Annotated in this window: 48 protein-coding genes and 1 other RNA gene (1 of these 49 running past the window's edge); 25 read left to right on the forward strand and 24 right to left on the reverse strand. The window is 54.9% G+C overall.

Annotation, left to right across the window (positions count from 1 at the left end; all coding sequences use genetic code 11):
• On the forward strand, nucleotides 1–241 hold a 241-nt coding region (locus AC27VO_RS14630), incomplete at its 5' end, for an IS3 family transposase (protein WP_488667451.1).
• 15 nt (nucleotides 242–256) lie between these two features.
• Here the strand turns inward: AC27VO_RS14630 and AC27VO_RS14635 are convergent.
• Complete coding sequence (locus tag AC27VO_RS14635; RefSeq protein ID WP_488667452.1) at nucleotides 257–844, reverse strand: tyrosine-type recombinase/integrase; 588 nt, start codon at nucleotides 842–844, stop codon at nucleotides 257–259.
• Nucleotides 845–1,447: 603 nt separating this feature from the next.
• Between AC27VO_RS14635 and AC27VO_RS14640 the strand changes: the two genes are divergently transcribed.
• The 7 genes from AC27VO_RS14640 to AC27VO_RS14670 all read left to right on the forward strand — a co-directional run bounded on the left by AC27VO_RS14640 (nucleotide 1,448) and on the right by AC27VO_RS14670 (nucleotide 6,805).
• The gene (locus AC27VO_RS14640) at nucleotides 1,448–1,789 is read left to right on the forward strand and encodes a hypothetical protein (protein ID WP_488667453.1); all 342 of its coding nucleotides are present in this window, start codon (nucleotides 1,448–1,450) and stop codon (nucleotides 1,787–1,789) included.
• Nucleotides 1,790–1,861: 72 nt separating this feature from the next.
• On the forward strand, nucleotides 1,862–2,845 hold the full coding sequence (locus AC27VO_RS14645; RefSeq protein ID WP_488667454.1) for a DUF932 domain-containing protein: 984 nt from the start codon (nucleotides 1,862–1,864) through the stop codon (nucleotides 2,843–2,845).
• Nucleotides 2,846–2,980: 135 nt separating this feature from the next.
• Nucleotides 2,981–4,027: a YqaJ viral recombinase family nuclease gene (locus AC27VO_RS14650; RefSeq protein ID WP_488667455.1), complete on the forward strand. Its 1,047-nt coding sequence runs from the start codon at nucleotides 2,981–2,983 to the stop codon at nucleotides 4,025–4,027.
• An 80-nt stretch (nucleotides 4,028–4,107) separates the two neighbouring features.
• Nucleotides 4,108–5,127, forward strand: a complete 1,020-nt coding sequence (locus tag AC27VO_RS14655) for a recombination directionality factor (RefSeq protein WP_488667456.1) — start codon at nucleotides 4,108–4,110, stop codon at nucleotides 5,125–5,127.
• A 118-nt stretch (nucleotides 5,128–5,245) separates the two neighbouring features.
• Nucleotides 5,246–5,584: a helix-turn-helix domain-containing protein gene (locus AC27VO_RS14660; RefSeq protein WP_488667457.1), complete on the forward strand. Its 339-nt coding sequence runs from the start codon at nucleotides 5,246–5,248 to the stop codon at nucleotides 5,582–5,584.
• 87 nt (nucleotides 5,585–5,671) lie between these two features.
• Nucleotides 5,672–6,433, forward strand: a complete 762-nt coding sequence (locus AC27VO_RS14665; protein ID WP_488667458.1) for a hypothetical protein — start codon at nucleotides 5,672–5,674, stop codon at nucleotides 6,431–6,433.
• Between the two features lie 12 nt (nucleotides 6,434–6,445).
• Nucleotides 6,446–6,805: a hypothetical protein gene (locus AC27VO_RS14670; RefSeq protein ID WP_488667459.1), complete on the forward strand. Its 360-nt coding sequence runs from the start codon at nucleotides 6,446–6,448 to the stop codon at nucleotides 6,803–6,805.
• Nucleotides 6,806–6,988: 183 nt separating this feature from the next.
• On the opposite strand, the gene AC27VO_RS14675 is transcribed toward AC27VO_RS14670, so the two are convergent.
• From AC27VO_RS14675 to AC27VO_RS14730, 12 genes are all read right to left on the reverse strand, one after another.
• Nucleotides 6,989–9,490, reverse strand: a complete 2,502-nt coding sequence (locus AC27VO_RS14675) for a DEAD/DEAH box helicase (RefSeq protein ID WP_488667460.1) — start codon at nucleotides 9,488–9,490, stop codon at nucleotides 6,989–6,991.
• A gap of 161 nt (nucleotides 9,491–9,651) precedes the next feature.
• Entirely contained in the window at nucleotides 9,652–11,643 is a 1,992-nt protein-coding gene (locus AC27VO_RS14680; RefSeq protein ID WP_488667461.1) for a DUF3732 domain-containing protein, read from the reverse strand.
• Nucleotides 11,643–12,143: a three component ABC system middle component gene (locus AC27VO_RS14685; protein WP_488667462.1), complete on the reverse strand. Its 501-nt coding sequence runs from the start codon at nucleotides 12,141–12,143 to the stop codon at nucleotides 11,643–11,645. The genes AC27VO_RS14680 and AC27VO_RS14685 overlap by 1 nt, the downstream gene beginning before the upstream one ends.
• Complete coding sequence (locus AC27VO_RS14690; protein WP_488667463.1) at nucleotides 12,140–13,348, reverse strand: ABC-three component system protein; 1,209 nt, start codon at nucleotides 13,346–13,348, stop codon at nucleotides 12,140–12,142. The genes AC27VO_RS14685 and AC27VO_RS14690 overlap by 4 nt, the downstream gene beginning before the upstream one ends.
• 319 nt (nucleotides 13,349–13,667) lie before the next feature.
• Nucleotides 13,668–16,823, reverse strand: a complete 3,156-nt coding sequence (locus AC27VO_RS14695) for a type I restriction endonuclease subunit R (protein ID WP_488667464.1) — start codon at nucleotides 16,821–16,823, stop codon at nucleotides 13,668–13,670.
• A 22-nt stretch (nucleotides 16,824–16,845) separates the two neighbouring features.
• Nucleotides 16,846–17,724, reverse strand: a complete 879-nt coding sequence (locus AC27VO_RS14700; protein WP_488667465.1) for a GIY-YIG nuclease family protein — start codon at nucleotides 17,722–17,724, stop codon at nucleotides 16,846–16,848.
• Complete coding sequence (locus AC27VO_RS14705; protein WP_488667466.1) at nucleotides 17,721–19,079, reverse strand: restriction endonuclease subunit S; 1,359 nt, start codon at nucleotides 19,077–19,079, stop codon at nucleotides 17,721–17,723. Before AC27VO_RS14705 ends, AC27VO_RS14700 begins: the two co-directional genes overlap by 4 nt.
• Nucleotides 19,076–20,821, reverse strand: coding sequence for a type I restriction-modification system subunit M (locus tag AC27VO_RS14710; protein WP_488667467.1), 1,746 nt, complete (start codon nucleotides 20,819–20,821; stop codon nucleotides 19,076–19,078). The genes AC27VO_RS14705 and AC27VO_RS14710 overlap by 4 nt, the downstream gene beginning before the upstream one ends.
• A 102-nt stretch (nucleotides 20,822–20,923) precedes the next feature.
• Entirely contained in the window at nucleotides 20,924–21,253 is a 330-nt protein-coding gene (locus AC27VO_RS14715; protein ID WP_488667468.1) for a hypothetical protein, read from the reverse strand.
• A 296-nt stretch (nucleotides 21,254–21,549) separates the two neighbouring features.
• Nucleotides 21,550–21,966 (reverse strand): type VII toxin-antitoxin system HepT family RNase toxin, encoded by a 417-nt coding sequence (gene hepT, locus AC27VO_RS14720; RefSeq protein ID WP_488667469.1) that lies wholly within the window; start codon nucleotides 21,964–21,966, stop codon nucleotides 21,550–21,552.
• A complete protein-coding gene (mntA, locus tag AC27VO_RS14725; RefSeq protein ID WP_488667470.1) occupies nucleotides 21,959–22,369 on the reverse strand; it encodes a type VII toxin-antitoxin system MntA family adenylyltransferase antitoxin in 411 nt (136 codons plus the stop codon). The genes hepT and mntA overlap by 8 nt, the downstream gene beginning before the upstream one ends.
• 101 nt (nucleotides 22,370–22,470) lie before the next feature.
• Nucleotides 22,471–23,646 (reverse strand): hypothetical protein, encoded by a 1,176-nt coding sequence (locus tag AC27VO_RS14730; protein ID WP_488667471.1) that lies wholly within the window; start codon nucleotides 23,644–23,646, stop codon nucleotides 22,471–22,473.
• Nucleotides 23,647–23,794: 148 nt separating this feature from the next.
• On the opposite strand from AC27VO_RS14730, the gene AC27VO_RS14735 reads away from it, so the two are divergent.
• Nucleotides 23,795–24,421 carry a hypothetical protein gene (locus AC27VO_RS14735; RefSeq protein ID WP_488667472.1) on the forward strand — a complete coding sequence of 209 codons (627 nt, stop codon included), beginning with the start codon at nucleotides 23,795–23,797 and terminating at the stop codon, nucleotides 24,419–24,421.
• Between the two features lie 384 nt (nucleotides 24,422–24,805).
• Entirely contained in the window at nucleotides 24,806–25,384 is a 579-nt protein-coding gene (locus AC27VO_RS14740; protein WP_488667473.1) for a YkgJ family cysteine cluster protein, read from the forward strand.
• A gap of 176 nt (nucleotides 25,385–25,560) precedes the next feature.
• Here AC27VO_RS14740 and AC27VO_RS14745 read toward each other — a convergent pair whose 3' ends face one another.
• Nucleotides 25,561–27,162, reverse strand: a complete 1,602-nt coding sequence (locus tag AC27VO_RS14745) for a hypothetical protein (RefSeq protein WP_488667474.1) — start codon at nucleotides 27,160–27,162, stop codon at nucleotides 25,561–25,563.
• A gap of 153 nt (nucleotides 27,163–27,315) precedes the next feature.
• Nucleotides 27,316–30,312, reverse strand: coding sequence for a TrlF family AAA-like ATPase (locus AC27VO_RS14750; RefSeq protein ID WP_488667475.1), 2,997 nt, complete (start codon nucleotides 30,310–30,312; stop codon nucleotides 27,316–27,318).
• Between the two features lie 829 nt (nucleotides 30,313–31,141).
• On the opposite strand from AC27VO_RS14750, the gene AC27VO_RS14755 reads away from it, so the two are divergent.
• Genes AC27VO_RS14755 through AC27VO_RS14765 form a run of 3 tightly spaced genes read left to right on the forward strand, consistent with a single transcriptional unit; the run spans nucleotide 31,142 to nucleotide 33,761 of the window.
• Nucleotides 31,142–31,585, forward strand: coding sequence for a LexA family protein (locus AC27VO_RS14755; RefSeq protein ID WP_488667476.1), 444 nt, complete (start codon nucleotides 31,142–31,144; stop codon nucleotides 31,583–31,585).
• A 2-nt stretch (nucleotides 31,586–31,587) separates the two neighbouring features.
• Entirely contained in the window at nucleotides 31,588–32,445 is an 858-nt protein-coding gene (gene cho, locus AC27VO_RS14760; protein ID WP_488667477.1) for an excinuclease Cho, read from the forward strand.
• 8 nt (nucleotides 32,446–32,453) lie between these two features.
• Nucleotides 32,454–33,761: a Y-family DNA polymerase gene (locus tag AC27VO_RS14765; protein WP_488667478.1), complete on the forward strand. Its 1,308-nt coding sequence runs from the start codon at nucleotides 32,454–32,456 to the stop codon at nucleotides 33,759–33,761.
• 213 nt (nucleotides 33,762–33,974) lie between these two features.
• On the opposite strand, the gene AC27VO_RS14770 is transcribed toward AC27VO_RS14765, so the two are convergent.
• The 8 genes from AC27VO_RS14770 to ompA all read right to left on the reverse strand — a co-directional run bounded on the left by AC27VO_RS14770 (nucleotide 33,975) and on the right by ompA (nucleotide 40,663).
• Nucleotides 33,975–34,982, reverse strand: coding sequence for a YagK/YfjJ domain-containing protein (locus AC27VO_RS14770; protein ID WP_488667479.1), 1,008 nt, complete (start codon nucleotides 34,980–34,982; stop codon nucleotides 33,975–33,977).
• A gap of 262 nt (nucleotides 34,983–35,244) precedes the next feature.
• Nucleotides 35,245–35,484, reverse strand: coding sequence for a helix-turn-helix transcriptional regulator (locus AC27VO_RS14775; protein ID WP_488667480.1), 240 nt, complete (start codon nucleotides 35,482–35,484; stop codon nucleotides 35,245–35,247).
• A gap of 258 nt (nucleotides 35,485–35,742) precedes the next feature.
• Nucleotides 35,743–36,747 carry a hypothetical protein gene (locus AC27VO_RS14780; protein ID WP_488667481.1) on the reverse strand — a complete coding sequence of 335 codons (1,005 nt, stop codon included), beginning with the start codon at nucleotides 36,745–36,747 and terminating at the stop codon, nucleotides 35,743–35,745.
• A 3-nt stretch (nucleotides 36,748–36,750) separates the two neighbouring features.
• On the reverse strand, nucleotides 36,751–37,968 hold the full coding sequence (locus AC27VO_RS14785; protein WP_472302149.1) for a tyrosine-type recombinase/integrase: 1,218 nt from the start codon (nucleotides 37,966–37,968) through the stop codon (nucleotides 36,751–36,753).
• Nucleotides 37,969–38,174: 206 nt separating this feature from the next.
• Nucleotides 38,175–38,553, reverse strand: a transfer-messenger RNA (tmRNA) gene (ssrA, locus tag AC27VO_RS14790).
• A gap of 13 nt (nucleotides 38,554–38,566) precedes the next feature.
• Complete coding sequence (gene gph / locus AC27VO_RS14795) at nucleotides 38,567–39,241, reverse strand: phosphoglycolate phosphatase (protein WP_488667482.1); 675 nt, start codon at nucleotides 39,239–39,241, stop codon at nucleotides 38,567–38,569.
• Nucleotides 39,238–39,951 (reverse strand): bifunctional 2-polyprenyl-6-hydroxyphenol methylase/3-demethylubiquinol 3-O-methyltransferase UbiG, encoded by a 714-nt coding sequence (gene ubiG, locus AC27VO_RS14800; RefSeq protein ID WP_488667483.1) that lies wholly within the window; start codon nucleotides 39,949–39,951, stop codon nucleotides 39,238–39,240. The genes gph and ubiG overlap by 4 nt, the downstream gene beginning before the upstream one ends.
• A gap of 79 nt (nucleotides 39,952–40,030) precedes the next feature.
• A complete protein-coding gene (ompA, locus tag AC27VO_RS14805) occupies nucleotides 40,031–40,663 on the reverse strand; it encodes an outer membrane protein OmpA (protein ID WP_488667484.1) in 633 nt (210 codons plus the stop codon).
• 237 nt (nucleotides 40,664–40,900) lie between these two features.
• On the opposite strand from ompA, the gene gyrA reads away from it, so the two are divergent.
• The 10 genes from gyrA (at nucleotide 40,901) to AC27VO_RS14855 (ending at nucleotide 53,494) form a co-directional block, all read left to right on the forward strand.
• Nucleotides 40,901–43,594: a DNA gyrase subunit A gene (gene gyrA / locus AC27VO_RS14810; RefSeq protein WP_488667485.1), complete on the forward strand. Its 2,694-nt coding sequence runs from the start codon at nucleotides 40,901–40,903 to the stop codon at nucleotides 43,592–43,594.
• A gap of 118 nt (nucleotides 43,595–43,712) precedes the next feature.
• Nucleotides 43,713–44,819, forward strand: a complete 1,107-nt coding sequence (gene serC, locus AC27VO_RS14815; RefSeq protein WP_488667486.1) for a 3-phosphoserine/phosphohydroxythreonine transaminase — start codon at nucleotides 43,713–43,715, stop codon at nucleotides 44,817–44,819.
• A gap of 127 nt (nucleotides 44,820–44,946) precedes the next feature.
• On the forward strand, nucleotides 44,947–46,050 hold the full coding sequence (gene pheA, locus AC27VO_RS14820; RefSeq protein WP_488667487.1) for a prephenate dehydratase: 1,104 nt from the start codon (nucleotides 44,947–44,949) through the stop codon (nucleotides 46,048–46,050).
• A gap of 9 nt (nucleotides 46,051–46,059) precedes the next feature.
• A complete protein-coding gene (locus AC27VO_RS14825) occupies nucleotides 46,060–46,965 on the forward strand; it encodes a prephenate dehydrogenase (protein WP_488667488.1) in 906 nt (301 codons plus the stop codon).
• Between the two features lie 18 nt (nucleotides 46,966–46,983).
• Nucleotides 46,984–49,020, forward strand: coding sequence for a bifunctional 3-phosphoshikimate 1-carboxyvinyltransferase/cytidylate kinase (locus tag AC27VO_RS14830; protein WP_488667489.1), 2,037 nt, complete (start codon nucleotides 46,984–46,986; stop codon nucleotides 49,018–49,020).
• Between the two features lie 159 nt (nucleotides 49,021–49,179).
• On the forward strand, nucleotides 49,180–50,862 hold the full coding sequence (rpsA, locus tag AC27VO_RS14835; RefSeq protein WP_488667490.1) for a 30S ribosomal protein S1: 1,683 nt from the start codon (nucleotides 49,180–49,182) through the stop codon (nucleotides 50,860–50,862).
• A 102-nt stretch (nucleotides 50,863–50,964) separates the two neighbouring features.
• On the forward strand, nucleotides 50,965–51,285 hold the full coding sequence (locus AC27VO_RS14840) for an integration host factor subunit beta (RefSeq protein WP_488667491.1): 321 nt from the start codon (nucleotides 50,965–50,967) through the stop codon (nucleotides 51,283–51,285).
• Between the two features lie 82 nt (nucleotides 51,286–51,367).
• A complete protein-coding gene (locus AC27VO_RS14845; protein ID WP_488667492.1) occupies nucleotides 51,368–51,670 on the forward strand; it encodes a LapA family protein in 303 nt (100 codons plus the stop codon).
• Nucleotides 51,660–52,817: a lipopolysaccharide assembly protein LapB gene (gene lapB, locus AC27VO_RS14850; protein ID WP_488667493.1), complete on the forward strand. Its 1,158-nt coding sequence runs from the start codon at nucleotides 51,660–51,662 to the stop codon at nucleotides 52,815–52,817. The genes AC27VO_RS14845 and lapB overlap by 11 nt, the downstream gene beginning before the upstream one ends.
• Before the next feature lie 170 nt (nucleotides 52,818–52,987).
• Entirely contained in the window at nucleotides 52,988–53,494 is a 507-nt protein-coding gene (locus tag AC27VO_RS14855; RefSeq protein ID WP_488667494.1) for a flavodoxin family protein, read from the forward strand.
• A 66-nt stretch (nucleotides 53,495–53,560) separates the two neighbouring features.
• Here the strand turns inward: AC27VO_RS14855 and AC27VO_RS14860 are convergent, their stop codons facing one another.
• Complete coding sequence (locus AC27VO_RS14860) at nucleotides 53,561–54,781, reverse strand: MFS transporter (protein WP_488667495.1); 1,221 nt, start codon at nucleotides 54,779–54,781, stop codon at nucleotides 53,561–53,563.
• Between the two features lie 223 nt (nucleotides 54,782–55,004).
• On the opposite strand from AC27VO_RS14860, the gene AC27VO_RS14865 reads away from it, so the two are divergent.
• Together AC27VO_RS14865 and AC27VO_RS14870 are read left to right on the forward strand one after the other, a co-directional pair.
• Entirely contained in the window at nucleotides 55,005–55,925 is a 921-nt protein-coding gene (locus AC27VO_RS14865; RefSeq protein ID WP_488667496.1) for a DMT family transporter, read from the forward strand.
• A 413-nt stretch (nucleotides 55,926–56,338) separates the two neighbouring features.
• Nucleotides 56,339–57,671, forward strand: the 5' portion of a protein-coding gene (locus tag AC27VO_RS14870; RefSeq protein ID WP_488667497.1) for a methyl-accepting chemotaxis protein. It continues 56 nt past the right edge of the window; only the first 1,333 of its 1,389 coding nucleotides appear in the window; it begins with the start codon at nucleotides 56,339–56,341; the stop codon falls past the right edge of the window.

Genomic DNA, 57,671 nt, shown 5'->3' on the forward strand with positions numbered 1-57,671 from the left:
ACAGCCCAGCATGAGCAGGCGAGGCAACTGTCATGACAACGCGGTAGCAGAAAGCTTCTTCCAATTGCTCAAGCGCGAGCGCATCCGCAAGCATATCTATGCCACCAGGCAAGAAGCACGAAGCGATGTGTTTAGCTACATTGAAATGTTTTACAACCCCATCCGCAGACATTCGTCTGCGGATGGCCTGTCTCCGATAGAGTTCGAGAGACGCAATTCCATGAGGCTTTTAACTGTCTAGGAAATGCTGGTCGATTCACTTCAAGCCCTCGGTGATGTCTCGCTGTGTATTGCTGGCTGTTGGTAGCCAGTAGCGCCAGATTTGACGAGCAAGCATCAAGCCGCGGTCTGCAGTTTCTAGCGCACCTCGATCCTCGATTTTTTGAAGTACCGCCAGCAATTCCATGGGCTGGATCTGATCCATTTCGCGATCACCAATCCATGGAAAGAGATCGCGTTCGAGCTGACTTAATGTTCGTGCGGCATGACCAGGGCTCCAATTGGCTGCTTGCCTTCGGTGCCAATCCAGCGCAACTTCTTTAAAAGTGTTCCCCAGCCCAGTGGGGTTGATGAGCTTTTGAAGTTTTCGCTCTTTAACAGGATCCACACCTTCTGACTTTTTGATGCGCGCAGCATCTCTAGCAAGGCGTGCAGCACTCAAAGAAACATCGGGGTACTTCCCTAAAGCAAGGCGACCTTCCTTGCCATCCTTGCGGTACTTCCAAAACCAGCGCCGGGATCCTCCCGGACTGACTTCGAGGTACAGGCCATTGGCGTCGGTAAACCGCTTCCTTTTAAGGTCAGGCGGGCAAGTGGCATTACGGCACTGAACATCCGTCAACATGGGGAACATCTCCTGTATGAAAGTCTTCTTTACAGGCATATGGGGAACACCGGGGGAAAAATCCAGTAGCAATCACGTTTGTTCCCCTTTAGTTCCCCATCCCCACCATAGATGCCAAAAAACATCCTTGGACGATCAAGGACTCTAAGTCATTGATTTACCAAAAGAAAAGGGGTCCAGTGAACTTCACTGGACCCCTTTGGACGGGTAGTTGGTGGGCTGGCGTCAATTAAACCGAAGCAAATTCACCTTAATAATCAACTATCTTTTGCTACATTTTTTGATGCTAGTTCCCCGGTTTGTTCCCCGGTCATACCTTTCATAGGCTGATCAGCTAATTTTTTGACAGACATCTCCATCAATGTTCAACAAGGTATTCCTGGGACCTCGATATGGCCCCGTCCGCAAGAACCTCAACGAGGTCCGCAAATGTAGTCTTACGAAGATAACCTTTATCCACATCGGTGAGAGCAGCTTAATTGAAAAAAATTTCAACCTCATATCACGAAGCTGAGGACATCTACAGATCCTCAGCAACCCAACGTCACAAGCCCCTGTGTATCTGCGCAGGGGCTTTTTTGTTGCCGTGTATAGGAGATCACTTTGGAAATATCCATCCCCTCGCTTCTGTCTTGCCCCTTCTGTGAGCACCCGGAAGTCACCCCTCGGGCACCGGCCACCTATGCCTGTGCCGTGCTGGGATGTGCTGTCGGTGCTGCTGGAGGCTTTCATGCCTCGAACAAAGGGCTATCAATTGCCAGTCTCCCCAGCACTTCACTTGCTTCAGCAGGATTTGCTTTCAACGGCGTTGCTGGTGCCGTGGTTGCAGCTATGACTGCAGCAGCCATTGGGTGTGATCTAGGTGCTAAAGCTGGCGCCAAGATTGACCTCGTGCTGTTTGACAACTATCGCTGCAGCGCATGTCGAAAGACTTTTAAGGTCTGAGTCGTTCCGTAGCACGACGCGTCACAGTCTTTTTGTGGAATACGTCTCATTTATTAATTAAGGAGAAATCTGATGGCACACCTCATTGAAACCATGGCCTACGCTGGCCAAACCCCTTGGCATGAACTTGGCAACGCATTGCCTGCCAAACAAAGCATCGATGTCTGGGCACAAGCTGCAGGCATGGACTGGCGTATTCAGGAAACACCTGTGCGTTATCTCGCCTCAGATGGAAATACAGGCCTATCTGGTCTATATGCCGAGCCCAAAGAGTTTCCAGAACAAAAAGTGCTCTACCGCAGCGACACGCAGGCACCGCTCTCCGTAGTGGGCAGTCGCTACAACGTGGTTCAGCCCCGCGAGGTACTGGAGTTCTACCGAGACCTGACCGAAGTGGCAGGTTATGAGTTGGAAACTGCTGGCGTACTCAAGGCTGGGCGTAAGTTCTGGGCATTGGCGCGCACTGGTAAATCTGTCGCGTTGAAAGGCAATGATGTTGTCAACGGCTATTTGCTGTTGGCTACGTCATGCGATGGCTCCCTGGCTACGGTGGCCATGCCTACGACAGTGCGCGTGGTGTGTAACAACACTCTCACAATTGCACTCAAGGATGGCGTTGGTTCCGTCAAGGTTCCCCACAGCACTACGTTCGACGCACAGGCAGTTAAACGCCAACTCGGTATCGCAGTTGGACAGTGGGACAGCTTTATGTACCGCATGAAGACGCTGGCCGAGCGCAAGGTCAAGACCCATGAGGCGATGAACTACTTCCTCAAGGTGATCTGCAATACAGACAGCCACTCTGATTTATCAGTCGGCTTGACCAATGAACGAGCACTTAAGAAGGTACAGATGCTCTATGAAGGCCACGGCCGAGGTGCAGAGATGCATGCTGCCAAAGACACTGCCTGGGGCTTGCTGTGCTCAGTGACCGAATTCGTTGACCATGAGAAACAAGCGCGCAGCCAAGACAACCGCTTGGACAGTGCTTGGTTTGGTCAAGGTGCTGCCATCAAGCAGCGCGCCTTGGATCATGCTTTGCAGCTGGTAGCCTGAGCATGCTCGCTGGTTTGCAACTCTGGCCGCATTGGCTGTTTCCGCTAGGTTTCCCCATCTACGTTCCACCCCCACGAACCGCCTTCTGAGGCGGTTTTTTTATGCCCGCAATTTTTGCGGGCCAAGGAGATTTGTATGTCAGTTCATTTGTTGAGCAATGCCAAGTTGGATGTCCGTGAAACACCAGTGGAGCATCCCAGCCGCCCGCGCAAGGGTGCCGCTTTGCGCCTGGTATCGACCAAGGACATGGCACGCGATGATTGGCTGGAGGTGCGTCGCACAGGCATTGGCAGCTCCGATGCTGCGACTGCCGTTGGCCTCAATCCCTACCAGTCCCAACTGGAGTTGTGGATGCAAAAGACCGGCAAGGCCGACCTGCTGCCTGCCATTGATCCCAACGATGACACCAGCCCCATGTTCTGGGGTACGTTGCTGGAGCCCATCGTGGCAGCCCACTACACCAAGCGCACGGGCAACAAGGTGCGGCGCGTAAACGCAGTGCTACAACACCCCAAGCATCCTTGGATGCTGGCCAATGTGGACCGTGAGGTGGTGGGTTCATCCGAGGTGCAAATTCTGGAATGCAAGACTGCAGGCATTCACGGTGCACGCCTTTGGAAGGATGGCGTGCCTGAGTATGTGCAATTGCAGGTCATGCACCAGTTGGCTGTCACGGGCTACAAGGCTGCAGATGTGGCCGTGCTCATTGGGGGACAAGAGCTGCGCATCTTCCGCATTGAGCGGGATGAGGCTTTGATTGCCCGTTTGATCGAGATGGAGCGCGCATTCTGGCAACTGGTAGAAAGCAATACGCCGCCTCCCGGAGATGGCTCTGACAGTGCAGAAAAAGCATTGCGTTGCCTCTATCCGAACAGCGCAGGTGAAGACGTGGACATGAGCGATGACTCAGAACTCAATGCCACCTTTGAAGCTCTGCTGCAGGCCCGTGAGCAGCTCGATGCCGCACAGAAGAAGGAAGCACGCTTGCGACAAGCCATTCAGATCCACATGGGAGAAGCTGGCAAGGCCACGTTTGCCTGTGGTGGCAGTGTGACTTGGCGCCGCAGCAAGGACGGACAAGCATTCGATACCGTGCAGTTCGTCAAAGACCATCCAGAGATGGCCAAAGCCTACTTGAGCACACGTCCAGGCTCACGGCGGTTTTGCGTGCAACCTGCCTAATACCTCTCACTTCTATCCCTACAACCCATCAGCTCCCCGTGGCTTACGCCACCGGGAGCTTTCTTTTTTTGGAGCAAAACATGATCAAAGGCTTGATGCTTACCCCACCTGTGATTGGCCGGATTTCGATTGGCAAGGTGGTTGAAAAGAACGGCAAGCGCCTGCCTGAAAAAGACGATGAGTTCACTATAACTACCCAAGTCCAGCAGCGCGGCCAATGGGTGCTACATCCCTTAGATGAAGCTTTACGCCGTGCACAGGCACATGACGGCATAAAGGAAGGCGCGCAGCCTTCAGATGAAGAGAAGAACAACAATGCGCGTCCAGCCAAGCGCACGCTCAAAGACAAGATGGGGGTTGCAGGTCAAGCGCCTGCAGAAACTAGCTCTCCACGACGCAAGCTACGTAGCATTCCCGTGCGCGTCTTGTTCAATGACCCAGATCTGAACCTGCGGGCCAACTACTGCATGTTTGACCGCAGCACAGCGCGTCCTGTCTGCGTGGGTGACGGGGAGAGCTGCAAGCGCGTCACGGATCAAGGGCTGGAGACGATGGAATGTCCCGGTCCTGATAGCTGTCGTTTTGGGCTGGGTAACTGCAAGCCTTATGGGCGGCTGAACGTCAGCATCGGTGACAGCGATGAATTGGGCAGCTTTGTGTTTCGCACCACGGGCTTTAACAGCATTCGTACCTTGGCTGCACGCCTGCAGTACTTCGCTGCTGTCTCTGGTGGGCACCTGGCCTGTATGCCGCTGGAGCTCAAGCTGCGGGGCAAATCGACTACGCAGTCACACCGCGCAGCCATTTATTACGCAGACTTGGTCGTGCGCTCAGGGCTATCGCTCAATGCTGCCATTGGGCAAGCCAAGGACTTGGCTGCAGAGCGCTTGGCTGCAGGCTTTGACCAGATGGCTTTGGACAGGGCTGCACGCCACGGCTTTGCCAATGGCTGCTTCGAAGATGCACCGGATGAAGTCGCTGAGATTGTGGAGGAGTTTTATCCCGATGGCACTCCAACGCTCACTGGCTCTGGCATTGAGGCCGCCGATGATGGCACCCCAAACCGGCTGCGCCATGGTACGCATAGTCCGTCATCTTAAAGACCGTGATCGCATAGACCGTAGTGTTTAACACCGTGTATTTGCACACCGTGATGCTTTGTCCCGTGTGCAGATGCACTGTGGTCAAGACTGCTACGAATCGTAACCATTGCGCCCCATGGCAAGCAAACCAATGACCGAAGAAGACCGCTCTCCCGTGCTCAAGGCTTTCGGGCAAGCCGTGCGTGAGGGCCGCAAAGCGCAGGGGTTTTCTCAGGAGGGTTTTGCGCATTACTGCGGCTTGGATCGCAGCTACATGGGAGGTGTGGAGCGGGGTGAGCGCAATGTGACGCTGGCCAATATGGAACGCATCATCGCTGCCCTGCACATGAAGCCCTCGGAGTTCTTTCTGGCCCTTGATGGGCATTTCCGAGACATCAACGTGCAACTCAAAACTGCGCATTTGAACGGCTTTGCACCGCACTACCTGCAGACCATCCCCCGCAAGCCCTCGTAAAGCCCATACCCACATCCGCCTTCCTCTGGCTAGAGGGCGGGCGGATGTGTTTTTTCGATTGAAGACCAATACCCAAGAGAGGGATATATGAAAAAGCGACTACTTATTTGTTCGGCCTTGGCCTTGGCTGGCTGCAGCTCATCACCCGGCACTGGCGACGTTGAGAAATTTCTGGAGCCCAAGTTCGCCAGCTGTGAAAACATCGAAATCGTGGACATCAAAAAGACCAACGGCTATGAGGACGATGGCTACTACCGGGTGGAATACACCTACGGCATTGAGCTCAAAGATCCCAGCATGCTCAAACAGCTCTTGCACACCCACGAGCAAGAAAAAGAGAGCGTGCGTACGTGGTTAGAAGCGACAGAGGCACGCAAAAAGCACATTAGCTTCCTTCAAAGGGAGATAGACCGCATCTATGACGAATATGAAGCCCTAGGCCCACAGCGCCACCAATTCTCCAATGATGGCTCACCCTATCCATCACCTGATCGACTCAAAGAATACTTCGCGGCATTCAAAGAATGGAAACAACAAAATCCACCCCCTAGCTCCTGGCAAGAACGAAAAGATGAACTTGCAAAACTCTATGCTGATGGTCCTACGGTTCATCAACCAAATCTGAAGGTTTACAAGAATGAATTTTCCGCAGTAGGCAACTACTACAACGCAGGTTGTCCACGTGAGAGCTTCTCAAAGTTCATACTTGAAATTTTAAAAATCCCTGGACAAACCGTACAAGAGACCCAAGACGTTACCAACTGGTTTCAAGAGTACGAGATAAAAATGCAAGGCACGGTGACCATGCGCAAGACCGATAACGGCTGGCGTGCTTTGAGTGAAGGCTAATAGCGTCTATTCATGCCCAACGCCTTACGCGTTGGGCAAAAAGACTATCTTTTAATTTTTTGGTTTGTCTATGGACAGTTGCCCATGCACATCATCCTTGGAATCATCGTTTTTTTAATTTTTTTAGGGTGTGCACCGAAGCTTTTTAAATGGCTGCTGCTGATAGATGTGGTCGCCTTGGTGCTGTATTACATCGGTCTAAGGATCTGTGCTCTCATCATTGGGGCATCCAAAGGAGGTGCACGCTCTGGGGCTCTTGCTGACTATGCGATGTATGGCATACAGATGATGCTCGCAGCTCCAGCCATCGTAGTTCTAGGCATCCTCTGTGGCCTCATCGTTGTAATGACCAAGCCCAAGACCAGGACTTGAAGGGACTCAAGCAACCTGAGTTTCCATAAGACTGCTGTGCAGCGGTTGCTGCCGGTCCCGGGCGAGACGCCGAGGACTGCTTTGGGGACAGAAACGGACGTTCGAGATGCGATATACGTAACGTCCTCCCGACCAGATGCACCAGGCAGAAGCCAACGCTCAAGCCTGGGCGCATGATCCCCTCTATCCCTCAACGAAAATTGAGAGATAGGCGTTAAGCCTATCCGCTCGTATTGGAGATCGCTCAATCAATTGTTGGCAGTGCCCTTCAAGTTCGATGTCGGTCAGCTGGGACTCGCAAAGATCCGTCAACAGTACGCGAGCGTCAGCCACCAAGGCCGTCAATCGGTCAAGCGTAAATGCATAGCTGTCGTGCGCGGCAGCTGCCACCGTCGCTTTGTTTGTCGGATGAACTACAACCCGTAAGCTCATAAATCCGTTGTAGTTCTTATCGAACCACTGTTGGGCGACAAGCAACTGACCATGCTCTTCCTTGGTTAATGGGTTTTTCTCCAGTTTGCGGCTTTTTGCCTCCAGAATGAGTGCAACCTTATTCGGCAGCAACCACAGGACATCTGGCCCCTCGCCGCCATCATCATGACGTTCTGTCGACAGGCCAATCAATTCACCTAGATCTGCTAAGGCCTGTTCAAACTGATTCGCAGACGCGTTGGAATTCAGCTTTGATACCACCAACTCAAACCGTTGGAGCAGACCACGACGCATCCGGTATCCTCGCAATTGGGATGCGATAGCTGCACCCTGAGCTCCAGGAATTGGCAACGGACGGTACGGAGGCATTACCCGCGGCCGCAACAAGTTGCGATTCGACCCAAAAGCTGCTCGCTGCAGCTCATCGCTACGGTCATTTTGACCCCAATGATTCGCAATACGACCGGCCAACTGGAGCAACCAGCCCCGTGTCTGTTCATCAGGCAAGACTCGACCATTTGCCACGTGATCCAATTTGGCGATCGCCTTGTCGTGATACCCATCCGCCCAATTATTGAAGGCTTTACGTTCTGCCGCAGCAATATCGAAGCGTTGTGGATCAAGATCCTCCTGCTCCACATTTTCAGCTAGGGTGGCTGCATGGTACTCAACCCAATTAACGTCCCTACGGATGCTCATCTCGATTGTCTTCACCAAGTCCTCGACATCCTCCACTTCTTTGCTCACCGTGGACCCCATTTCAAGCTGGGCACGAGTAGCACCGGTGAGTAATTTGAAGTTGGCATCTTTGGCTATCCAGCCTGACAAATCCGCTCCGGCAAGCAGTACAACACAGTAATCGCCAGCGCCTCGTGCTCCGCGTCCGATGCCTTGCTCAATGCGTTGCGCAAGCATTCGACTAATAGTCGAGCCACCATAAAGAGTATTTGCGCGCAGCAATTCATAGTCCGATGTACCCGAAGGCAGACCTTCCATAGCCAGCAACCTGCAGGAATCCCCTGGTAAGTCAATACCATCGTAACGATTGGCGAATGCTATCGGCCCGCTGGTCGCGCGAGCTTGTAACGCCTCAACTTTTGCCTCCACTTGATCGGAACCCTCTGCAATCTCCGCAATATCTTCCCAAGCCTTGGCTGCAAAATTTGATGGTACAAGAACAATCGCCCCAAGGTTGCGCTGCGCTACCTGCGTGAGCAACGTCTTCATGACTTCGTTTGCATCAAACTTGAACTTCATCAAGCTTGGAATCAAGATCATCCGCTCACTGATCCCAGCCAACGATCGAGACGTCAATGCATTCCCAACATGTTGCGGGTCTGCATCGAATGTGCGTACGATTTCGCTATCGTCAGCAATCGTGGCAGACATGTATATGCGGCGCGGCGCGTCAGCAAATGTTGGAAAGCTGTTGACCAGTGGCAGCGCAGATGTCACCGTAAAGGCATCGCTGCTGATTAACGCGTGGCACAGGTGTAGGTTGTCACGCAATAGCGGCCAAGCAAATGGGGTGTCGCTTCCATCGCCGCGTAGCAAGGTGCGCGCGGCATCGATCTGCTCGTGCCAAGCCCAATAAGGGACCTCAACAACGATATTACTTAATCCGGAGACGGTGTCGTCAAAGGTGCCAAGACGGTCGATATCCCGAAATGCTGGCCGGAATAGCGAACAGAGATCGTTGTATCTATCTTGGTCATTCTTGGACGAAATTTCCAGCGTGAAAGATTCCCGCACCACTGAGAAGGCCACATGGGCATCATCGAGGATGACAGCTCCCGCCCTGATTGGCATTCGTCCGCCCCTAACGCCGAACTTGCTGAATCCGTTAAACAGCGCTTTGTACGTCGCGACCATAATACCTTTGCCATTAACAAAGTCATCTGCAAGCGGTTGACCGACAACGTAAGGCACGGCGGTCATACCAAGCGAGCGCGCCTTCTCCAGTGTTTGGTTGACTAACTGCGTTGTTGGGGCCAGATATAAAACCGGTTCTTTGAGTTCGTTCAGTGTTGATTGCGCCATTAACAGGCCAACGAGCGTCTTTCCCCCACCGGTATGTAGCTTTACTACCGTATCGCGCTCGTTTCTGCGTTTGAACCATGCCTCTAATACCTCTGCTTGGCTGGTGTAGAGATCGTTGATCCCTTGAGGCTTTGGAACACGTCTAAAAATTTCAAGCGGCTCGACCGGCGCAACACGCATGGCCTGCGACCTAAGTTTGTTGAAATCAACCATATTTTTCTCTCTTATTTACACTCGCTGACTTAACTAAGGATCACTTTTCGCCATTCATCGCGTGCATGAAATTCACGCAACGAATCCAGGTCGATCACTAAAAACTACTATTTAGTCACTTCTTGTCTCGCATTTCTCGCCCAACTATTTTCCGATGTGCATTAAGGGGCGACATTAAACTCATCATTGAGCCACTTCATAGGAACAAGCTTGGTACCTTCACGCCAATCCTTTAATCCGACGACTCCCGATATATCGCCCCAAAGTTCACGCGAAGCATGGTCCAAAACAATCACCTGAAGGCCACCCTTGGCATTCAGTACAACTTTGTTGAGCACCTCGAAGGCTTTGTGTACGGCAACAACATCTTCGTCACGCAGTCGTGGCTCTACCTCTTCGTCTATCGGGCGCTGAATTACTTGCTTTGGGAAATAGACCTGACTCGGCTGGTCAAAAACCAAAAATCCAGGCACGGGACTATTTGGCTGAGATAGAAAGAACTGCTGCAATGCCAGTAGCATGGCTAAGTGGTACGAAAGCCAATTGGATCCGCTACCAATTTCTGACAGGTAATCATCGCGGTCTGCCCCTTGGACCTTAATTGTGAGATCGCTAATCTCCAGCGAAATGGGGTCGTCAGGATTCTCTACGTCCAGGAAAGGCAAGAGGCGGCCGGCGTATCCATTGACGGCCGTCAGCGCACGGCGCTTCCTCGATTCCACGTCCTGCTCCTTCAACTCAGCGTCAAGGGCCCGCACTTTCTCTCGTAGCTTGCCAACCTCTTCAGCCAAGCCACTGTCACCACCCAAACGGCGATGCAAGTCCAACGCGGACTCAAGTTTGCCCACAAAACGCTCGGCTTTCTTCGCCGCAAACTGTCGCTCATTGGCCTCGACTGAGCGGGATGACAGCGCACGTTTGCGAACTTGCACCGAACGAAGACGCTCGGTCGTCAATCCGACATCTGTTTTTACACGTTGCATTTCGCGATCGAAAGCCGCTGGGACCTCTTTGTTGATCCCCGCTTCAGCTTCCACCGCCTTTAACCTGCCAGACAGCACCTTTAGCTTGTTACGCGCCGAATCGGTATGGCTGCCACACATAGGACAGTCGGAGCTGTCATCCGCGTTTCCGTGGATCCAAGTCGAAAGCTTCAATCGGCCTCGCTGTAATGCGATGGCTGTTTCGTATTGAGCACCACTGACGCTCATGCGATTCATCTCAGCCAGACGATGTCGCAATGTTGTTAACTCTCGTGAAACCTCTCGCTCCTCTTGCTCCAAAGCATTCAGCTCTCTTAACGCCTCCGAGATGGTCGCGGTGCTGACAGTGATCGTGAGGTCGGTACGGGCAACGACCTCTTCTAGCAACTCGATCATTTGACTCCGCGTCGGTTGCACCTCTTGTTTTGGCACCAAGCCTAGTTCCAAAGCTTCACTGAACTTCGCAGTGAGATCTGCCAGCCATCGGGCAGACACCTCCTGAGCCTCTTTGAACTCTCGCTCCTTGCGCCGCAATTCGGATCGCAGCCGGCCAAGTTCATATTGCTTGGCCATGAGACTTGGGGTCACTGCGCCGAGGACGTACGGAAAGATCTTTCGGAGCTTTTCCCTATGCTCATAGGTATTGGTCTTGAAGAACAATACATCTGGGTTAGCGACGACGTTCTGCGGCTGGAAGGTGAAGGCTGCCAAGTCCCGGAAACTTGGTCGGCCGTCGAAGCCAGTGGCCTCTTCACCACCGGTGAAATCCAAGTTTGATAGCCCAGAAAGTTCATCAAGCAGACGTTTTACTACCTCGGCACTGGTGTTCTTAACAATCCGGTGCGGGACATCTTCGATGCGATCAGCTTCCAGTAGGAACATGTCTTCCGTGCTCCGTTGCGCGCCCGGCTCACGGCGAGCAAGAAGTTTGTCACCCTGCGTTGTCGCAACAATTACGCCGAACCACTCACAATGCTTTCGAATCGTGTTGACCGGAATGGAGCAAGTCCTAGAGCCTAAGCAGTAGTCAATAATTGGAATGACTGCAGACTTTCCTGTCCGCGATGCACCGCTGATCACGTTGACCTTACCCAAATCAAAACGCAGTCGGCGAGGCTTGAAATCCGGGTTGCGTGGCCAAAGAATGACTGCACGGATTTGGAAGAACATTAAAGCCTCACCTTCAAGGTCGTAGTGATTTCATGGAGGGTTAGAGGTCCGAACCAACCTCCGAGTTTTTCCGCGCCACTCATGAGTTTCTTGACTTCATCGGGGAGGCCACGTGCCGCCGTTTTTGATAGTGGCAAGGCACAACCGGACTCAGTCAACTGGATCAACCGGCCAGCCGCAGCCAACTCGATCGAATCCAACGTAAGTGTTCTCCATCGAAGCGATCGCTCGTGGATTTGCAACAGTAAATCCTGCTTCGATACTTTGGAGTCACTAAACTTTGCGGCGAAGGCCCTCAAGCCCGAACTGGCCCACGTGCTGTACAACAACTCCACGGTGGCTTGGTGCAGCACGATGGGCAGCACCACGAACAGTGTCGGCAACGCCGGCGCATCGCCAGTGGGATGAGTCTTGACATAGGCACAGCAGAAGCGCCAAAGGAGGGCTGCGCCGAGTGCGGGATTCTGGATGTTTTGTGCTTCGACTGCGAGCATCGTCATGCTGCCTTCTTCGGCCTAAGCTGCAGCTCGAAGTCGGGATGCCAGCCGATCGCTAAGTCATCGGCGAGCCGATGAAGGCAACCGGGAATGAAATGTCCTGGCGCTTCCTTCTGCTGAACAGGCACGCTGTCATCCATGCAATCGGCGTATAAAGCCAGGCCTTGTTGGTCTGGCCTTTTTTCGCTATGAGCAACCCTGCAAGTCAACCGCTTATTCCTCCAACTGCGCTTTAACGTCATGTCCAACTCTTCGAAGGAGGTTGCATCAACGTCTCCACTGATCGCCCACGCAGTTCGGTCCGCAGCCGCCATCAGATAGTCGCTTATAGCCTCGAGTTTGTCTTCAAACTCAAGCCCGATCAGGTCCAACTGCTGTACGAACACCCTCGGCAGGTGACCCTCAGCCTCAGTGGTGCTAGGCCGCTTGGCATAGGTCGTGAGCACTGTCTCGCGGTCTACCTTCTGGACATACGCGGTATACCAGGTACGAAACTCATCACTTGAAATGATAGCGGGCTTGCCCGCCTCCAACATCTCGTCAACGCGACGCTTTACAACACCACTCAAATGGTCGGCAATATCTCGGATCTTGCTGTGCGTGATCGGATGCGTCTTGAGGATCGCCTCGACATCTGCCTGAGGACTTCCCGACCCACAAGTCAGCTTGAAGTTTTTGATGACCCGCGCCACCAATTGCTGGTCAGCGTTGAAGACATTGTCGACATAGGATGCGATGTTGGCAGCGACATGTGCACGTAAGTTATTACCTGGCTCACTTCCCCATAAGGTTGCTCTCGCTACCTCAATGGCTGCATTAGCGGCCTCCAAAGTGGCTGCTCCGGAAAAAGCATCGACCAACGTGGCTGACACCTGCCGAGAAACGTACATCTCGAACGTGGTCCGATCCGGGTCACAGTCGCCAGCGGCGGCCATGGTTATCCAGTTTGAAAACGTTTTCCAAAGAGATTTCGCCCGATCCGCCACAGGGTTGGCGGTAAGAGCGCTTTTGCTTTGCCCCAGTGTGACTCCCTGAGTATCTTCTTGTGCGACGTCATCAAGGTATTCCATGCTGCAGGCGCTTCCCGGTGGCGCCTGCAGCAAGAGCTGCAGAAGGCGCGTGTACTGAAGTCCAAAGCCGAGTGCTTGTCCAGGAACCTCTGTCTTGCGTTTGCGCAGAGAGCCTCCCCTTCCCATCAATTTCGTCATACAACTCCCTCAGGAACTATGGCGACGTCATTTTACAAATGTATCTAGCAGCTTCAATTTGTAGCACGGACGATGTGTGCTGCATGGCGGCGCGGAAGCAAAGCTATCCTTTACGAAAGATAGCTGATCAAGCTTCTGACAACTTTTCCGCACGCTGAGACTCAGGGGGCACTGCGATGTCAAGTGTCTCATCAGCATTTCGCCGCAGCGTCGCCTTTCGGTCAGTGTTCGACGACCACTCTTGGACGCATAGCCGCCGCTTGAAGTGTCCTCATCGAACGGCAGCTCACAGCCTAAAGCTGCCTGCTACTAGATGCTTTCAGGGATGTAGCCCCGGATGATTTCCACCACGCGCACGTAATGCCTCGTACAACTGCGCTGGTCCAAGCAAGATGGATTTCAGACCAGCTCGCACACGCTCACTGTCCAATGCTTGTTTGCTCATTGTGGTGTAAGCATCAAAGGCATCAATGATGGCATCGGTCAGTGCACTATCCAGATCCGGTGAATTGTCAAACTGACCTTTGCTGTTATTGCTGGCTTGCTGCACCAATATCTCAGACTCCAACAACTTGCCTTTGACGTGGTTCACATAGACAAGCCGGTCTTCGTCGCTCAGTTCTCCCTCGAACAGGTCGTTGACCTTCTCCACAAGCTCAGATAGCAGTACTTTTTGCTTGTCTTGAACGGAGCCGCCTCCGGCTTCTGTCATTGGCTCCAGCTTGTGCTGACCATCTGCCTGGTGCAGCGACAAATTACGCTGGCCTTGGTCTTTTAAACGATGGTGTGTCAAAACCACTTTGGATAAGTCCACTCCTTCGCGCTCACGGCCAAAGTCCAGTAGAGGCAACAAGCGTTTAAAGAAAAGAGCGCGCTTTTCAATCGCTGTATTGCCATAGTCAAAGACTTGCCCCAAGAAGGCATAGACTCGAACAAAGGTCCCCAAATCACGCTTGAACAGAATTAGCGCATCCAGTTCATCTTTGGCAGCCTGTGTCAGAGGGCCATCCACAATCGGTCCGCCTTGGGCATCTTGCAGCGCTTGTTGTGCCGCTTTGTAGCGCTTGAGCAATCTGTCTGCAACTGGCTCAATAGCTGCCACCAGCATCGCTTGCGTGGCCTTGGAATTCATTTCCACCTGTACGACACGATCCACTTCAAAGTCATCGTAGTGCCCAGCAGCATCCAGCTTTGCGCGCAAGTCATAGACCAGATGCGGATCTGTCACCCCCGATAGCTCGGCAGTTTCGTAATAGGTCTTAAACGCTGCCAGGATGTCATCAGGCTCGTTCACGAAGTCCAAAACGTATGTCGTGTCCTTGAGGCCATACGGCCCGCTGTAAGCACGGTTGAGGCGGCTCAGTGTCTGCACGGCCTGAATACCACCTAACATCTTGTCCACGTACATGCCACACAGCAAAGGCTGATCAAAGCCGGTTTGAAACTTATTCGCTACGAGCAAAATTTTGTATTCGTCGGTAGCAAAGGCTTCACGCATGTCACGCCCTTTGAGCAAGGGGTTAAGTTGCGTGCTGTTTTCAGTCACAGGCTCTGGCAGGCTTTCAGGATCATTCACCTCACCAGAGAACGCCACCAGTGCTCCTAGCTTGTAGCCTTGCTCTTTGATGTAAGTCTGCATGGCCAGTTGCCAGCGCACTGCCTCTTGACGGCTGCCCACTACGACCATGGCTTTGGCGTGACCATCTAGCAACGGCTGAACGTTTTCTCGGAAGTGCTCAACAACTACCGCCACCTTCTGGCTGATGTTGTAAGGGTGCAAGCGTACCCAGCGCATCAAGCCCTTCATCGCCTCGCTGCGCTCTACCTCTTTCTCATCCCACTCTTTACCCTCATTGGCCAGCTTGAAGGCCAACTTGTAAGGGGTGTAGTTCTCAAGCACGTCAAGAATGAAGCCTTCTTCAATGGCTTGGCGCATGGAGTACACATGGAAAGGCGCAGGCAGATTGCCAGGGCCAGCAGGCAATTCTGGCTGAGGGCGACGGCCAAACAGCTCTAAGGTCTTTCCCTTGGGGGTAGCAGTAAAAGCCACATACGTGATGCCTGCATCATTGGCCCTTGCAGCCATTTGCACTGCCAACAGATCTTCAGTCCCAACTTCTCCCCCGTCAGCCAGCTCCTTGAGTTCTTCAGCACTCAGCAGTTGCTTAAGCTTGCTGGCTGCTTCACCAGTCTGGCTGCTATGCGCTTCATCGGCAATCACAGCAAAGCGTTTTCCTTGTGTTGCAGCCAACTCCTGTACGGCTTTGAGGGCAAATGGGAACGTCTGGATCGTACAGACCACAATTTTTTTGCCGCCTCCCAACGCTTCAGCCAGCTCAGTGCTTTTGCTGCCGCCGTCCCCTTTGATCGTAGCCACTACGCCCTTGGTGCGTTCAAAGTCAAAAATGGCTTCTTGCAACTGTGCATCCAGCACGTTCCGGTCACTGACTACCAACACACTGTCAAACAGTTTTTGGTTGTCAGCGTCGTGTAGGTCGGCAAGAAAATGTGCAGTCCAAGCAATCGAATTCGTTTTGCCTGACCCTGCACTGTGCTGAATCAGATACTTCTGGCCTGCCCCTTCCTCCAACACTGCAGCCACCAACTTGCGTGTAGCGTCCAACTGGTGATAGCGGGGGAAAATAAAGCCAGAAACCTTTTTTTTGCTGTCATGCTGAGTGACCAGATAACGCCCAAGAATCTCCAGCCAGCTATCGCGCTGCCAGACCTGTTCCCACAAATAGGCCGTGCGATGGCCATTCGGATTGGCAGGATTGCCAGCGCCACCGTGATCGCCCAAATTGAAAGGCAAAAAGCGCGTGCTCGGGCCTTGAAGGCGCGTTGTCATCATCACTGTGCGGTTGCTCACAGCAAAGTGCACCAATGCGCCTCTTGGGAAATCCAGCAAGGGTTCTGCAAATGGCTTGCCCTTGGGCTTGGGTATGCGCTCAAAGCGGTATTGGTCGACCGCCGCATTGTTGTCCTGGGTGAAATCAGTCTTCAGCTCTGCAGTGGCAACCGGAATGCCATTGAGAAAAAGCACCAGATCGATGATGTCGTCATGGTTGGTACGACACTGACGTACTACACGCAAGCGGTTGGCTGCGTAGCGTGCTTGCAGATCAGGGTTCATAGCCAGCGCAGGCTTAAACTGTGCCAGCTTGATGGGTGCTCTGACGCCTAGCATTTCAATGCCCATGCGCAGCACATCCAGCGTGCCACGCATATCCAGCTCTTTGCGCAAGCGGTCCAATAGCATGGCTTTTGCAGCAGCGCCATGATTTTTTACCAAGGCCTGCCACGCTTGGGGCTGCGTAGTTTGCACCCACTCCAGCAAGTCCTCTGGGTACAAAGCACGGGCAGTGTCATAGCCTCGTGCATCACCGTCTTGACCAGGCTCTGCATACAACCAGCCGTGCCTGGCCAGGTGGTTGCAAATGTCCAGTTCAAACTGAATTTCTTTGTGCAGAGCCATGGTCTCCCCTTGTATCTTTTGTTTATGCGCTTGCGCTGCTTATCGCCTGGCGTTTGAGTAGGTCCAAAGTGGTCCCATTGCTGTCTTTCCACTCTTGCCACCCGTTGGCGGTGCGCCCCAGCACTGCCATCGCGGCACGGCTTGGAGATGGGAAAAGATGGTCTTTGAGAAAAACGATGCTTTCCCCTTCAACCTTTACCAAGTCAGAGGACAGCAGCTTGTCTCTAAATGCAGCGTCACTGGTCCCCATGATAGAGGGCACATTGTTTTTACGACCAACTGAGCCCTCCAGCACCACAAACCCTTCGGTTGTGTAGATGCCCTTGGCATTGACACCGCCAGAGGTGCAATAGAAAAACTCCAACGCTTGGTCTTTCTGCCCTGCCTGCGGGGCTACTGCATCAAACAAGGGATAGCCCAAGGTGGTCAGCAAGGTTTGCCCCGTCTCAAAGATCTCCAAGCAGTCAGCCTCCATCGGCGCTGGGGTATAAGGGCGAGAGCCTGCATTCCCGTTCTTGGTCTCATAGCGCTGCGCTTTCGTGGCCGCCTGAATGCTTAGCCACTCCAGGTAAAGCGCATGCGTCTGCGTGATGGATTGAGTGCGCGAAATCAGCACCAAGGCACGCTCCCAGAAGTCTTTATCGCTATCGTGCTTCGCTAGGCGTCCGCGCAAGTCACCCGTCTGCCCAACATAGACCTCCGGCTGGCTGTCATCATCCGGCTTGGAAACTAGGTAGTAAACCCCGACCTGCTCAGACTCTGCCATTTTGAAAAAGTCTGGCAGCAGTTTGCGCGGCACTTCAATGACTTGAACAATGCGTGTGGTGATCTCAGCCACGCGAATGCCAGTTGGCGCGCCACCTGGCAAAAAGATTTGGATAGTTTGTGGCCTAAGAGTCATGCGGACTCCTGTGCAGGCCAGTTGCGCACATCAATTTGGCCGGTTACGACTGCAGAGATCAGGGCGGTGCGGCGTTCTTGCAGAATGGCGATAGCGGAGCGGGCATGGGTCACCAGTGAATCGAGCTTGCCAGTCTCGCATTCAAGAAAAGCCTTGATTTCCTCTTGCTCAGCTAGAGGTGGAAGGGCCACAAGAAAATCACGCACAAAGTCATCTGGAACGCGCTTTTGCCCACCTGCACCATACATGAATGACTCACCAAGCAATCGAAACAGAATCGAGATAAAAAGAAGGTGTAAGTAGTTGCTGGTCACCTTGCTTTCACATGGACGTACCACTATCAGTTCGGTAGTGCCAAAGCCGTATCCATTATTAAGGCCTCGCATCACAGCACCTTTTCCGTTCTCAAAACAGGGCGTGATCTTGGCAATCGTCACGTCACCTTCCCGAAAGTAGGTGTAACCGGACTCCACTTCCGCGATAGGACGCGTACGCCTGAGATTTAGCGTGCCATCACCACCAACGTCTTCCATTGGCAAAAACGAAACCTCAGTATCTCTAGGCAGATGGCCAACTTCGGCTTTGGAAGGATTAAGTGAGGTCACATTTCTTAAACGCTTGACCTCCCAATGCGCCGGCACCTCCCCCAGCCAATCCACGCCCGAGTCCTTCATGGGCACGTTGGGGTTGAGCCCCTTGGTTACGGCATGGGAGATAACGGCTTGGCGCTTTTCTTGCAGCAGGGTGATGAGCTTTTCTTGTTCTGCAACCAGTGCGTCAATTTTGGCGGTTTCGTGGTCGAGGAAGGTGGCGATGGCCGCCTGCTCCTCAAACGGAGGGAAAGCTATAGCAAAGTTTCGTACGAAGTCATCCGGCACACGCTTTTGTCCCCCTGCACCGTACATACTCCCTTCCCCAAATTGGCGAAACGGATGTGATGTAAATAGAAGGTATAGATAGTCGCTACTTACTTTACCTTCTGATGGCCGAGCCACAATCAGTTCAGTTGTACCAAAGCCATGACCGTTGTGAAGCCCTCGCATCACAGCGCCTTTTCCGTTCTCAAAACAGGGGGTGATCTTGGCAATCGTTACATCGCCTTCCCGAAAGTAGGTGTAGCCAGAATCGACTTCCGCGATAGGCCGTGTCCGTTCGAGATTCAGCGAACCATCATCACCAACAGCTTCCATAGGCAAAAACGACACCTCGGTATCGCGCGGCAGTTGGGCTATTTCCGATTTAGACGGATTCAGCGTAGACACATTGCGCAGACGCTTCACCTCCCAATGCTCCGGCACTGCCCCCAACCATTCCACACCGCTGTCCTTGTACGCGGGATACTTTGCAAAGCTCATGCCGATAGCCCCTTGATCATGTCCAGGATACGGTCGGTGGTTTGCTTGAGTTCAGCATCAATCACCTCCAGCGGGCGCGGGGGCTTGAACACGTAGAAGTGGCGGTTAAAGGGGATTTCGTAGCCGACTTTGGTTTTGTCGGGGTCAATCCACGCATCGGGTGCGTGGGGCAGTACTTCGCGCTTGAAGTATTCGGCCACGTCTTGCAGGTAGGGCACATTTTCGGTGTCGCGTAAGCTGCTGTTGGGCTGGGGTTTGCCTTTGAGCTTACCTTTTTGGCCCAGCACCACGTTGCCAGCTTCGTCACGCAGGGGGCGTTCTACGGTAATGCTGTAGTAGCCAAATTCTTCATTGTCAAAAATACGGCTAATGGGCGTGCCGTCTTCGCCCTTAGCTTCGACAAAATCCCCAAACAGGCGGGTGATGTGATCGATGTGGGCATCGCTCATTTCTTTGCGCTTGCTGCCTAGGCTTTTGCGCATTTTTTGCCACATGCCAGAAGCGTCAATCAGCTGCACTTTGCCTTGGCGCGCGGCGGGCTTGCGGTTGCTGATGATCCAGATATAGGTGGCAATACCGGTGTTGTAGAACATGTCGGTGGGCAGACCGACGATGGCCTCCAACAAGTCATTTTCTAGCACGTAGCGGCGGATTTCGCTCTCGCCACTACCAGCGCCCCCGGTGAACAGGGGCGAGCCGTTGAGCACGATGCCAAAGCGGCTGCCGCCTTCGTTGGCGGGGCGCATTTTGGCAATCAAGTGCAGCAAGAACAGCATAGAGCCGTCCGACACGCGCGGCAGGCCGGGGCCAAAGCGGCCGTTGTAGCCTTGTTGTTCGTGCTCTTTGCGCACTTCTTTTTCGACTTTTTTCCACTCCACGCCAAAAGGTGGGTTGGAGAGCATGTAGTCAAAGTGTTTGGCGGCGTGGCCGTCGTCGCTGAGCGTGTTGCCAAAGGCGATGTTGGCCACGTCCTGGCCCTTGATGAGCATGTCCGCCTTGCAGATGGCGTAGGACTCGGGGTTGAGTTCCTGGCCAAAGACGGTCAGGCGCGCTTGGGGGTTGTGCTCTGCCAGATATTCGCCTGCCACGCTGAGCATGCCGCCGGTGCCTGCGGTGGGGTCATAGATGGTGCGGACCACACCGGGTTTGCTGAGGATGTCGTCGTCCTCAATAAAGATGAGGTTGACCATGAGGCGGATGACCTCACGCGGCGTGAAGTGTTCACCTGCGGTTTCGTTGCTGATTTCGGCGAATTTGCGGATGAGCTCTTCAAACACCAGCCCCATTTGCATGTTGCTGACACTGTCTGGGTGCAGGTCAATCTGGGCAAACTTTTCTGCGACTTGGTAGAGCAGACCAGCTTTTGCCAGGCGCTCAACTTGCACGTGGAACTCAAAGCGCTCAAACACATCACGCACGGCGGGAGAGAAGCCTTGTACGTAGCTGTAGAGGTTTTGCGCGATGTTGTCAGCGTCGCCCAGCAGCTTTTTGAGATCCAGAGGCGATGTGTTGTAGAAGCTATGCCCAGACTTGCGCAACAGAAACGGTTCTGGGTTGACGCCCTGTTTTTCTTTGGCAGCGAGCTCTGACAGCACGGCATCTTTGGTGTCAGCCAATACACAATCCAGACGACGCAAGACGGTAAAAGGCAGGATGACTTTGCCGTAGTCGGACTGTTTGTAGTCCCCTCGCAGCAAATCAGCGACAGACCAGATGAAGGCGGAGAGAGATTGTTGGTTCATTGGCTGCAAAAGCAGCATCCTGCTGCTTGGTATCGAAAGAGAAAAGGCATGCAACCCAAAGCATGCCCAAGGTAGAAGAGCCGTTATCTAGCTCAGCTCAGCCTATAGCGGAACAACACCTCTTGCCAGTAAATCTTTCGTTCTTGCTTCAATACGTGCTTGCACATCAGCTGGCTGCAAAGACAACTCAGGCAATCTGGCTTCAGGGAAATCTAGGTTTTCGATGATGTAGCCTTCATCGTCACGCCGTTTTGTTCCAGGATGGCTTTCCTCCAGCACAGCGATCTCCTTCAAAGCAAGGCTGATAGCCTCAGTCTCTGCCATTCCCTTGAAGTGCATCAACATGGCGGCCCGTAAGGCATTCACTTCTTGCATCTGCTGCAAAAAAAGCTCTTGCTCCTGCTCAACGGCAACTGTGCTACCTAAACCCATTTACTTCTCCTGAAAACAGAAGATTCTAGGGTTGTTTCCCCATTGCTGGCCAGACTGACACACCCGCACAGATCACCTGGCTCAGCCTAGGTTCATATCGCGCCGGTCGGCTGCTACACGCATCGTGCAATAGTTCAGCTTCTTTCTGATGAGGTCAGCGGGTGTGGATATTTTTTTCTTTGTTCGTTATCGATACTTGCTTTATGCACATTGCCAGCAAAAAACCGCTTACTCAGCGGTTTTCAAGTATCTTTTAGCTAGGTCCAAGCAAGACACAGGGCCCACGTTTCGAAATTTCAACTTGCATCTTTCAGCAAAAGTGCTTTGCTGTACGTCGTGAAGTCATCCAGATGCCTAGTGATCACAGCTTCTACGATGGGTAGCTGTAGCGCTTGGTAGTCATGCATGGCAATGTTTCTAAAGCCAACCATCTTCTGCAACCGCTCAGCAAGTGCCGCTTCAATCCAACGAGCCTGAGCCAGCAGAGTGAACACATCCCTCGAACTTTGAGGAATACCTAGGCGCTCGCGCCGGATCAAATGCTGCCCCATGTCCAGGGCTGCTTCACAAGCCCGCACGACGCTCAAGATCGCCGCATCTTGACAAGTATGGTCGGCTGCAAATGTAGCTGGAGATTTTTCGTACTCCTCTTTAGCCCGCAGGACGCAACGCTCAATCGTTGCTGCTTTGTTCATGAGTACGTCATCAACCATAAACGGTTCCTGTTTTTTGAATGTCTTGCAGCAAGCCAGCGCGCGCCTCGTCCAATGCGGTCTTTTGGCTAAGGATGAAGGCTTCATAGAGTGCAGCCTGCTCATCTCTAGCCCACAGTCGTTGGCCTGTTGTCACAACCCGGTACTGCATCACCGTCGAGGCAGAGCGTAGATTAAGTAAGTCCACAGGACAGCCAACAACCCCTGCTAAACGACTAGCGAGGTCCCAAAGCACCTCAGCACCAAGACTCTCGTCAGCCATCAACGCAACATCCAAATCACTCTCAGGGCCTGCATCACCACTCACCTGACTGCCAAAGGCATAGACACCAGACAGACTGGGGACCATGTCCTTCAGTGCAGCGACTACAGCGCAAAAATCAATGGGACGTGGGGCTGGCATGGACAGCTCGGTAAATTACTTCGGCAAAATGGGATGGCTCATGAAACTGAAGTATGGCAGCTTGAAGATGCCTTCCAGGACGCAAGTGGCGACGCCAGCAATCAGCGTGCCCCACCTTTAGACCAAGCTCTTCTTCTTGGAGGCAATCGCAAGCGCATGAAAGACAATTCCTTAATAAAGACTTGATCTACAAAGCCTTGTAATGCTTTCCACGCGCTGGCATTCTTTTGCGATAGTGACCATTCACCGTTTGGCAAAAGCCGGATACCTGGAGCTTGCACGGTGCGGCCTAAGCGCCCCTCCAGTGCCCCAAGAGGACCCAGCATGAAGTCTGCCCATATCAGCGAAAGTTGGGAGGCCTGAGTTGTGCCATTGGCCAACAATTGCTTCACTTCAGGCCCCAACAAGATCAGCGTACAGCGCGGCTCACCCCATGCTGTGGCTGATAGTTTGATCAGATGGCCCTTGATTTCAGCAAAACCAAATTTTTTAAGGTACGCCACGAATGCTGAAGCTTGCTTCAAAGCTTCCAAAAAATTATCTGGAAATTCGCCGGACAATTGATAGGTAGCACGCTTGACTAGCTGGCTGGCTGCAAGCTCATTTCCTTCTGGCGTGTCTAAGCAAATTTCAAATGCAAAAGCATCAAGATGAGGATGACCAAACCTCAAACCTTTCAGATAGTCCCCAATAGACTCCGCTGCATGGTAAGCCTCGTCGTACAGAGCTTTGTTATGTTTTCGTGCTGATGCTCCTCGAAGCCCCCTTACAGCCTCTTCTAGGCACTCCTGCAAAGCAGTCGCATCATCCCGAGTGAAGCGATGGCGCTCCAAATACAGGTATTTTTTTACTCCCTTTATGACGTCAGCCTGTTTAACAAGCAGCTCCTGAAACAATAGGAAGTGTGCACTCTCAACGAAAGCGGCTGAACGTAATGAGTCCTGGATGTCTCGAAGCAACATCTCCTGCTCATAGCGGTACAGGTCAAGGCAAAGTAAAAGACGTTCCCCAAGAGTGCTGTATTCCAGCCTATCCTTCGAATCACTCCAGCTGAAGTGACGGCCTGAAACATTGGCTGCTATCGAGAGATAAGTGTGCACCGCTATTCGAAGGACCTGCCAAGGATAGGAGCTATGCCAGTCCTTTGTCAGTGAGAGCGTTCCTCGCTGTGGACGCCGTAGCTCTCCTGCTACGGGTAGATCCCACTGCACATTTGATCGTGTGAAAACAAGCCCAACATCGCGCTCCATTCGCTCGATGGTTTTTAACAAATCCATATCTCAGAATGCCCTGACATCAACGGTGCACGTCCAGCGAGCTTAACTGAATGAAATTTGAATTTTGAGCTCCCACGCACCTGTAACATCAGAGGGGCCGACAAGTAAGCAAACGCACCCTGTACGTACGAGATCCCAGAAGGAAGCTATGGAACTGCCAGTATCGCAAGTAAGCAGCAAGATTTTCAGCAAAACTGACGAGCAACGGTATCAGCAACTAACAGCGCTCTATATCGATGGCAAGACCGATGCAGCTCAAGAAGCTGAGTTCCAGGAGTTGCGCCAAAAAAAGATTTCAGCGCGTGTCAAACGAGAGCAGTGCATTGCGCAATTGATCAAAGACATCAAAGAACAAGATATCTCGTTTGCTGAGCTAACTAAAGCCGGCTTAAGCGTGCCACCGATTACTGATCTGTACTCCGAAAGCGAAATTCGGACAGCCGCCAAAGCCCTTGGTGTCACCCATACGGCAAAGGCTGTAGAGGCCACCGAGCCCAAGATGAGCGGCAAGAAACGGGAAGTCAAAGGCTACATCAAGAGCATCAGAAATCCTGACGAAACAGGTGTTTGGCGAGCTGGGCCTCCAAGCTTTTTTAAGGAAGAAGGCGGCTTGGACCAATACGAGCAAGGTAAGCCTATCGACCAGTGGCTTGTTGACACCAAAGATGTGTCGAGCAAGATCAAGCTGCTAAAAAACCTGGAGAAAAAATTTGGAAAAGAACCATCTCAAGAGCAGCTTGGTGACATCACTGCTGAAGCCTATGCAGAAGCATAAAACAACGACACTGCCACGATAGCAACTAGGCAGTCGCGTCGATCTCGCATGCAGTGTGGTATTCCCAGATGGCTGCATTAGGCTGATCTGAGTCATTCGCGGTCAACGCCCGAGTGTCAGCAGTGCTCAAAACCGGGTACTAGATGACCAACAGCGCAAACTACCGACGCAACTACTACAGCGCCGTTTCCCAATCTAGGCGCGAGCGACAATTCGGATTTCATCGAACAGTTGCAATTATCAATCCCCGCCATATAGACATGCCTGCATGCTGCTCTTCAGACACATAGTGCTGAAGCGCCACATCATCGTAGCGGGACACAAGGCAATCGTTGATTGTGCGCATTCGCTTGCTACGATCCTTTTAAAGATTGAGGAGGACGTATGGACGATGAGACCAAAGAAAGAAATGCCAGAGCTACAGAGCGTCAAATGGCGTTTTTCGAGGCATTGCCAAAAGCGCTACGCGATGAGGAAGATGCCATTCCAGCCGCCATTCGAACCATGAATGCTTCACCTCGAAGCAAACTGCAGCGGATTTATCGCCTTGCAGATGCGTTCATGGAACATCGGGATCCATTTGTTGCGTGCAAAAAAGGATGTTCAGATTGCTGCCATATGAACATCACGATCTCGACCGAAGAAGCGACCAGAATAGGTGCCGCAAGTCGGCGCGAAATCAAAAAGCTGCATAAGAGCGTCCACCATGAAGTGGACGCCTTTGCGGGTATTCCTTGCCCGTTTCTAGACGCAGATGCTGCATGTTCCATTTATGCAGATAGGCCTTTGGTTTGCCGAAACCATGCGTCGTTTGATAAAGATGCCAAGCTGTGCAATCCGAAGCTGATGAACAATGTTCAGATGCCTATGATGAATTACGCCGGCATCGATGAAGCTTTTGGTTCTCTGATACTGGCAAGCAGGGATTCGGTGCTCGCGGATATCCGGGATTTCTTCCCATAATGGCCTCCGATGGAGTTGAGGCCATACAGGGTGCGCCGCCCACTCTACGAAGCTTGCTTTTGATGGGGGCGGCGCCTTGGCTTCGATGCACGCGGCCGAGCTCACCGTGCGGCCAAGAGCGAATTCTCAATGTCTCACAATGGCTCATGTCGATAGAGCGCTAGCCAATCGGATGATCAACGAAGTGAGGCGTCCAGCGCAATTTCAAAGACAGTTGCGTCGCCTCTCAAGCGGGGGTCCAGTCTTCCGAACACATTCCTAAGCTCCTGCCGGTAAGAGTCCTTTGTAGAAAAATCCAATCCGACGATCACGGCCTTCTCGAATGACGCTGCTACATCGGCCACCCTCGGATCGCTCTGGAGTTTTACATAGCTGCGAATGGCGATTTCCAGCAGATGCGTCTTGAATGACGCAGACAGCTTCTCACTCGGAATGATGCCTTGCAGCATCGTCCCAATTACCTTGGTGGCTTGCTTAGAGATGTAGTGGCGATCGAAATTAACGGCACAACGGGTTGCCGGCGGGACTTCGGAATCATCCATGCGCGCGCATTGCTCAGCCCAATCCGTAGCGACGCCAACCAGGCGGCCGAGAAGGTAGTGAAATGGCGTTGGCCACTCCTGATAGACCTCTTCGTCGGGGACGCCAGGCATCTGCTTGAGGATCTTCTCGGCGAAGTGCCCGAAGTAGTGCAGCCACATGTGGTCTTGCAACCCTTGGTGGATGCCTTCATGCACCATGATTTCAAAGAGTGTGATGCCTGAATTGATCGGACAGCGAAATCGCCCCACCTCCTGGTAGGAGCCCTGCGGTTCGTTGAGTTTGCTGGCCAAATGCTTGTCTTCATCCAATCGGAGGCATACGGACTCGCCTATGGCAGCCTCCAGGCCGTTTTTCACCGCCGTCGCTGCATCTGCAAAGAAGAAGCGAAGCAGCCGATTGCTTTCCGGCAGGTAAAGACGGCTTCCGCCATTGAGGTTCTGATTGTTCTTCAGCTCAACGTAGAGGCGGCTTCCCGTGGCGTCCAGCAGCGCGTCGATGTAATTCGCAATGAAGTCAGAACGTATCGCTTCGTCCGCTTCCAGCAGCTTGAGACAGAAATGTGGGTGTGCCTGCGCCAGGTGAACGGTTAACTCAGGCGAAGTGACCAGATTCAACAGGATCTCCCGGGCTTGTAAGCTGGCCTGGTCTCGCTCTGCACATCTGGATTTCAATGTGTGCAGAGAACGGCGCCACTGCTTGCGCCAGGCTGAAGGAGGTTTGTGGGGCTCCCCGCGCAAAAGTGCCGCCAGTTCATCCTTGGAATTACCCCCGTTTTCGATCCAGCGCACCATGCGAGAGTGTTGGCGGGTTAGAGAGATAAGAGTCGGCAGTTGGGGCTCGACCAGCAATACAAGTTCGTCATAGCGCTTGGTGAGGTGTAAGTTTTCGATCAATTCACGAAAGACGTGCACTCGCCCCCGGGCCAGCGTCGGAAAGCGTGTTCGCCAAAAGAAGTACAGTGCCACCGAGAGCAGCAGCAGATATACCGCACTCGAACTGTCGAGCCCCCATTTCCAAGGTCCCAAGCTGTAGTACAGCCCAAGTTGCTCCAGGATCGGGGCGTACATCAGGTAGTGGACAAGAAAAAACACCGATCCACCCACGACCCAATCCACCCATGTAGTGCAGAAGCGAAGCCGGAGCCGGTTAGTGGGAGAGATGAGCGCCCACACAGCGGCGATGACTCCCAATATGGTGAGCAGGCCAGTAGTGTCTATAGGAGCGGAGGCCGCCATCGTAGCTATTGCATCCTTCCGTTGGTCAATGGGATCGCACCCAAGTGCAATTTGCGTCCATGCCGACGCAATGCATCCAGGTGATAAAAACCGATGTTCGTTCCCAAACATCGGGCAATCAATCTACGCATCGAGCGTTAAATGCTGCTGCAGTTAGCGATCCAGCCTAACCCTCAATCGACGTGCGCGTTCGCGGAAGGCCTCTTCGCCGCCCTCCAGAATGTCGCAAACCGCCTTGCGAATAGCAGTGTTCTCAAGGCCGCCAGATGTGTATTTAAGTGGGGGCAACCCACCAGCAGGATGAGGGCCAGCGTCGGCGACAATGATCTGGTCCGCATCGGTGTTGATGACGAGATTGGCATTGTGCGTGACCATGATTACCTGGCGTTTGGCCTTAGCCGCGATAAACAGGGCGACCAACTCCTCAAACACAGATTTGGGGTCCAAGTTCTCCTCTGGCTGATCGATGATAAGTGGCCGATCGTCAGCATCGTCCAGTGCCAAGTAGAGAAGAAGAAGTACGATACCCCGCGTTCCAGGCGACAGCTTTCGGATATCCATTCCGTCATAGACTATTTCGTATCGCACCGAGATGTGATCGGTGGCGAAAAGCCAGTGAGCGAACTGCTTCAACCAGCCACGAAACTCTGCTTGTTGATTCTGGCCAAAGGGAGCCTGGCTCAGAAGGTCGCGCATGTATTGCGAAATGAAATTCGTCATCGCTGCCTGCACGTCGGCAGCCGAACCTGTTTCCCAAGCTGATCGCAGGGTTTTGTCCGCCAGTGCGATTAACGCGCCGCGGCCTTGGAATGGCCCTGCCTTCCGTCGGTCTAGAAGGTCTTCTTCAGCTACAGCTCCCCAGGCGGCAACGTCAACGACGCGGCGAACCGAGAAACCGAGCTTGCGAAGGGTGCCGGTGGATGCATTTAAGCGTGCCATCAGGGGTCCATAAAGATCGGCGAGCGAATTCTGTTCGTTGATGATCGCCTGAAATACTCGGCCATAAGCCGCTTCTCGCTCGCTCTGGAGTTCCTTACGACGCGCGCCAGCGCCTTGAGCGTCGGTTAGTCGTGTTTGAAGGCTAATGAGCGCGGCGTTCTCTTGGGCGATGCGCTTTGACAGGGTGGAGTACTGACCGCGAATGACATTGTCGGCGCTTACCAGTACCTCCAGTCGGGCCATTTCAGCCAACAGCGTATTGAGGGTTAATTTAGAAAGGTCAGCAGTGTCTGCGAAGAGCGGCGTGTTTGGGTCGCTGGCCGAAATGGCCGGACCTGTCAGTGCTGCGATTTGCTGATCGGACCATGTGACATACTTGGTCAAACTCGTATCGACATCGCCTTTATAGATCAGCAGGAACTCATCCCATTGCTGCTGATTGAGACCACTGTGAACGTGTCGCTCCTTGGCTTGGCGCAGCAGCTCGGGGGCCTTGGTATTGCGAGTGCTTACCACCTCATCCTGCAGCGCAACGAATGTCCGGCGCTGATTGCCGTAGGCTTGGATCGTTCCGCGCAGCGTCTGCACGGCCTGTCCGAGCTGGGTGTGGCGATTGGCCTGAGCCTCAGTTCCCTTCACGACAAGCTTGGCGAGATCTTCGTTGTAGCTTTTGATCTGGCCTGTCTTTTGCGTGACTTGCAGCGCTAGGCCTGTGGCAGCAGCTTCCTTTTCAATCTCCGTGGCAATGCGCTCGGATAAATCAGCGATTGCCTCAGCCTCCCGCTCTCGGGCCTGCTGAAAACGGGCGGTGCGGTAATCCCTCAATTCGGCAAAGTCGATAGCGCCGTCAAGATCATCTTGTGGATGGGCATCAAAGATCACACGTTCTATCTCCGCGATGAGTCCATCGGAGACGCCAGCAGAGGAGCAAAGCTCCTCTACAAATTGCTGAGACAAGTAGCGCGCTCGGGGAAAGGCTAGATGACCGTTTGCATCTCGCCCATCGAGGAAGCGTGTGACTGAAGCACCTCCACCCCATGTCAGCGTTGCAGTCGCTTGGCCAAGCAACTGGCGGGCACGGACGAGAAATGACGGGCTGATGTTTGCGCTCGCATTCCAAGCGGCTGGAGTGATTGCGTCACAGCCAGCGGCAATCATGTCAGCAAGTGCGGTCTTGCCTGAGCCGCGCGCGCCGATGATCGCGACAAGCCCAGGATTAAGTGGGATGTCCGGAGTTGATGCCCAACTGGCATCTCCGATAGCTATATTCGAGATTACTTGGGAAGGCATGGCCGTGGACGGCGATTCGCTTCCGACATAAGCACGACCTTCGGGGTCTATACAAGCCTGGCGCAGGGCGTCGAACTCTAGACCGCCCTTGATCCACGTATAACGCTCTTCAACCGGCTCGCCTACAGTTTTCTGGTCGTGGGCATCGCTGCCGTGGAGACAGGGCTTGCAGCCGCCATACCGCTCCTTGAGTTGGTCGAGCGTCACACCCTTGCGAGCAGACCAGAATTCGCGCTGTGCTGTGCTACTTGAGAAGATGATGTGGGCGAATTTTTCGATCTCCTGACGCATGGTTGCGTCTGCGGCTTGGCGTAACCCCGAAGTTCCGTCGCCCGTCGCACCTGCAACCGCGATGAGGATGTTGCTCTTCGCCCAATCGCTCTCTCGCATAACCCGGCGGAGTTGGTCAAAATTCACCTTGAACTGCGTGGCGCCGTGCGAAAGCGCAGCGCGGTCATCGAGGATGCTAGTGTCGGCTTTTCTGCCGAGGGACATCAGATCCAGGCGGGTGCAGTTGAAGGTATCGCCATGCGCCTGGAACTGAAGTCGCTGAAGGATGCGGTGCAATTCTGCGACGTGGTTCGGATCTTCAGGGCTGACTAGGAGATGCACGTTGACAAAGCCAGACTTTGCAGCGACATCTAAACGCAATTCGACGTTGGGAAAAATGAGTTGTACATCTTTCAAACGGCCAGCCGCCTTTTGCCTTAGCATCTCTTCGTACGTGTCAGTAAGGTAATAGTCAGTCACCGCCAACGCCTCAATTTTCGGCGTGACTGTCTCAAGCTTTTTGAGATAGGCATCCCAAGGGGAGTCGCTGCCAAACTGATTATTTAGAACGGTTCCTGGCGCATGGATGTGCGGTTCCCAGCGACGCCATTCAGACCCACGACCAATCATTTGCTCATCCTTTGCGGCCATAGACCGTCCTTGTGACAATTTTCGAATGCTTTACTTGGAGTAAGCAAGGCAGTGATTTTTGTAACACTTTATAAGGTTTTAGCGCAATGAGCACCTTTAGCCAGGCACAGCAAGGCCATCTCTCCAAGTACTAACTTGCCCTCCTAGAGGTTGGGTATGTGGTATCTGGCAAGCGCATGGCATCAGGAATGAAAGTTCCGCGAGGTCTAATCACCTGACGAGTGCTCTCCAATTCCTTTTGCAGCACTTCGGAAACTGGCAAAACTATCTTGTTGTTGGCTGCCATAACACTATTGGGCAATCCTTCGAGGGCATACTGCGGTGTGCTCCGTGTCGACGCAAAGGATCAAGCCATGGACAGGTTTTCCTCAGACAACGTCCAGTGTTCCTGCAATACAAAAGCATCTAGCCGACGTCAGCACGCGTCATGCGCCCCGGGATTCGGCCGATGCTGATGACCAAGCACCGCAGCTTGCGATGGAAGGACGCTGATCCACTCGATAGCCGTAGGGGTGGGTGCTCTTCCCCTTGTGAGCGACTGCACAAATTTTTTGCGCCGAGCAGAGTGGTCGTGCGAACGCTGCGGGCACCATGGCCGTGGCTGCGGTTCTTTTGGTGACGCGGTTTATCAGGACCGTCAAAATTCTGCGCATGAATGTGTGACAGCTTTTGGACCTATAGCTGCCGCCAAAGCCTCATCTGCAATTGGCAGCAGTCGCTGCACAGCAGACGCCAATCCACGAGACGTGCGCAATAGATCAAGAGCCACCTCGTCGTAGCCCAGAGCGCCGTTACAAGCCGGATGCTTGCCTTGCTGTAAACTGTATGCATGTACAGTACCACTCCACAAGCCGGCCAGCCTGTGCCGGCAATCGCGTCGCCAATGTGTCTGCCACTGGCAGACTGCTCAGTGCGCGCTGGATTCCCGTCCCCTGCTGAAGACTTCACAGGCAAGCGCCTCGATCTGTCTGCCATGCTGGTGGAGCATCCGCAGGCAACATTTGTTTTACGCGTGGCTGGAACCTCCATGGTGGAGCACGGGATTGGGGACGGCGACATGATTGTTGTAGATCGCTCCATCCAGGCACGGCACGGCCACATCGTTGTCGCGGTGATCGAGGGCGAGTTCACGGTGAAGTCGCTGTATTCGGTCGGTGGCATCGTGCGCCTCAAAGCAGGAAACCCCACGTACCCCGACATCATCCCCAAAGAATGCGAAACCCTGCAAATCTGGGGCGTCGTGACTTCGTGCATCAAGCGCTTTAGCAGGTAGTCATGCACATTCCCGCACGCAGACGCCCGGAGTTTGATGAAGCCCGGGTCTATGAATACCCAGAGCACCTGCGTGACTCTTTGCGGGACATGCCCGCCAAGCCGGGGGTGTATATTTTTCATGCTGCCGAAGGCACGCTCCCCCTGTACATTGGCAAGAGCGTCAATCTGCGTGCTCGGCTGCTCTCGCACATGCGCAATCCAGACGAAGCACGCATGCTGCGCCAAGCGGCGCGTATCAGCCACATCCGCACGGCTGGAGAGATTGGTGCACTGCTGCTGGAAGCCCAACTCATCAAGCAGCAGCAACCGCTGTATAACCAAAAGCTGCGCCGCAATCGCCAACTTTGTGCACTGCGCCTGCGTGAAGGTGTGCCAGAAGTTGTGTACTCCCGCGACATGGACTTTGCGATGGAACCCGATCTGTACGGCTTGTATGGCAGCCGCACCAGTGCTTTGCAAGGTCTGCGTGAACTGGCCGATATGCACAAGCTCTGCTATAGCGCTCTGGGACTTGAAAAGCTCACCAAAGGCCGCGCCTGCTTCAGAGCCATGCTCAACCAGTGCAATGGCGTTTGCTGTGGCCGCGAAAACCCTGTCGATCATCAGCAGCGACTGCTCAGCGCTTTAGAGACTTTGCGCGTAGCCACCTGGCCCTACCCTGGAGCGATTGGTCTGCAAGAAACCTGCGATGACATGCAGCAGATCCACGTCGTGCACAACTGGTGCTACCTGGGCAGCGTAGATACACGCCAGCAAGCGCGCAAGCTGGGCAAGGTAGCTGCCGGGTTCGATGCCGACGGCTACAAAATTTTGTGCCGCCCGATTCTGACAGGCACGGCACGCATCGTGCCGCTGTAGGTGCCGCCATGTTCGCCCTCGTCGACGGCAATAACTTCTATGTCTCGTGTGAGCGCGTGTTTAGGCCATCGCTGCAAGGCCTGCCTGTTGTGGTCTTGAGCAACAACGATGGCTGCGCCATTGCGCGCAGTGACGAAGCCAAGGCCATGGGCATCAAGATGGGCCAGCCGTACTACCAGTTTCGGGATCTGGAGCGAGTAAGCAATCTGGTTTGCCTGTCGGCTAACTTTGAGCTTTACGGGGACATGAGCGACCGCATGATGAGCCTGGCTGCAGGGCTTGGCCCCTTGCAAGAGATCTATTCAATTGATGAGAGCTTTATTGGGGATCTGGATGGCATCCCCGACCTGACACGCAGGGCGTGGGCCATTCGTGCACGCATTGACCGGTGGATTGGCATCCCAACGTGCATAGGCCTTGCCCCCACCAAGACGCTGGCCAAGCTGTGCAATCACGTGGCCAAAGACGCAGAGCGCAAGCCGGGCAGCTACCCGAAAGAGCTGGCTAGAGTCTGCAACTGGACAGAGCTGACACGAGAGATGCGCATCGATCTGCTGCGCCGCACGCCAGCGGGTGATGTGTGGGGCATCGGCCGCAGGATTGCAGCCAAGCTGGCAGAGCAAGGCATCCTCACTGCCTTGGATGTCGCCAAGATGCCCACCGCCCAAGCCCGTGATGAGGGGAGTGTGCTGCTAGAGCGCACCGTGCGCGAGCTTCAAGGCATCAGCTGCATCAGTCTGGAGCAAGCCCCTGCTCCCAAGCAACAGATCGCCTGCACGCGTAGCTTTGGTCACCCCATCACCACCTTGCCTCCTCTGATTGAAGCTGTGAGCGAGTTTGCTTCGCGCGCCGCAGAAAAACTACGCCACGGCAATCAGCGTGCTGGCGCTGTGCAGATTTTTGTCCACACCTCGCCGTTTAGGCCTGGTCCAAGATTCAATAAATCAGCCACCATCCAACTGCACCCACCCACCTCGGACACCACCGTGCTGGTGAACACAGCTGTTGCAGGTCTACGCCGTATCTATGAGCCGGGTTTTTTGCTGGCAAAGGCTGGCGTCATGCTGCTGGACCTGTGCGCTGCAACTACACAGCTGCAAAGCGATCTTCTGTTTGAGGCACCCTGCACGAAACGCGATCACAGCCAACTCATGGAGGTCGTGGATCGCATCAATGCGCGCTATGGCAAATCCACTGTGCACGTTGCCAGTACAGGACACACCCAAGAGGATGAAGCTGGCTGGCGGATGCGGCAGGAGCGGCGCACCCCACGCTACACAACCCAACAGAGGGAGATACCGATCGCACGCGCGTGAATAGCCTTGTCCCACGTAGCGCAAGGCCAGAGGTGGAATTCCGCATGCTCCATGCTTATATCGGCTTCAGGCTGCTAGCCGCCGTTCAACTCCACTCAAATTGGCGGCAGCAATCATTTGCTGCACGTTTCGTGAATAGGTGGTATTAGCGCCTCTAAAGGCTATGAAACCTCCTTATAAAAAAGCTATGACCTTATCACCATGCGTCATTTGTCAAAACACAGGGGCAGAGCCATTCCCATCACTCATTGCGCTGAGAACCTCCTTACGACGCCTCACACGCTCTTTTTTTCTATCATTAATTTCGCCTTTACGAAACTGTTTTTTTAATCCATGAACCACTACACGAGGAAGTGGGTCGGGCTTGGTTACGTAGTCAGACATAGCTTTTAATCCATTCTGAAATTCTTCATCGATCTTTATAAAATTACCAACAGATTTCCATTCATACCTTTCACAATGCTTTTTTTCATTGCAATTGAAATACCTGCCAATACCTGGAACAACATCTTTGACCCAGTGATGTCCAAGTCTCCTTGCCACATTAACATCATTCATAAGGCTTGAAGCATTGAAGATAAAGATAGAGTGAACATGAACTCCTCTATCATTACCAAATTCAACCTTCATTGCATAGCCCAGGAAACTCTCTTTAAAACTTTTTCGTGCAAAAGCAAGCAACTCATTCCAATCATCTACAACATTTTGCTGAGAGCTTATTGAATTTATAAGCTCTTGATGGTAGTAAAGATCAAGCCTTACAATCATGATCTTACTATGAGCCACTTTTAAATCGTAAATATAGTTATACAGTGACTCTGCTTTACGTTTATGGATCTTATATTCTTGCTGGTATGCATTGTGAAAACCTTTAGACCCAACTCCAATGCACAAGCAATCAAATAATAATTTTTCAAAATCAATCGATGTATTGATTTTAGGCCTGCACTTCACAAGAGCTTCAAAAACAAAAGAGGATGTATAAACTCTATGAATTGCTTCTTTATAAAAATCATCAACATCAATCGGAAGCTCTCTATTTAAGGCTTTAAGCAATACCCTTAGCTTGTTAGACAATCTAATCTTTACATCAGGGCTTGATTTTAAAGATGAATAAATTCTTCTAGCCACTTGATCAGATAATTTTAGCCAAGAAGCCACTTCTAACTCGTATAAAAGATCTCCAATCACAGGAGAGCATGCATCAATCTCGAACTTCATAGTTAACCTTGAAGCTTGACCATCTTAGGGTCAAGCTAAGATGGAGAGAATTGATCCCCTTTAAATCATTAATCAATCAAAGCACAACAAGAATCTATATCCTCATAAATTGCAGTAGGCATGACTCTTGTTTGGCTTCGATAGCCTTCTCTTAAATTCGATATATGATAATTATCCCAATTACACAAACCAATTAATCATTTAAAATTCCTTGGTGGCAAAAGGTTTAATAACTATTAAAAGAATTTAAAGCATTTGAAATTCAATTACAAGTTAAGTCCTTCGGTTGATTTCCTTCAAGACAAATTTTTGAATCTATCCAAGCGTCTATTTGCTCTTCAATCCACACCACAGAGTTAGCAGTTAGCTTAATTTTCTCTGGGAAGCTAGGATCAAAGTACTTTGAATTTTTGTTCCTCAAATTGTAGATAGATGCCTTTGACAATTTAAGCTTCTCACACAGATCTTCAATTCTTAAAAGGACATAGGGTTTGTTCTTCATTTTCTTAGATTGTTCTAACCACTTTCAATGGTGAGTCATCCAAAAAACTCGAAATGAGTTGCTTGTGACAAAACATCTGTCACGAAGTTAAAAAAATCCTAAATATCGATTGGATGGGCTTAATATCCAATCAGCAGCCTCCAAGAATGTGCAAAAAACCTCTACTACTGATACACAACAAGCAGGAACAATCAGATGAAATCCGCATAAAAACTACTTAACTTTTCAGAAAAAGAGAAGTTATTTGATTCTATTTTTTCAAAGAAAGCTAAAAAATTTTTTGTCAGTACAAGAGTGTAAATTTCTATCAAGAAGAAAAACTTCAGACCAGCCCTTTAATAAATAAAAATTTAAAGGTGATATGACACATGACCCAAAATAAAAAGAAGAATTTGAAGTCTTTTTAGTTCTTGGCTCAAATGACAGGGTTGTGGTTTCATAGCTCAGGCAAAAATTGTTTAACTCTAAACAAAGATCTTTTGGACTAGTATTTTTTAATGAAAAAGCCAAACCCAATCTAGCAACAGGAACCAAAGTGCCTGCAACAAATAAACTTCTGTTATAAATTTTAATAAAAGAAGAGGTTAAATCTCCTTTGAATTTTCTATCAAACTTTATTCTTTTTACAAAAATCTGCACACCTTCCCTAAAGGAAGATAGCTCAAATTCCTCAGAATTTGCGAGTACATCCAGAGGAACTAATAAAACCCTTTCATGAACAGCCAAATCTTCAATTAAAGATTGGTGAATTGACTCATTAGCTAAAATGAGTCCCTTTTGAAAATTTTTCTCTTCTTTTTTAAGATTGGAGTTAGAAATAAAATTTAATAAATCTTCAAAGTTGGAATTGAAAAAATTCAGGAACTTAATACATGGATGAAATTTCACAAAAGAAAATTTTTTACAAAGATCGTCAACATCTATGCAGGCCAAATCTTCATTGAATGTTTTAAGCATCTCATCAATCAAGCTCCTCTCATCCAGAAACACTCTTAATTTTAATTTCTCTCCTGCCTTATATATTGCCTTTGAAAAGCAGTTAATGAAAAGTATAAAAATCTCTATTTTTTCTATTTCATAAACATCCTTTTCAAAATTTGACAAATTATCATCTCCGATTATTTTTCTAGAGGCAAATGAAGTGTAAGAATTAAATAGAAATTTAAGTCTATCTCCATAATTCTTGACCTCAAGATCAAACAATCGTCCTTGATAAACCGAAAGATGTTTATTGATTTTTTGATACAAATTATTATTTTTCAAAGCTCATCCACCATTCTTTAAGGAGTCAATGTAATCAGCCCATGTTTGCATCATTGCAGTTCTTTGCTTCAAGTATTTTGTTCTGTTATAAGCCCTGCCATTAGCATCTTTAACAGCATGCGCAAGTTGTGCTTCAATCACTAAAATATCTATTTCAAGTTGCTCATCAAGCATAGTTCTTGCTGAGGCACGAAATCCATGCCAAGTATGCTGATCCGAGTTATAGCCAAGCGCTAAAAGTGCAGTTCTTACGCTGTTTTCAGAAATACATCTATCTTTGCTTTTTGGTGATGGAAAGCAAAAAGCACTTGCCCCCGTATAGAGACGAAGATTTTTAAATATTTCTAAAGCTTGTTTTGATAGTGGAACGAAATGTGGATCACCATACTCTTTGCCATGGACTCCACGCTTCATGCGTTGTGCAGGAATTGTCCACATTGACTCATCAAAATTAATCTCTTCCCATTTGGCGCCACGAAGTTCACCAGGTCTTTGAAAGAGCAAAGGTGCTAGCTTTAAGGCAGATTTGACAACAACACCACCGTGATAGTTGTCTATTGCTATAAGAAGTTTTGCAAAATCCTTAGGGTCCACTATTGCAGCAAAGTGCTTTCCTCTATAGGGTGTTAAAGCACCTTTTAAGTCAACAGTGATATCTCGTTCAATAATTCCTGAGGAAACCGCATAGCGCCACACTTGCCCACATAGCATCAAAGCTCGGCTGGCTGTTTCAAAAGCACCTCGCTTCTCAATAAGACGTATTACTTCTAGCAACTTTGGTGGTTTGATTTCTTCTAACCCTAAGCTTCCGATAAGAGGGAACAGATCCCGCTCAAACTGGCGATAGCAGCGCGATGCATGGGTAGGACTCCAAGTTTTTTGCTGCTTGCCAAACCATTCATTAGCAATTGCCTTGAACGTAGACGCGGACTCAACGGTCTCATTTTTTTTCTTTTCCAGTCGTCGAGCTTCAATTGGATCAACGCCTTCAGCCTTCGCTACTTTCACACGATCTCGTGCTAATCGAGCGGCCGACAAGCTCACTGAAGGGTATGAGCCCAGTGCTAAACGACTCTCACCTCGGTTGCCGTAGGTTTTTAAAAACCAGCGCTTCGATCCTTTGGGACTAACTTCGAGGTACAGACCTGCCGAATCAGTAAAACGGGCTCGTTTTTTGTCGGGGGGGCAAGTGGCGTTCTTGCATTCTTTTTCAGTCAACATCGGTGAGCTCTACAGAGGAGAAATGGCAGAAAACGGGGAACAAATCCCAGAAATCCGTACTTTACCCCGTTTGTTCCCCGGCTCGTTCCCCGGTGTGCTCTTGGCAGCGGTTAGATGCCATTAGACGGCATTAGACAGTAAGCTGTTGATTTGTCAAAAGAAAAAGGGGTCCAATGAACTTCATTGAACCCCTTTGGATGGGTGGGTGGTGGAGCTGGCGGGAATTGAACCCGCGTCCGCAAGCCTTCGTCAGGCAGATCTACATGTTTAGTGCTCTGATTTAAATCTCAGCTTGCAAACCGCGCAGACACACGCTGTAAACAAACCCAGCCCCCTTAGATCTCGCTCGGTACCAAGGTGCCCGGTACAAAGCCAGCTGATGAAAATTCCCTTGCAGCCTGGAGGTATTGCTACCCCCTTGCCCAGCCCATCAGCGTGCTGTTGCAAGGCTCACCGGATTTAAGCGGCGAGTGCGAAACGTTCGTCGTTTGCAGTTAGTTTTTTTGAATCGAGATTTACGAGCGTAACTCAAGCTCGACATGCACCACACTGATCCCGAACCCACGTCGAAACCAGGACAGCCCCATAGGTTCACATTCTAATTCAAACCCAGCAGCTTCGTGAGTTCAACGGGTGAATTGATGATGGCATGCGGGTTCCATGCTTGCACCGAAGCCACACCACCCAAGTAGCCATACGCAGCAGCAACAGACTGCATGCCTGCGGCATGGGCTGCCTGCATATCTCGCTCATCATCGCCCACGTAGATGCAGCGCTCTGGTGCCACGCCCATGCGTTTGGCGGCCTCCCACAACGGTGCGGGGTGGGGTTTGGAATGAGCCGTTGTGTCGCCACAAACCACTGCACCCGCCGCAGCCAGCGCTGCGGTTTTTTGCACGATGGGCAAGGCAAATCGCTCAGCTTTATTGGTGACCACGCCCCAAGCCATGCTCTGCGCCTGCAGGGTTTGCAAAAGCTCCGGGATTCCCTCAAAGAGCTGCGATTGCTGGCCCATGCATTGCTCATAAGCCACAAAGAACTCTTCTTTCAAAGCGTCAAAGTCAGGCGCATCCGGTGCGACATCCAAAGCAATCCGCAACATGCCGCGCGCACCTGTACCCACAAAAGGCCGATAGTGCGATTGCGGCAGCGCAGCCAATCCGCGTGCAATGCGCAGCTGGTTGGCTGCGAATCCCAAATCTGGCGCACTGTCCAGCAAGGTGCCATCCAGATCAAACAAGACGGCATCTATGTGTTCAAGGCTCAAACTCATTGCGCGGGACGCTGTGTTGCCAGCATGTAGTTGACGCTGCAGTCTTCGTTGAGCCAGTAACGCCCGGTCAAAGGGTTGTGCTGCAAGCCCTTGGAATGCGTGACCGCCAAACCAGCCTGGCGACAAAATGCGGCCATTTCGCTGGGTTTGATAAATTTTTCGAATTCATGCGTGCCCTTGGGCAGCATGTTGAGCACATATTCCGCCGCCACAATTGCCAAGCTGTAGGCCTTGATGTTGCGGTTGATGGTGGAGAAAAACACCCAGCCACCAGGCTTAACCAAAGTAGCACAGGCGCGCACCACGGATGCGGGATCTGGCACGTGCTCCAGCATTTCCATGCACGTCACCACATCAAAGCTGGCTGGTCGTTCTGCGGCCAGGGCTTCCACCGCTACTTCGCGGTATTGAATATTGGGCGTACCTGCCTCCAATGCGTGCAACTGCGCAACACGCAAGGATTTGGTGGCCAAGTCCACACCCAAGACGTTGGCGCCTTTGCGCGCCATGGAGTCCGCCAAGATGCCACCGCCGCAACCGACGTCCAGCACTTCTTTGCCTTGCAGATGTGCATGCTCATCAATCCACGCCAGACGCAGCGGATTAATCATGTGCAGCGGCTTGAACTCACTGTCCATATCCCACCAGTGGTGGGCAAGGCTTGAGAATTTTTCCAGCTCGGCTGGATCCACATTGATCGAATCGGTCATGAAGAGGATTGTGCAACGACTTAGATACAGAAACAAAAAAGCCCCGTTACCGGGGCTTTTTGAAGGTAATCAATAAAGATTACTTGCGGGTACCGACCACTTCGATTTCCACGCGACGGTTTTGTGCGCGGCCATCCTTGGTCTTGTTGTCAGCAATAGGCTGCTTCTCGCCCTTGCCTTCGGTGTACACGCGGCTCTTGTCGATGCCCTTGGATTCCAAGTAAGCCTTCACAGCTTGAGCACGACGCTCAGACAACTTCTGGTTGTAAGCATCGGAGCCCACGGAGTCGGTGTGACCAACAGCCACGATCACTTCCAGGTTGATGTCTTGCACCTTGGATGCCAGATCGTCCAACTTAGCCTTGCCTTCTGGCTTCAGAACAGACTTGTCGAAGTCGAAGAAAGCGTCAGCAGCAAAAGTCACCTTGGAAGCAGTTGCAGCAGGAGCAGCTGCAGCAGGAGCGGCAGGAGCAGGAGCAGCTTCAACAGCCTTCACCAGAGCACCGTCGCAGCCTTCAGCAGCTGTAGCAGGTGTCCAGTTGGAATCGCGCCAGCACAGTTCGTTGGTGCCGTTCTTCCACACCAGCTCGCTGGTGCCGTTTTGCCAGTTGTCGATGGTCTTGCCACCGTCAGCAGCCTTAACTTGTGCGCCAGCGGCAGTTGCCAGAGCTGCGGTTGCAAACAGGATCGCTACTTTGTTCAGTTTCTTCATGGTTCTCCTCTTGGGGATTAAGCCGCAGTCAAACTGCGAAATTCATGGACGTCATCAGTGACCATCACCAAGAACGCTGGAATTCATTGTGCCATACGGAATATTCGAATGGCGCGCTAGAGCAGTAGCTTGAGGTAGGACAAAAGCGGAATGCCAACCAGTTGTTGCCTGCGAGCAACAATGCATTGCATCTAAAATGGTCCACTTCGTCGTCATTGCATAACCCTGCACAACTACATGACCCAGTTTGCCAAAGAAACTTTGCCTATCAGCCTAGAAGAGGAGATGCGCCGCAGCTACCTTGATTACGCGATGAGCGTAATTGTGGGTCGCGCCCTCCCCGACGCGCGCGATGGCTTAAAGCCAGTGCATCGTCGCGTGCTGTATGCAATGCACGAGCTCAACAACGATTGGAACCGTCCGTACAAAAAGTCGGCCCGTATCGTTGGTGACGTGATCGGTAAGTACCACCCCCACGGTGACAGCGCGGTGTACGACACCATCGTGCGCATGGCGCAAGATTTTTCGCTGCGCCACATGCTGGTCGACGGCCAGGGTAACTTCGGCTCGGTCGACGGCGACAGCGCGGCGGCCATGCGTTACACGGAAATTCGCCTCTCGAAAATTGCCCATGAAATGCTGGGCGATATCGACAAGGAAACCGTGGACTTCGGCCCCAACTACGACGGCTCCGAAAGCGAGCCATTGACCCTGCCCGCGCGCCTGCCCAATCTGCTGGTGAACGGTTCGGCCGGTATTGCGGTGGGTATGGCCACCAATATTCCGCCACACAACTTGAATGAAGTGGTGGATGCCTGTTTGCATCTGCTGCGCACCCCCGATGCCAGCGTCGAAGATTTGATGGAAATCGTGCCTGCGCCCGACTTCCCGACTGCCGGCATCATCTACGGCATCAACGGTGTCAAGGAAGGCTACCGCACCGGCCGTGGCCGCATCGTGATGCGCGCCAAGGTGCACTTCGAGGACATCGACCGTGGTCAGCGTCAGGCCATCATCGTGGATGAGCTGCCCTACCAGGTGAACAAGAAGACGCTGCAAGAGCGCATGGCCGAGCTGGTGCACGAAAAGCGCATCGAAGGCATCAGCCACATTCAGGATGAGTCGGACAAGTCCGGCATGCGCCTGGTGATCGAACTCAAGCGCGGCGAAGTACCCGAGGTGGTGCTGAACAATCTGTACAAACAGACCCAGCTGCAAGACACCTTTGGCGTGAACATGGTGGCGCTGGTCGACGGCCAGCCCAAGCTGTGCAACTTGAAGGACCTGATCCAGGTTTTCCTGCAGCACCGCCGCGAAGTGGTGACACGCCGCACCGTGTTCGAGTTGCGCAAGGCACGCGACCGTGGCCACGTGCTGGAAGGTCTGGCCGTTGCACTGGCCAACATCGACGACTTTATTGCAATCATTCGTAACGCCCCCACACCACCTGTGGCCAAGGCTGCGTTGATGGAGAAGTCCTGGGACAGCAAGCTGGTGCGCGAGATGCTCACCCGCACCCGCGAAGATGGAGCCGTGGTCAATGCCGACGACTACCGCCCTGAGACCCTGGAAAAGGAATACGGTCTGGGCCACGACGGCCTGTACCGCCTGTCCGACACGCAAGCGCAGGAAATTCTGCAAATGCGTCTGCAGCGCCTGACCGGCCTGGAGCAGGACAAGATCGTGGCCGAGTACCGCGACATCATGGCCACCATCGAAGACTTGCTGGACATTCTGGCCAAGCCCGAGCGCGTGTCCGTGATTATTGGCGACGAGCTGACCGCCGTGAAGGCCGAGTTTGGCCAATCCAAAAAGGGCGAGCGCCGCTCCACCATCGAGTACAGCGCGCAAGACCTGTCGACCGAAGATCTGATCACGCCCACCGACATGGTGGTCACGCTCAGCCACACCGGCTACATCAAGAGCCAGCCTCTGTCTGAGTACCGCTCGCAAAAGCGTGGTGGTCGCGGCAAGCAAGCCACGGCGACCAAGGAAGACGACTGGATCGACCAGCTGTTCATCGCGAACACGCACGACTACCTGCTGTGCTTCTCCAACCGTGGCCGTATGTACTGGCTCAAGGTCTGGGAAGTGCCATCGGGCTCGCGCAACTCGCGTGGCCGCCCTATCGTCAACATGTTCCCGCTGCAAGAGGGCGAGAAGATCAACGTGGTGCTGCCGCTGACCGGCGACAACCGCAGCTTCCCCGAAGATCACTTCGTGTTCATGGCGACCAGCATGGGCACCGTCAAGAAGACCGCGCTGACCGAGTTCAGCAACCCTCGCAAGGCCGGCATCATTGCCGTAGGCCTGGACGAAGGCGACTTCCTGATTGGCGCAGCCCTCACCGACGGCAAGCACGACGTGATGCTGTTCTCTGACGGCGGCAAGGCCGTGCGCTTTGATGAAAACGATGTGCGCCCCATGGGCCGCAATGCCCGCGGTGTGCGCGGCATGAACATTGACGACACCCAAAGCGTGATCGCCATGCTGGTGGCCGAAGCAGAAGCCGAACCGGGCACCGAAGGTGCTGAAGCGGCAGCAGGCGCACAAAGCGTGCTGACGGCCACGGAAAACGGCTACGGCAAACGCACCCACATCAGCGAATACACGCGCCACGGCCGTGGCACCAAGGGCATGATTGCCATCCAGCAGTCCGAGCGCAACGGCAAGGTCGTTGCCGCCACCTTGGTGGCTGCTGAAGACGAAATCATGCTGATCACCGACAAGGGCGTGCTGGTGCGCACCCGCGTGGCGGAGATCCGCGAGATGGGCCGTGCCACCCAGGGTGTGACGTTGATGAGCCTGGATGAAGGCGCCAAGCTGATTGGCCTGCAACGCATTGCCGAAAACGATGCCGCAGGCGGTGAAGGCGAGGCAGAAGGTGAGGCCGCTGACAACGGCGAGGCACCGGACACCGCCGCCGAGTAAGAAAAGAACGACACCCCACTGCGCAAGCCGTGGGGTGTTTTTTCACCTAAGATCGCTTTTTTGATAGCTGCTAGCGCGGACGTGTTCTGCCCTAGTGCGTGATTTGACTGTAAGAACGATGAGCCGCCCTTTCAATTTCTCCGCAGGCCCCGCCGCCATTCCTGAAGAAGTCCTGCAGCAAGCTGCTGCCGAAATGCTCAACTGGGGCGACTCGGGCATGGGCGTCATGGAGATGAGCCACCGCGGCAAAGAGTTCATCAGCATCTACGAAACCGCAGAAGCCGATCTGCGCGAGTTGCTGGCCGTGCCTAGCAACTTTCACATTCTGTTCATGCAAGGCGGTGGGCTTGCCGAAAACGCCATCGTGCCGCTGAACCTGTCGCGCGGTGGTGTGGCCGACTTTGTGGTGACCGGCAGCTGGAGCCAAAAATCCCACAAGGAAGCGGGCAAGTACGCGCGCAGCCAGCTGGCCGCCAGCGGCGAAGCCAGCGGTTTTACCAGCGTGCCCGATGCCGCCAGCTGGCAGCTATCCAGCGACGCACAGTACGTGCACCTGTGCAGCAATGAAACCATCCACGGCGTGGAATTCCAAGAACTGCCCGACCTGAAGGCCCTGGGATGCGATGCGCCGCTGGTGATTGATTTCTCATCCAACGTCGCCTCGCGTGCGCTCGACTGGAGCCGCGTAGGCCTGGCCTTTGGCGGTGCACAAAAGAACATTGGCCCTGCGGGCCTGACCATCGTCATCGTGCGCGATGATTTGCTGGGCCACGCGCTGGACATCTGCCCCTCGGCCTTCAACTACAAAACCGTGGCCGACAACCAATCCATGTTCAACACCCCACCCACCTGGGGCATTTACATGGCGGGCCTGACCTTCCAATGGCTCAAGCGCCAGACCGAAGGCAGCTTGACCGGCGTGGCCGCCATGGAAGCGCGCAACAAGGCCAAGGCCGAGCTGTTCTACCACTACCTAGACAACTCCCAGCTGTACGTCAACAAGGTGGACAGCGCCTACCGCTCGCGCATGAACATTCCGTTCTTCCTGCGCGACGAAAGCCGCAACGACGCCTTCCTGACCGGCGCCAAAGCGCGCGGTCTGCTGCAACTCAAGGGCCACAAGTCCGTGGGCGGCATGCGCGCCAGCTTGTACAACGCCATGCCCATGGCCGGCGTGCAGGCCCTGGTGGCCTATATGCAGGAGTTCGAGCGCACCGGCGCTTGAGCCCCCCCGCCCTGAACCCTATTTAAAAATAAGAGCTGGCAGCGCTTTCCAAGCCTAGGTTTGAGAGAGTTTTCTACTGAAGACGCAACCTACACCAGCGCTGACAGCTCCACTTTTCGAGGAAGCCATGAGCACAGAACCCCAAGCCACGCCCGAGTTGCTGCACCTGCGCAACCAGATCGACAGCCTGGACGCACAGCTGCTGCAGCTGGTGAACCAACGCGCCCATGTGGCCGAACAGGTGGGCGCGATCAAGAAGCAAGAAGGCTCGTCCTTCTTCCGCCCCGACCGCGTCGCGCAAGTCATCGAGAAAATCAAGACCCACAACCCCGGCCCACTCAAAAGCGCACACGTGGCCGCCATCTGGCGCGAGATCATGTCGGCCTGCCTGGCGCTGGAGTCGCCCCAGCGCGTGGCCGTGCTCGGCCCTGAAGGCACCTTCTGCGAAGAAGCCGCGGTGCAGTACTTTGGTGGCGCTGCCGACTTTCTGTACTGCAACACCTTTGAAGAGGTCTTCCACGCCACCGCAGCGGGCAGCGCCCAGTACGGTGTGGTGGGGGTCGAAAACTCCACCGAAGGCGTGGTCAACCGCACGCTGGACATGTTCCGCAACACGCCCTGCCACATCGTGGGCGAAGTCAGCATGCTGATTCGTCACAACCTGCTGCGCGCCAGCAACTCGATGGAAGACATTGAAGTGGTGGCCGCCCACCCTCAGGCGCTGGCCCAGTGCCACGCCTGGCTGTCCAAGCACCTGCCCCACGCCGAGCGTCGCCCGGTCGAGAGCAATGCCGAAGGCGCGCGCCTGGCTGCCCTGCACCCCACCTGGGCGGGCATCTCCAGCGAACGCGCCGCGCAGCAGTTTGGCCTGCACATCGTCAGCCACGCCATCCAGGACGACGCCTACAACCGCACGCGCTTTGCCGTCATCTGCCTGCCACACACCCTGCCCACACCCGCGCCCACCGGCAAGGATTCGACCAGCCTGGTCATCTCCGTGCCCAACCGCCCCGGTGCGGTGCACGACCTGCTGATGCCCTTGAAAAAGCACGGCGTGTCCATGACGCGCTTTGAGTCGCGCCCCGCACGCACCGGCCAGTGGGAGTATTACTTCTACATCGACCTGGAAGGCCACCCCGCCCAGCCCCATGTGGCGGCGGCCCTGCAAGAGCTGCAAGACCTGTCTGCCTTCTACAAAGTGCTGGGCACCTACCCCACCCCTGCGGAATAAGGCGGCGCCATGTTTGAACAATTAGGACTGATTGGCTGCGGCCTGATGGGTGGCTCGTTCGCCCTGGCCTTGAAGAAGGCCGGTCTGGTCAAGCGCGTGGTGGGCTACAGCAAATCCCCCACCACCACCGCCCGCGCCCTGCAGATGGGCGTGATCGATGTGGAAGCGCCCTCCGCGCTGCTGGCCGCTGCCGGTGCCGACCTGGTGCTGCTGGCCGTGCCCGTGGGCGCCACGGAATCCACGCTCAAATCCATCAAGCACCTGGTCACCCCGCAGATGCTGATCATGGACGTGGGCTCCACCAAGGGCGATGTGGTGCAAGCCGCCCGCAACGCGCTGGGCCCGCAGATTGCCAGCTTTGTGCCCGCCCACCCCAACACCGGCAAGGAAGTGGCCGGCGTGCAGCACGCCGATGCCGAGCTGTACCGCGGCGCCAAGGTCATCCTCACACCGACCGAGCGCACCTTGACCAGCCACCTGCACAAGGCCGAAGCTCTGTGGCAGGCACTGGAATGCGATGTGCGCGTGATGTCACCCGAGAGCCATGACGCCGCCTTTGCTGCGGTCAGCCACCTGCCCCACCTGCTGGCGTTTGCCATGATGCAAAGCGTCATGCTTCAGCCCCAGGCCGATGCCTTCCTGAGCATTGCTGGCCCCGGGTTTCGCGACTTCACCCGCATCGCTGCCGGTGACCCCAAGATGTGGCGTGATATCTTGCTGGCCAACAAGGCCGAGGTGCTGGCCCAAGCGGCCCAGTTCCAGCAGGCGGTGCAGGCCTTTGAGCAGGTGCTGCAAGCCGATGACGGCCAAGCCCTGGAAGACATGATCACCCTGGCCAGTGCGGCCCGCGCGCAATGCCGCTTCAACCCGCCAGCAACGGCGGCAGATGCTGCTGCGCCCCGCACCCTGGCCTAACCTTGCTTGTTCTTGCGCATGTACACCACCGCCTTCCTTGACCTGCCCCACCTGGCCACCGCCAGCGGCAGCGTGCAGCTACCCGGCTCCAAAAGCATTTCCAATCGCGTGTTGCTGCTGGCTGCACTGAGCCAGGGCACCACCGTCGTGCACGACCTGCTGGACTCGGACGACACCCGCGTCATGCTCCAAGCGCTGCAGCAAATCGGCTGCGGGGTCGAGCCTGCTGCCGTGGTGCCTGGCCAACCGCTGCGTATCACCGGCTTGGGTGGGCAGCTCACCAGCACCGCGCTGCAAGCGCTGTTCCTGGGCAATGCCGGCACCGCCATGCGCCCTTTAACCGCAGCGCTGTCGCTGCTGGGCGGCAACTTTGAGATGAGTGGTGTGCCGCGCATGCATGAGCGCCCCATTGGAGACTTGGTCGATGCGCTGCGCCAGCTGGGCTGCCACATTGACTACCTGGGCAACGAGGGCTACCCACCGCTGCGCATTGCGCCTGCAGATCTGTCGCAACTGGACCGCCGCCAGCCCATTCGCGTGCGCGGCGATGTCTCCAGCCAGTTCCTGACGGCGCTGCTGATGGCCCTGCCCCTGATTGCCAAAGACGAGGCCGTGCACATCGAGGTGGTGGGTGAGCTGATTTCCAAGCCCTATATCCACATCACGCTGGAGCTGCTGGCCCGCTTTGGCATTGTGGTAGCCAACGACAACTGGCAGCGCTTCACCATCCCCGCTGGCAGCCGCTACCAGTCGCCGGGCGATGTGTACGTGGAGGCCGACGCCTCATCAGCTAGCTACTTCATAGCGCTTGGGGCAATATCGACGGGCGCTACAGGCCAAAATGGCATCAAAATCCTGGGCGTGGGTAAAGACTCCATCCAGGGCGATATCCGCTTTGTGGAAGCGGCGCAAGCCATGGGTGCTGTGGTGGAAAGCGGCCCCAACTGGCTGCACGTCTCGCGCGGCGCATGGCCCCTCAAGGCCATTGATCTGGACTGCAACCACATCCCCGATGCTGCGATGACGCTGGGCGTGATGGCTCTTTATGCCGATGGCACGACCACGCTGCGCAACATTGCCAGCTGGCGCGTCAAGGAAACCGACCGCATCGCTGCCATGACCCTAGAGCTGCGCAAGCTGGGCGCTGACGTGGAAGAAGGCGCAGACTTCATCCGTATTACGCCGCCTGCGCAGACAAGTGACTGGAAAGCTGCCAGCATCCACACCTATGACGACCACCGCGTAGCCATGTGTTTTTCACTGGCTGCGTTCAACCCGGCTGGGCTGCCTGTGCGCATCGAAGATCCGAAATGCGTGGGCAAGACCTTCCCGGACTATTTCGAAGCCTTGTTCAGCGTGACCCAGCCCTCCTCTCCCGCCCCCGTGATCTGCATCGACGGCCCCACCGCATCCGGCAAAGGCACCGTCGCTGCCCTCGTTGCTGAAAAGCTGGGCTTTGCCTTGCTGGACTCTGGCGCGCTCTACCGCATCACCGGCCTGGCCGCCTCCCGTGCAGGCATCGCGCTGGAAGAAGCCAACGCCCCGGCCATTGCCGACCTTGTGCGCAGCAAGGCCATTACCTTCACGCCAGACCAGCGCGTGCTGCTCGATGGCGACGATATTTCCCTGGCCATCCGCACCGAAGAAGCCGGCATGAATGCCTCGCGCGTGGCCGCTTTCCCTGCGGTGCGTGAGGCACTGCTGCAGGTACAGCGTGATTTCCGCCGCCTGCCAGGGCTGGTCGGCGATGGCCGCGACATGGGCACCGTCATCTTCCCGGACGCCCCTTTGAAGGTCTACCTGACGGCCACGGCGCAGTGCCGCGCAGAACGGCGCTACAAGCAATTGATTTCCAAGGGACTTTCTGCTAATATGGCAGACCTTATTGCGGATCTTGAAGCCCGCGATGCGCGCGATATGCAACGCGCAGCAGCGCCGCTCAAGCCCGCGGAAGATGCCCTTCACCTGGACAACTCCAGCTGCACGATCGATGAGGCCGTGCAACAGGTACTGACTTGGTGGGAGCAACGCCAGCCTTTTGCGCGCCGCGCATAAGGGGGCACCATTGGCCCGCACGCCACATCCGCGCTCGATGCGCACTGGTGCTGCGGTTGTCTAACCTTTAACCGCAGGTTTTGCCTGCACCTCCGCCTACAGCCATAAAAACGTGCAGCAATAGTGCTGCCGGAAACCTGTAAGCGGGCAAGGAACTACATGTCTGAATCTTTTGCCGCCCTCTTTGAAGAATCGTTGCAACGCACTGAAATGCGTCCCGGCGAAGTTATCACCGCTGAAGTCGTGCGCGTTGAGCACAACTTCGTGGTGGTGAACGCTGGCTTGAAGTCTGAAGCCTACGTGCCAATCGACGAATTCAAGAACGACCAGGGCGAAATCGAAGTGCAAGTTGGCGACTTCGTGTCCGTGGCGATCGGTTCGATCGAAAACGGCTACGGCGACACCATCCTGTCGCGCGACACTGCCAAGCGTCTGGCTTCGTGGTTGTCCCTGGAGAAGGCGCTGGAATCCGGCGAATTCGTGACCGGTACAACTTCCGGCAAGGTCAAGGGCGGCCTGACCGTTCTGGTCAACGGCATCCGCGCATTCCTGCCCGGTTCGCTGATCGACACACGTCCCGTTAAGGATCTGACTCCTTACGAGAACAAGACCATGGAATTCAAGGTCATCAAGCTGGACCGCAAGCGCAACAACGTTGTGCTGAGCCGCCGTGCTGTGGTGGAAGCCTCCATGGGCGAAGAGCGCGCCAAGCTGATGGAAACCCTGAAGGAAGGCGCTATCGTTCAAGGCGTGGTCAAGAACATCACCGAATACGGTGCGTTCGTGGACCTGGGCGGCATCGACGGTCTGCTGCACATCACAGACATGGCATGGCGTCGCGTACGTCACCCATCCGAAGTGGTGACAGCTGGTCAAGAAATCACTGCCAAGATCCTGAAGTTTGACACCGAAAAGAACCGCGTGTCTCTGGGTCTGAAGCAAATGGGTGACGATCCATGGATGGGCGTTGCTCGCCGTTATCCTTCGGCTACTCGCCTGTTCGGTAAGGTCACCAACATCGCCGACTACGGCGCATTCGTGGAACTGGAACCCGGCATCGAAGGCCTGGTGCACGTTTCCGAAATGGACTGGACCAACAAGAACATCGCTCCTTCCAAGCTCGTGTCCCTGGGCGACGAAGTCGAAGTCATGGTTCTGGAAATCGACGAAGACAAGCGTCGCATCTCCTTGGGCATGAAGCAATGCAAGGCCAACCCATGGCAAGAATTTGCTCAGAACACCAAGCGCGGCGACCGCGTGAAGGGCCCCATCAAGTCCATCACCGACTTCGGCGTGTTCGTGGGTCTGGCTGCCGGCATCGACGGTCTGGTTCACCTGTCTGACCTGTCTTGGAACGAAACTGGCGAAGCCGCCGTTCGTAACTACAAGAAGGGCCAAGAAGTTGAAGCCATCGTGTTGGGCGTGGACGTCGAGCGCGAACGCATCTCCCTGGGCATCAAGCAACTGGACAGCGATCCTTTCACCACATTCGCAACCGTGAATGACAAGGGCCAGATCGTGACCGGTAAGGTCAAGACTGTGGACGCTAAGGGCGCTGAAATCGACCTGGGCGACGACATCCTGGGTTACCTGCGCGTGTCCGAACTGTCCCGCGACCGCGTGGAAGATGCTCGTTCCATCCTGAAGGAAGGCGACGAAGTGACTGCTGTGGTGATCAACGTGGATCGCAAGACCCGCAACATCCAACTGTCCATCAAGCAAAAGGATATGGTTGAGCAGCAAGAAGCCATGGCTTCCCTGTCGGCTCAGTCCTCCAAGGAAAATGCCGGTACAACCAGCCTGGGTGCTTTGCTGCGCGCCAAGTTGGACGCCGACAAGTAAAAAGTCTCTGACAACCACACTTTGAGTGGTTGCTAAGACCCTCGGCGGGCGCTTTCACGGCGCCCGCCGTTTTTTCCAAGTCCTGCTTGGGATGATTGAGTTATGACCCGATCTGATTTAGTTGAAGAGCTGGCAGCCCGTTTTGCCCAACTCACCCAGCGTGACGCCGAGCACGCCGTCAAAACCATTCAAGACGCCGTCAGTGATGCCTTGGTACAAGGCCAGCGTATTGAAATTCGCGGTTTTGGCAGTTTCTCCGTCTCGCGCCGCCCTGCCCGCATTGGCCGCAATCCACGCAGCGGCGAATCCGTACATATTCCCGAAAAGCGCGTCCCGCATTTCAAGCCTGGCAAGGCTTTGCGCGAAGCTGTCGATTTCCAGCCTGCAGCTGACACTGCAGCCGCATCCGCCGCTGTGCTTTGACGCCAGCAGCTGTCTGACAGACACGGATTGCCCGCAAGCCCCCCTGTGCGCCTAGAATTCAGGGCAACAAGGAAGGGCTCGCATGAAATACCTGCTGTGGCTGCTCAAGGCAGCCATTTTTTTCACCCTGTTTGCCTTCGCGCTCAACAACCAGCAAACCGTCACCGTGCATTTTTTCTTTGGCACGTTCTGGCAGGCGCCGCTGGTCTTGGTCGTGCTGGCCGCATTTGTGGGCGGCCTGATCGCTGGCGTGCTCGTCATGGTGCCGCGCTGGTGGAAACAACGCAGCACCGCTGCCAAGCTGAGCCAGCCTGCCGCGTCCGATGACGCTGCAGCCACGCCCACCACCCCTGACCCACTTCCCCCGACCATCCATGGACTTTGATCTCAGTTGGATTCTTCTGGGCTTGCCACTGGCCTTTGTACTGGGCTGGCTGGCCTCACGCATGGACTTGCGCCAGGTGCGCCAAGACAACCGCCAGGCGCCCAAAGCCTATTTCAAGGGTTTGAACTTCTTGCTCAATGAGCAGCAAGACAAAGCCATTGATGCTTTCATCGAGGCCGTGCAAAACGACCCTGAAACCGCCGACCTGCACTTTGCACTGGGCAACTTGTTCCGCCGCCGTGGCGAGTACCACCGTGCGGTGCGTGTGCATGAACACCTGCTCTCGCGCGCCGACCTGTCCAAGGAAGACCGCGACCGCGCCCAGCATGGCCTGGCCCAAGACTTTCTGAAGGCAGGCCTGCTGGACCGCGCCGAAGAAGCGCTGCGCCGTCTGGAAGGCTCGGACTACGAGGCTGAAGCCCGCCTGGCGCTGATGGCCATCTACGAACGCTCGCGCGACTGGGCGCAGGCGGCCGACATTGCGCAGCGCATGCAGACCTCTGGCCAGGGCGACTTCAGCGGCCGCCTGGCGCATTACCTGTGCGAGCAGGCCACCGAGCAAGCCAGCCACGCGCAGCTCGATGCCGCCCACCAGCTGCTGCAGGACGCCGTACGCATTGCGCCACAAACACCACGCCCCCGCATTGAGCTGGCGCACATTCAGCACCGCCTGAACCAGTCGCAAGACGCCTGGCAGACGCTGCAGACACTGGCCCAGGCCACGCCCCAGGGCCTGCCCCTGGCCGCCCCGCTGATGCTGGAGGTAGCCGCCGCTACCGGCCAGCAGGCCGCCGCGGCCCAGCTGCTGCGCACCCGCTACGCGCAAATGCCTTCGCTCGATTTGCTGGATGCGCTGGTGGCCCTGAACACCGCCCCGACCGAAGGGGAAGGCCAAAGCCGCGACTGGTATGTGCAGCACCTGTCCAAAGAACCATCGCTGGTTGCTGCCACCAAGTGGCTGGCTGGCGAGACGCTGTCGCACGAAGAACACCACCCAGCCGTCCAAAAAGCGCTGGAACACGCCAGCAAACCGCTGAGCCGCTACCGCTGCGCCGCCTGCGGCTTTGAGGCCCGCCAGCACTTCTGGCACTGCCCCGGTTGCCAAAGCTGGGACAGCTACCCCGCACGCCGCGTGGAAGAGCTGTAACCAGCGCCGCCCACCGCCGCGCTCTCTAAAAAAAGAGCTGCCAGCACAGGTTCTGCAAGGGTTTCAGCCATCAAAGTGACTGAAACACAGCAACAACCAACGCTGGCAGCTCTTTTTTTCATACCTCACCCGGTTGAGCTTTGGCGCGCTTTGCGCCATGCTTGCGGTCCATGACTGCTGCCCCCACCCTGCTCATCGTCTACCACAGCCACACCGGCGGCACCCTGCAGATGGTGCAGGCGCTGCGCGAGGGCGCGCTGTCGCAAAGCGATAGTCCCGTGCAGCTGCGGCTGCTGCACGCGCGCGATGCCAGCACCGCCGATGTGCTGGCTGCCGACGGCTATGTGTTTGCCACGCCCGAGAACCTGGCTGCCATCAGTGGCCTGATGAAGGATTTTTTCGACCGCTGCTACTACGGGGCGCTGGAACAGATCAACGGTCGCCCCTACGCCACGCTGGTCTGCGCGGGCAGCGACGGCAGCAATGCCGCACGCCAGGTGGCACGCATTGCCACAGGCTGGCGCCTGAAGGCCGTGGCCGAGCCTTTGATCGTTTGCACCCACGCCCAAACCCCAGCGGCCATCGCCGCCCCCAAGCAACTGCACGCCGACGATCTGGCCGCCTGCCACACGCTGGGCGCCGCTTTTGCCAGCGGCTTGCACCTGGGCATTTTCTAGCAACCCGCTGCAGGCGTAGGCAGCCGCACCCACTGCGCTGCGCTGTGCTGCACTGCGCTATGCCACTTAGCGGCGGTGCGGCACTTCGCGCACCGCCAGCGGTTGGGGTTTGAAATAGAAGGTCAGCACCAAGGCCGCACAGCATGCCGCCAGCACCGGCAGCATGGCTAGGCGCAGGCCCCAGACCTCACCAATCAGCCCCAGTGCGGGCGGGCCGACCAGGATCGCCACATAACCGAGCGCCGCCACGGCGCCCACACGCTGCGCGCTGTTGCCGCCGCCCTCTGCCGCCGCTGACAGCGACAGGGGAAAGCCCAGCGCCGCGCCCAGACCCCAGCACAGCACGGCCACGGCCCCCAGCGCCGGGTGCTGCGCCACAACCACCAGCAGCAGTCCCAAGCCACCCAGCACCGCGCTGGCACGCATCAGTGCCAGCCGCGTAAAGCGCTGCAGCAGCCACTGGCCGCTCAAGCGCGCCACCGTCACCCCCAGGGTGAACAACATGTAGATCAAAGTGCCTTGCGCCTCGCTGAACTGGTAGCCATCCACCATCAGCAGCGGCAACCAGTCGTGCGCAGCCCCTTCGGTCAGCGACAAGCCCAGCGCAAACAGGCCAATCAACAGCACCCGCGGGTCTTGAAAGGCCCGCAACACAAAACCGCTGGCGGGCTCTGCAGCCGCAGCGGCCGGGTTCTGCAACGGTGTCTGCGCAGCGCTGTGGTTGTCCACGAGCCGCACAAAATGAGCCGTCCCCCCCGCCCCTGCCAGCGCCACCCCCAGCAAGTGGGCCGCCACAGGCACCTGCAGCCAGGCCATCAAGGTGCCCAGCAGCGCCCCCAGCACACCGCCCAAGCTGAAGCACCCATGCAAGGTGGTCAGCAGCGTGCGCTGTTGCAACTGCTCCAGCGCACCGCCCTCCACATTCACGGCAATATCGGACCAGGCCATGCCCACCCCAAAGGCCATGAAGCCGGCCACCACCACCGGCGTGCTGGCCAGGCCTGTACCCAGCCCCAGCAGCGCCAGGCCCAGCAGGTTTACGGTCATGCCCAGCCCCGTGGCGCGGCGGGCACGGCAGCGCTCCACCAGCCAGTTGGCCGTCAGAATGCCGGCCATCGAACCCATCGAAAACCCAAACAGAATGAGCCCCATCTGCTCGGTGCTGGCCTGCAGCGCATCGCGCAGCGCCGGGGTGCGCGTGACCCAGGAGGACGTCGCTACGCCCAGCACCACAAACACTGCAAACAAAGCTGTACGCAGGCTGCGCGCTTTCTTTTCTTCCAACATTGCACATCAGCGCCGGCAAGCGGCACGCCTTTCCTGCCTGCATCCTAGCGAGCGCAGCGCCTGCCTGCAGACACGCACGTGCAGAGCTTGAGCAAGCCAAGCCAAGCCTATAAAAGCAGAGCAGCCCACGCTGGCCAATACTTGGCTAGCAGGCATTTGATTAAAAAATCTGCAGCGCACTGTCACGCGCTAGGCCGCAAAACGGCTGCGCTGGTGCATAGTCATGGGCATGCAATCGAACTCGCGTTTTGGCCCGCACCTGCGGCTTATTGGTATGGCGGTGTTGTGGGGTGCCTCCTGGCCGGCCGGGCGCATCATTGCGCAAACCATGCCTCCCCTGGCAGGCGCTTGCCTGCGTTTTGCACTGGCGGCGCTGGTGCTGATTCCCTGGCTGTACTGGGCCGGCGGCCTGGGCCAACTTAAACACTGGAGCGCCCAGCGCTGGATGGGCATGGCGGCAGCCGGTGCTACCGGCGTGTTTGGCTACGCTGCGTTCTTTCTGTCTGGCCTGCAGCATCTGCCCGCAGGCAAGGCGGCACTGGTCATCACACTCAACCCCGTCATGACACTGCTGATGGCCGTTTGGCTGTTCAAAGAACGGCTGAACGCCATCATCGCCATCGGCATGCTGCTGGCATTTATAGGGGCCATGGTGGTGCTCTCGCATGGGCGGCCGCTGGAGATTTTGCAAGGCGCCATGGGCGTGGGCGAGTTGCTGATTTTGGGCTGTGTGGTCTGCTGGGTGCTCTACACCCTGATTGGCCGCTGGATGCTAACCGGCGTGGATGCACTGTCCACCACCACCGTCACCAGCAGCATTGGCGCCATCTTTTTGCTCATCGCCAGCCTGGTGGTGGAAGGGCCGCAAGCTTTTTCAACCGCTGTGCACAGCGGCAGCACGGCCTGGGGCGCCCTGCTGTTTCTGGCCTTTGGCGCCACCGCTCTGGCCTATGCCTGGTACTTTGATGGGGTGAAAGCCCTGGGCGCAGGCGCTGCCTCTGGCTACATCACCTTGGTGCCGCTGTTTGGCGTGCTGATTTCAGCCTACTGGCTGGGTGAGACCATCGACACCCCCATGCTGCAGGGCGGCGCTATGGCGATTGCAGGCACCGCGGTCATGAACTGGGGCCGTGCACGGGCATGACGCGCGCTGAGCGCCCTTAAAAAACCATAGCTGGCTGCACAACACTGGCCAGCGCACCCTCAGGAAAAGCCTTGGACAAATGCCAAGGCTTTTTTGCCAAGGGATTTCCCTAGCACCAAAATCAATAAAACACCAATTTTTCATTAGTTAACAATCAGGCAGAGTAATTAACTCATATTTAGTCTGCACCATATATGTGCTGTACGCGCATATCGTTATGCTCCGGCGTTTTACCGCAGCACTTGGAATAAAACTTTCCACCAATAATCACCAAGCTGCTGCATTCACACCCCAATCCGCAGTATTTACGGCCCCGTTTTTCATGGGGTTTTCTTATGAATGCATTCGCAATTCAAGCGCCAGCGAGCCCGTCCCATTCCCTGAGTGGTCGTAACCATAATGTGGACCAAGCCATGCAAGACGTCAGCCGCCAGGCCGATGCATTAATGCTGGTACTGGTGATTATCTCGGCCCTGCTGGCCCTGCCCATTGGCTGGCAGCACAGCGATATGGATGTGGCCCTGGTTGCTGCGCCCACGCTGGTGGGTCTGGCAGCCCTGGTCTTCTGGAGCAGCCGTGGCACGGCGCTGGCGCGCTATGCTTTACCGCTGCTGCTGTGCGCCACAGTGGCCTTGCAGATCCAAGTTTCGCTGGGTACGGTGGAGTTTCACTTTGGCGTTTTCGTGACCTTGGCCCTGGTGATGGTGTACCGCCAATGGCGCGTGGTGGTGGCGTGTGCAGCATTTTTTGCCATTCACCATATTTTGTTTGACCGCCTGCAAGCCTGGGGTTATGGCATTTACTGCACCACGCAAGCAGACTTCATGAAAATCGTGCTGCATGCGGCATTTGTGATTATCCAGACTGCTGTTGAGGTTTTTATTATCAAAAACATGGTGCAGTCATTTCAGCAAGGCATTGAGTTACAAGGATTGGTCCGCGCCATTCACGATGGGGGTCAATTCAATTTGAATATCCCCCATGAGCGCGTTAGTACACCGCTGGCCATGGATTTAAAAGCGATTATCTTGAAGCTCAATGAAACCGTGCGGACTGTCACCCACAGCGTGACGCAGGTGCATACGGCCAGCAAGGAGATCGAAATGGGCAGCGGCGATCTGTCGGCCCGCACCGAGACCGCCTGCAGCGCGCTGGAAGAAACCGCCAACGCCGCCACACGCATCATGGCCAGCGCCGAGCAGGCACGCACACTGGCCACCGAGGCCGACACCATGACCCGTCACGCCGCCGAGGCCGCGCAAAAAGGTCAGAACGTGATGAGCGATCTGGCGCAGAGCATGGGCGCCATCCACCAGCAGTCGCAGCAGATTTCCGAGATCGTGGGCGTGGTCGATGGCCTGGCCTTCCAGACCAACCTGCTGGCGCTCAACGCCGCGGTGGAAGCCGCGCGTGCTGGCGAGCAAGGCCGGGGCTTTGCCGTGGTGGCCGAAGAAGTGCGCCGCCTGGCGCTGCGTTCGGCCGAATCGGCCAAGCAGATCCGCACGCTGATTCAGGCCTCCGAGGCCTCCATCCAGACCGGTGCCACCCAAAGCCAGCAGGCGCTGGCGGCCATGCAGGAGCTGCTGCACGCAGCCCACAATGCCACGGGCCATATGCACGAGATCGTCAGCGCCAGCCAGGAACAAAATGCCGCTATGGCCGACATCACCGAGGCCATGCATGCGCTGGAGACCTCCATGTCGCAGAACTCCGCGCTGGCCGAGCAATCCAGCGCCGCCGCCTCCA

Source organism: Comamonas sp. 14P8.1.4, from assembly GCF_057799285.1.

Excerpts from the sequence above, each read along its gene's own strand:
- hepT (WP_488667469.1), bottom strand. The coding sequence starts at position 21,966 with ATGGTTGATGACGTACTCATGAACAAAGCAGCAACGATTGAGCGTTGC.
- ubiG (WP_488667483.1), bottom strand. The coding sequence starts at position 39,951 with ATGACCGATTCGATCAATGTGGATCCAGCCGAGCTGGAAAAATTCTCA.
- AC27VO_RS14635 (WP_488667452.1), bottom strand. The coding sequence starts at position 844 with ATGTTGACGGATGTTCAGTGCCGTAATGCCACTTGCCCGCCTGACCTT.
- gph (WP_488667482.1), bottom strand. The coding sequence starts at position 39,241 with ATGAGTTTGAGCCTTGAACACATAGATGCCGTCTTGTTTGATCTGGAT.
- AC27VO_RS14665 (WP_488667458.1), top strand. The coding sequence starts at position 5,672 with ATGAAAAAGCGACTACTTATTTGTTCGGCCTTGGCCTTGGCTGGCTGC.
- AC27VO_RS14865 (WP_488667496.1), top strand. The coding sequence starts at position 55,005 with ATGGGCATGCAATCGAACTCGCGTTTTGGCCCGCACCTGCGGCTTATT.
- serC (WP_488667486.1), top strand. The coding sequence starts at position 43,713 with ATGAGCCGCCCTTTCAATTTCTCCGCAGGCCCCGCCGCCATTCCTGAA.
- AC27VO_RS14670 (WP_488667459.1), top strand. The coding sequence starts at position 6,446 with ATGCCCAACGCCTTACGCGTTGGGCAAAAAGACTATCTTTTAATTTTT.
- AC27VO_RS14765 (WP_488667478.1), top strand. The coding sequence starts at position 32,454 with ATGTTCGCCCTCGTCGACGGCAATAACTTCTATGTCTCGTGTGAGCGC.
- AC27VO_RS14705 (WP_488667466.1), bottom strand. The coding sequence starts at position 19,079 with ATGAGCTTTGCAAAGTATCCCGCGTACAAGGACAGCGGTGTGGAATGG.
- AC27VO_RS14830 (WP_488667489.1), top strand. The coding sequence starts at position 46,984 with ATGTACACCACCGCCTTCCTTGACCTGCCCCACCTGGCCACCGCCAGC.
- AC27VO_RS14840 (WP_488667491.1), top strand. The coding sequence starts at position 50,965 with ATGACCCGATCTGATTTAGTTGAAGAGCTGGCAGCCCGTTTTGCCCAA.
- ompA (WP_488667484.1), bottom strand. The coding sequence starts at position 40,663 with ATGAAGAAACTGAACAAAGTAGCGATCCTGTTTGCAACCGCAGCTCTG.
- AC27VO_RS14690 (WP_488667463.1), bottom strand. The coding sequence starts at position 13,348 with ATGACGAAATTGATGGGAAGGGGAGGCTCTCTGCGCAAACGCAAGACA.
- mntA (WP_488667470.1), bottom strand. The coding sequence starts at position 22,369 with ATGCCAGCCCCACGTCCCATTGATTTTTGCGCTGTAGTCGCTGCACTG.
- AC27VO_RS14750 (WP_488667475.1), bottom strand. The coding sequence starts at position 30,312 with ATGGCCGCAAAGGATGAGCAAATGATTGGTCGTGGGTCTGAATGGCGT.
- AC27VO_RS14755 (WP_488667476.1), top strand. The coding sequence starts at position 31,142 with ATGTACAGTACCACTCCACAAGCCGGCCAGCCTGTGCCGGCAATCGCG.
- AC27VO_RS14715 (WP_488667468.1), bottom strand. The coding sequence starts at position 21,253 with ATGGGTTTAGGTAGCACAGTTGCCGTTGAGCAGGAGCAAGAGCTTTTT.
- AC27VO_RS14680 (WP_488667461.1), bottom strand. The coding sequence starts at position 11,643 with ATGTTCTTCCAAATCCGTGCAGTCATTCTTTGGCCACGCAACCCGGAT.
- AC27VO_RS14825 (WP_488667488.1), top strand. The coding sequence starts at position 46,060 with ATGTTTGAACAATTAGGACTGATTGGCTGCGGCCTGATGGGTGGCTCG.
- AC27VO_RS14735 (WP_488667472.1), top strand. The coding sequence starts at position 23,795 with ATGGAACTGCCAGTATCGCAAGTAAGCAGCAAGATTTTCAGCAAAACT.
- AC27VO_RS14685 (WP_488667462.1), bottom strand. The coding sequence starts at position 12,143 with ATGACGATGCTCGCAGTCGAAGCACAAAACATCCAGAATCCCGCACTC.
- AC27VO_RS14675 (WP_488667460.1), bottom strand. The coding sequence starts at position 9,490 with ATGGTTGATTTCAACAAACTTAGGTCGCAGGCCATGCGTGTTGCGCCG.
- AC27VO_RS14655 (WP_488667456.1), top strand. The coding sequence starts at position 4,108 with ATGATCAAAGGCTTGATGCTTACCCCACCTGTGATTGGCCGGATTTCG.
- AC27VO_RS14695 (WP_488667464.1), bottom strand. The coding sequence starts at position 16,823 with ATGGCTCTGCACAAAGAAATTCAGTTTGAACTGGACATTTGCAACCAC.
- AC27VO_RS14770 (WP_488667479.1), bottom strand. The coding sequence starts at position 34,982 with ATGAAGTTCGAGATTGATGCATGCTCTCCTGTGATTGGAGATCTTTTA.
- lapB (WP_488667493.1), top strand. The coding sequence starts at position 51,660 with ATGGACTTTGATCTCAGTTGGATTCTTCTGGGCTTGCCACTGGCCTTT.
- cho (WP_488667477.1), top strand. The coding sequence starts at position 31,588 with ATGCACATTCCCGCACGCAGACGCCCGGAGTTTGATGAAGCCCGGGTC.
- rpsA (WP_488667490.1), top strand. The coding sequence starts at position 49,180 with ATGTCTGAATCTTTTGCCGCCCTCTTTGAAGAATCGTTGCAACGCACT.
- AC27VO_RS14660 (WP_488667457.1), top strand. The coding sequence starts at position 5,246 with ATGGCAAGCAAACCAATGACCGAAGAAGACCGCTCTCCCGTGCTCAAG.
- AC27VO_RS14700 (WP_488667465.1), bottom strand. The coding sequence starts at position 17,724 with ATGACTCTTAGGCCACAAACTATCCAAATCTTTTTGCCAGGTGGCGCG.
- AC27VO_RS14745 (WP_488667474.1), bottom strand. The coding sequence starts at position 27,162 with ATGGCGGCCTCCGCTCCTATAGACACTACTGGCCTGCTCACCATATTG.
- AC27VO_RS14785 (WP_472302149.1), bottom strand. The coding sequence starts at position 37,968 with ATGTTGACTGAAAAAGAATGCAAGAACGCCACTTGCCCCCCCGACAAA.
- AC27VO_RS14710 (WP_488667467.1), bottom strand. The coding sequence starts at position 20,821 with ATGAACCAACAATCTCTCTCCGCCTTCATCTGGTCTGTCGCTGATTTG.
- AC27VO_RS14740 (WP_488667473.1), top strand. The coding sequence starts at position 24,806 with ATGGACGATGAGACCAAAGAAAGAAATGCCAGAGCTACAGAGCGTCAA.
- AC27VO_RS14645 (WP_488667454.1), top strand. The coding sequence starts at position 1,862 with ATGGCACACCTCATTGAAACCATGGCCTACGCTGGCCAAACCCCTTGG.
- pheA (WP_488667487.1), top strand. The coding sequence starts at position 44,947 with ATGAGCACAGAACCCCAAGCCACGCCCGAGTTGCTGCACCTGCGCAAC.
- AC27VO_RS14775 (WP_488667480.1), bottom strand. The coding sequence starts at position 35,484 with ATGAAGAACAAACCCTATGTCCTTTTAAGAATTGAAGATCTGTGTGAG.
- AC27VO_RS14855 (WP_488667494.1), top strand. The coding sequence starts at position 52,988 with ATGACTGCTGCCCCCACCCTGCTCATCGTCTACCACAGCCACACCGGC.
- AC27VO_RS14845 (WP_488667492.1), top strand. The coding sequence starts at position 51,368 with ATGAAATACCTGCTGTGGCTGCTCAAGGCAGCCATTTTTTTCACCCTG.
- AC27VO_RS14860 (WP_488667495.1), bottom strand. The coding sequence starts at position 54,781 with ATGTTGGAAGAAAAGAAAGCGCGCAGCCTGCGTACAGCTTTGTTTGCA.
- AC27VO_RS14650 (WP_488667455.1), top strand. The coding sequence starts at position 2,981 with ATGTCAGTTCATTTGTTGAGCAATGCCAAGTTGGATGTCCGTGAAACA.
- AC27VO_RS14730 (WP_488667471.1), bottom strand. The coding sequence starts at position 23,646 with ATGGATTTGTTAAAAACCATCGAGCGAATGGAGCGCGATGTTGGGCTT.
- gyrA (WP_488667485.1), top strand. The coding sequence starts at position 40,901 with ATGACCCAGTTTGCCAAAGAAACTTTGCCTATCAGCCTAGAAGAGGAG.